The 51,850-nt window shown below is 69.1% G+C and carries 43 protein-coding genes and 5 pseudogenes (1 of these 48 only partly in view); 25 read left to right on the forward strand and 23 right to left on the reverse strand.

Annotation, left to right across the window (positions count from 1 at the left end; genetic code table 11):
- The 3 genes from ABZV38_RS16915 to ABZV38_RS16925 all read left to right on the forward strand — a co-directional run.
- Positions 1-943, forward strand: the 3' portion of a protein-coding gene (locus tag ABZV38_RS16915; protein ID WP_356327738.1) for a thiolase domain-containing protein. The gene continues 110 nt to the left of window position 1, outside the view; 943 of the gene's 1,053 nt are visible here — the last part of the coding sequence; its start codon lies beyond the left edge, outside the window; the stop codon is at positions 941-943.
- Positions 936-2,102 carry a thiolase domain-containing protein gene (locus ABZV38_RS16920; RefSeq protein WP_356327739.1) on the forward strand — a complete coding sequence of 389 codons (1,167 nt, stop codon included), beginning with the start codon at positions 936-938 and terminating at the stop codon, positions 2,100-2,102. Before ABZV38_RS16915 ends, ABZV38_RS16920 begins: the two co-directional genes overlap by 8 nt.
- 105 nt (positions 2,103-2,207) lie before the next feature.
- Positions 2,208-2,450, forward strand: coding sequence for a DUF397 domain-containing protein (locus tag ABZV38_RS16925; RefSeq protein ID WP_356327740.1), 243 nt, complete (start codon positions 2,208-2,210; stop codon positions 2,448-2,450).
- A gap of 24 nt (positions 2,451-2,474) precedes the next feature.
- Here the strand turns inward: ABZV38_RS16925 and ABZV38_RS16930 are convergent, their stop codons facing one another.
- Positions 2,475-3,128 (reverse strand): pyridoxal 5'-phosphate synthase, encoded by a 654-nt coding sequence (locus ABZV38_RS16930; RefSeq protein WP_356327741.1) that lies wholly within the window; start codon positions 3,126-3,128, stop codon positions 2,475-2,477.
- A 50-nt stretch (positions 3,129-3,178) separates the two neighbouring features.
- Here ABZV38_RS16930 and ABZV38_RS16935 point away from each other — a divergent pair, with 50 nt between their 5' ends.
- From ABZV38_RS16935 to ABZV38_RS16950, 4 genes and pseudogenes are all read left to right on the forward strand, one after another.
- The gene (locus ABZV38_RS16935; RefSeq protein WP_356327742.1) at positions 3,179-3,814 is read left to right on the forward strand and encodes an ABATE domain-containing protein; all 636 of its coding nucleotides are present in this window, start codon (positions 3,179-3,181) and stop codon (positions 3,812-3,814) included.
- 28 nt (positions 3,815-3,842) lie between these two features.
- Positions 3,843-4,265 carry an ACT domain-containing protein gene (locus tag ABZV38_RS16940; protein WP_356327744.1) on the forward strand — a complete coding sequence of 141 codons (423 nt, stop codon included), beginning with the start codon at positions 3,843-3,845 and terminating at the stop codon, positions 4,263-4,265.
- Between the two features lie 71 nt (positions 4,266-4,336).
- Positions 4,337-4,837 carry a hypothetical protein gene (locus ABZV38_RS16945; protein WP_030928952.1) on the forward strand — a complete coding sequence of 167 codons (501 nt, stop codon included), beginning with the start codon at positions 4,337-4,339 and terminating at the stop codon, positions 4,835-4,837.
- Positions 4,838-5,144: 307 nt separating this feature from the next.
- Positions 5,145-7,390 (forward strand): annotated as a pseudogene (locus ABZV38_RS16950) (glycoside hydrolase family 95 protein).
- Here the strand turns inward: ABZV38_RS16950 and ABZV38_RS16955 are convergent.
- Positions 7,354-9,579 (reverse strand): germacradienol/geosmin synthase, encoded by a 2,226-nt coding sequence (locus ABZV38_RS16955; RefSeq protein ID WP_356327746.1) that lies wholly within the window; start codon positions 9,577-9,579, stop codon positions 7,354-7,356. The pseudogene ABZV38_RS16950 and the gene ABZV38_RS16955 overlap by 37 nt on opposite strands.
- A gap of 397 nt (positions 9,580-9,976) precedes the next feature.
- Here ABZV38_RS16955 and ABZV38_RS16960 point away from each other — a divergent pair, with 397 nt between their 5' ends.
- Complete coding sequence (locus tag ABZV38_RS16960) at positions 9,977-11,311, forward strand: peptidoglycan recognition family protein (RefSeq protein WP_356327748.1); 1,335 nt, start codon at positions 9,977-9,979, stop codon at positions 11,309-11,311.
- A 151-nt stretch (positions 11,312-11,462) separates the two neighbouring features.
- On the opposite strand, the gene ABZV38_RS16965 is transcribed toward ABZV38_RS16960, so the two are convergent.
- Positions 11,463-12,599 (reverse strand): aminoglycoside phosphotransferase family protein, encoded by a 1,137-nt coding sequence (locus ABZV38_RS16965; RefSeq protein WP_356327750.1) that lies wholly within the window; start codon positions 12,597-12,599, stop codon positions 11,463-11,465.
- Positions 12,600-12,830: 231 nt separating this feature from the next.
- Here ABZV38_RS16965 and ABZV38_RS16970 point away from each other — a divergent pair, with 231 nt between their 5' ends.
- The gene (locus tag ABZV38_RS16970; protein ID WP_356327751.1) at positions 12,831-14,327 is read left to right on the forward strand and encodes a hypothetical protein; all 1,497 of its coding nucleotides are present in this window, start codon (positions 12,831-12,833) and stop codon (positions 14,325-14,327) included.
- A 117-nt stretch (positions 14,328-14,444) separates the two neighbouring features.
- Here ABZV38_RS16970 and ABZV38_RS16975 read toward each other — a convergent pair whose 3' ends face one another.
- A complete protein-coding gene (locus ABZV38_RS16975; protein WP_356327753.1) occupies positions 14,445-15,887 on the reverse strand; it encodes a SpoIIE family protein phosphatase in 1,443 nt (480 codons plus the stop codon).
- A 648-nt stretch (positions 15,888-16,535) separates the two neighbouring features.
- On the opposite strand from ABZV38_RS16975, the gene rpmG reads away from it, so the two are divergent.
- Together rpmG and ABZV38_RS16985 are read left to right on the forward strand one after the other, a co-directional pair.
- Positions 16,536-16,700: a 50S ribosomal protein L33 gene (rpmG, locus tag ABZV38_RS16980; protein WP_356327754.1), complete on the forward strand. Its 165-nt coding sequence runs from the start codon at positions 16,536-16,538 to the stop codon at positions 16,698-16,700.
- A 62-nt stretch (positions 16,701-16,762) separates the two neighbouring features.
- Positions 16,763-17,002, forward strand: a pseudogene (locus ABZV38_RS16985) (type B 50S ribosomal protein L31); the annotation flags it as partial.
- Between the two features lie 185 nt (positions 17,003-17,187).
- Here ABZV38_RS16985 and ABZV38_RS16990 read toward each other — a convergent pair.
- Complete coding sequence (locus ABZV38_RS16990) at positions 17,188-17,790, reverse strand: YoaK family protein (protein ID WP_356327800.1); 603 nt, start codon at positions 17,788-17,790, stop codon at positions 17,188-17,190.
- A 237-nt stretch (positions 17,791-18,027) separates the two neighbouring features.
- On the opposite strand from ABZV38_RS16990, the gene ABZV38_RS16995 reads away from it, so the two are divergent.
- Positions 18,028-18,315, forward strand: a complete 288-nt coding sequence (locus ABZV38_RS16995; protein WP_356327756.1) for a hypothetical protein — start codon at positions 18,028-18,030, stop codon at positions 18,313-18,315.
- Here the strand turns inward: ABZV38_RS16995 and ABZV38_RS17000 are convergent.
- Positions 18,293-19,357: a phosphatidylinositol-specific phospholipase C domain-containing protein gene (locus ABZV38_RS17000; protein ID WP_356327757.1), complete on the reverse strand. Its 1,065-nt coding sequence runs from the start codon at positions 19,355-19,357 to the stop codon at positions 18,293-18,295. The genes ABZV38_RS16995 and ABZV38_RS17000 overlap by 23 nt on opposite strands.
- 334 nt (positions 19,358-19,691) lie before the next feature.
- Between ABZV38_RS17000 and ABZV38_RS17005 the strand changes: the two genes are divergently transcribed.
- Both ABZV38_RS17005 and ABZV38_RS17010 read left to right on the forward strand, forming a co-directional pair.
- The gene (locus ABZV38_RS17005) at positions 19,692-20,465 is read left to right on the forward strand and encodes a DUF4389 domain-containing protein (RefSeq protein WP_356327759.1); all 774 of its coding nucleotides are present in this window, start codon (positions 19,692-19,694) and stop codon (positions 20,463-20,465) included.
- A gap of 42 nt (positions 20,466-20,507) precedes the next feature.
- Positions 20,508-21,023, forward strand: a complete 516-nt coding sequence (locus tag ABZV38_RS17010) for a DinB family protein (RefSeq protein ID WP_356327761.1) — start codon at positions 20,508-20,510, stop codon at positions 21,021-21,023.
- 84 nt (positions 21,024-21,107) lie between these two features.
- On the opposite strand, the gene ABZV38_RS17015 is transcribed toward ABZV38_RS17010, so the two are convergent.
- The 5 genes from ABZV38_RS17015 to ABZV38_RS17035 all read right to left on the reverse strand — a co-directional run bounded on the left by ABZV38_RS17015 (position 21,108) and on the right by ABZV38_RS17035 (position 26,493).
- Positions 21,108-21,596, reverse strand: a complete 489-nt coding sequence (locus ABZV38_RS17015) for a potassium channel family protein (RefSeq protein WP_356327763.1) — start codon at positions 21,594-21,596, stop codon at positions 21,108-21,110.
- Between the two features lie 129 nt (positions 21,597-21,725).
- The gene (locus tag ABZV38_RS17020; RefSeq protein WP_356327764.1) at positions 21,726-22,727 is read right to left on the reverse strand and encodes a phosphotransferase; all 1,002 of its coding nucleotides are present in this window, start codon (positions 22,725-22,727) and stop codon (positions 21,726-21,728) included.
- Positions 22,728-22,987: 260 nt separating this feature from the next.
- Positions 22,988-23,584, reverse strand: a complete 597-nt coding sequence (locus tag ABZV38_RS17025; RefSeq protein WP_356327766.1) for a dihydrofolate reductase family protein — start codon at positions 23,582-23,584, stop codon at positions 22,988-22,990.
- Between the two features lie 288 nt (positions 23,585-23,872).
- A complete protein-coding gene (asnB, locus tag ABZV38_RS17030; RefSeq protein ID WP_356327768.1) occupies positions 23,873-25,714 on the reverse strand; it encodes an asparagine synthase (glutamine-hydrolyzing) in 1,842 nt (613 codons plus the stop codon).
- A 293-nt stretch (positions 25,715-26,007) separates the two neighbouring features.
- Positions 26,008-26,493: an SgcJ/EcaC family oxidoreductase gene (locus ABZV38_RS17035; protein WP_356327770.1), complete on the reverse strand. Its 486-nt coding sequence runs from the start codon at positions 26,491-26,493 to the stop codon at positions 26,008-26,010.
- Between the two features lie 374 nt (positions 26,494-26,867).
- On the opposite strand from ABZV38_RS17035, the gene ABZV38_RS17040 reads away from it, so the two are divergent.
- Positions 26,868-27,806 (forward strand): MerR family transcriptional regulator, encoded by a 939-nt coding sequence (locus ABZV38_RS17040; protein ID WP_356327771.1) that lies wholly within the window; start codon positions 26,868-26,870, stop codon positions 27,804-27,806.
- A 400-nt stretch (positions 27,807-28,206) separates the two neighbouring features.
- Positions 28,207-29,867, forward strand: a pseudogene (locus ABZV38_RS17045) (ATP-binding cassette domain-containing protein).
- Between the two features lie 69 nt (positions 29,868-29,936).
- Here the strand turns inward: ABZV38_RS17045 and ABZV38_RS17050 are convergent.
- Positions 29,937-30,821, reverse strand: coding sequence for a helix-turn-helix transcriptional regulator (locus ABZV38_RS17050; protein ID WP_356327773.1), 885 nt, complete (start codon positions 30,819-30,821; stop codon positions 29,937-29,939).
- A 173-nt stretch (positions 30,822-30,994) separates the two neighbouring features.
- On the opposite strand from ABZV38_RS17050, the gene ABZV38_RS17055 reads away from it, so the two are divergent.
- On the forward strand, positions 30,995-31,933 hold the full coding sequence (locus ABZV38_RS17055; RefSeq protein WP_356327775.1) for an SDR family NAD(P)-dependent oxidoreductase: 939 nt from the start codon (positions 30,995-30,997) through the stop codon (positions 31,931-31,933).
- 204 nt (positions 31,934-32,137) lie between these two features.
- On the opposite strand, the pseudogene ABZV38_RS17060 reads toward ABZV38_RS17055, so the two are convergent.
- The 7 genes and pseudogenes from ABZV38_RS17060 to ABZV38_RS17090 form a co-directional block, all read right to left on the reverse strand.
- Positions 32,138-32,794, reverse strand: a pseudogene (locus ABZV38_RS17060) (response regulator transcription factor); the annotation flags it as partial.
- A complete protein-coding gene (locus ABZV38_RS17065) occupies positions 32,791-33,324 on the reverse strand; it encodes an ATP-binding protein (RefSeq protein WP_356327776.1) in 534 nt (177 codons plus the stop codon). The pseudogene ABZV38_RS17060 and the gene ABZV38_RS17065, both read right to left, overlap by 4 nt.
- A gap of 285 nt (positions 33,325-33,609) precedes the next feature.
- Positions 33,610-34,542, reverse strand: coding sequence for a hypothetical protein (locus ABZV38_RS17070; protein ID WP_356327778.1), 933 nt, complete (start codon positions 34,540-34,542; stop codon positions 33,610-33,612).
- Positions 34,543-35,239: 697 nt separating this feature from the next.
- Positions 35,240-35,779 carry a hypothetical protein gene (locus tag ABZV38_RS17075; RefSeq protein ID WP_356327779.1) on the reverse strand — a complete coding sequence of 180 codons (540 nt, stop codon included), beginning with the start codon at positions 35,777-35,779 and terminating at the stop codon, positions 35,240-35,242.
- A 177-nt stretch (positions 35,780-35,956) separates the two neighbouring features.
- A complete protein-coding gene (locus ABZV38_RS17080) occupies positions 35,957-36,937 on the reverse strand; it encodes a CoA ester lyase (RefSeq protein ID WP_356327781.1) in 981 nt (326 codons plus the stop codon).
- On the reverse strand, positions 36,927-37,460 hold the full coding sequence (locus tag ABZV38_RS17085; RefSeq protein WP_356327782.1) for a CoA transferase: 534 nt from the start codon (positions 37,458-37,460) through the stop codon (positions 36,927-36,929). The genes ABZV38_RS17080 and ABZV38_RS17085 overlap by 11 nt, the downstream gene beginning before the upstream one ends.
- A 102-nt stretch (positions 37,461-37,562) precedes the next feature.
- Positions 37,563-38,483 carry a LysR family transcriptional regulator gene (locus tag ABZV38_RS17090; protein WP_356327784.1) on the reverse strand — a complete coding sequence of 307 codons (921 nt, stop codon included), beginning with the start codon at positions 38,481-38,483 and terminating at the stop codon, positions 37,563-37,565.
- Between the two features lie 177 nt (positions 38,484-38,660).
- On the opposite strand from ABZV38_RS17090, the gene ABZV38_RS17095 reads away from it, so the two are divergent.
- Both ABZV38_RS17095 and ABZV38_RS17100 read left to right on the forward strand, forming a co-directional pair.
- Entirely contained in the window at positions 38,661-40,034 is a 1,374-nt protein-coding gene (locus tag ABZV38_RS17095; RefSeq protein WP_356327786.1) for a citrate:proton symporter, read from the forward strand.
- A 402-nt stretch (positions 40,035-40,436) separates the two neighbouring features.
- Positions 40,437-40,697, forward strand: a complete 261-nt coding sequence (locus tag ABZV38_RS17100) for a hypothetical protein (protein WP_356327803.1) — start codon at positions 40,437-40,439, stop codon at positions 40,695-40,697.
- A 230-nt stretch (positions 40,698-40,927) separates the two neighbouring features.
- Here ABZV38_RS17100 and ABZV38_RS17105 read toward each other — a convergent pair.
- A pseudogene (locus tag ABZV38_RS17105) lies at positions 40,928-41,080 on the reverse strand (LacI family transcriptional regulator); the annotation flags it as partial.
- A 33-nt stretch (positions 41,081-41,113) separates the two neighbouring features.
- Here ABZV38_RS17105 and ABZV38_RS17110 point away from each other — a divergent pair.
- Positions 41,114-41,248 carry a hypothetical protein gene (locus ABZV38_RS17110; protein WP_356327788.1) on the forward strand — a complete coding sequence of 45 codons (135 nt, stop codon included), beginning with the start codon at positions 41,114-41,116 and terminating at the stop codon, positions 41,246-41,248.
- A gap of 124 nt (positions 41,249-41,372) precedes the next feature.
- Here the strand turns inward: ABZV38_RS17110 and ABZV38_RS17115 are convergent, their stop codons facing one another.
- Together ABZV38_RS17115 and ABZV38_RS17120 are read right to left on the reverse strand one after the other, a co-directional pair.
- Positions 41,373-42,806 carry an ATP-binding protein gene (locus tag ABZV38_RS17115; RefSeq protein WP_356327789.1) on the reverse strand — a complete coding sequence of 478 codons (1,434 nt, stop codon included), beginning with the start codon at positions 42,804-42,806 and terminating at the stop codon, positions 41,373-41,375.
- Complete coding sequence (locus ABZV38_RS17120) at positions 42,803-44,461, reverse strand: FAD-dependent oxidoreductase (protein ID WP_356327790.1); 1,659 nt, start codon at positions 44,459-44,461, stop codon at positions 42,803-42,805. Before ABZV38_RS17120 ends, ABZV38_RS17115 begins: the two co-directional genes overlap by 4 nt.
- Before the next feature lie 358 nt (positions 44,462-44,819).
- On the opposite strand from ABZV38_RS17120, the gene ABZV38_RS17125 reads away from it, so the two are divergent.
- From ABZV38_RS17125 to ABZV38_RS17145, 5 genes are all read left to right on the forward strand, one after another.
- Positions 44,820-46,040, forward strand: coding sequence for a cysteine desulfurase-like protein (locus ABZV38_RS17125; RefSeq protein WP_356327791.1), 1,221 nt, complete (start codon positions 44,820-44,822; stop codon positions 46,038-46,040).
- Positions 46,041-46,589: 549 nt separating this feature from the next.
- Positions 46,590-47,057, forward strand: coding sequence for a transglycosylase SLT domain-containing protein (locus ABZV38_RS17130; protein ID WP_356327793.1), 468 nt, complete (start codon positions 46,590-46,592; stop codon positions 47,055-47,057).
- Positions 47,058-47,246: 189 nt separating this feature from the next.
- Positions 47,247-47,498: a hypothetical protein gene (locus tag ABZV38_RS17135; RefSeq protein WP_356327802.1), complete on the forward strand. Its 252-nt coding sequence runs from the start codon at positions 47,247-47,249 to the stop codon at positions 47,496-47,498.
- Positions 47,402-47,749 (forward strand): hypothetical protein, encoded by a 348-nt coding sequence (locus ABZV38_RS17140; RefSeq protein WP_356327804.1) that lies wholly within the window; start codon positions 47,402-47,404, stop codon positions 47,747-47,749. Before ABZV38_RS17135 ends, ABZV38_RS17140 begins: the two co-directional genes overlap by 97 nt.
- Positions 47,750-48,103: 354 nt before the next feature.
- A complete protein-coding gene (locus ABZV38_RS17145) occupies positions 48,104-50,383 on the forward strand; it encodes a SpoIIE family protein phosphatase (RefSeq protein ID WP_356327794.1) in 2,280 nt (759 codons plus the stop codon).
- Positions 50,384-50,526: 143 nt separating this feature from the next.
- On the opposite strand, the gene ABZV38_RS17150 is transcribed toward ABZV38_RS17145, so the two are convergent.
- Positions 50,527-50,955: a VOC family protein gene (locus tag ABZV38_RS17150; protein ID WP_356327796.1), complete on the reverse strand. Its 429-nt coding sequence runs from the start codon at positions 50,953-50,955 to the stop codon at positions 50,527-50,529.
- Positions 50,956-51,850 lie beyond the last annotated feature (895 nt).

Here is a 51,850-nt window from a genome sequence, read left to right on the forward strand (position 1 = left end):
GACCGGCCTCAGGGCGCGCGACATCGGCTTCACCTGCTCGGGATCCAGCGACTACCTCGCCGGTCGCGCCTTCTCCTTCACCATGGCCCTCGACGGTGTCGGCGCCCATCCGCCGATCTCCGAGTCCCATGTGGAGATGGACGGCGCCTGGGCGTTGTACGAGGCATGGGTGAAACTCCGGACCGGCGAGGCCGACACGGCCCTTGTCTACGCGTACGGGAAGTCCTCGCCCGGCGAGGTGCGCGACGTCCTCACCCGCCAGCTCGACCCGTACTACGTCGGCCCGCTCTGGCCCGACTCCGTTGCGCTCGCCGCACTTCAGGCCCAGGCGCTGATCGACGCGGGCGACACCGACGAGGCCGCCCTCGCCTCGATCGCTGCCCGCAACCGCGTCGCCGCCGCGGACAATCCGCACGCGCAGCTCGCGGGCTCCGTCCCGGCCGGCGAGTATGTCGTCCGGCCGCTGCGCACCGGGGACTGCCCGCCGGTCGGCGACGGTGCCGCAGCCGTGGTCCTCGCCGCCGGTGACGCCGCGCGCGCCCTGTGCACCCGCCCCGCCTGGATCCGCGGCATCGACCACCGCATCGAGGCCCACAGCCTCGGAGTGCGGGAGCTGACCGACTCGCCGTCGGCCCGGCTCGCCGCCGAACACGCCGGGGCCTTCGAACGGCCCGTCGACACCGCGGAGTTGCATGCCCCGTTCACCTCTCAGGAGGTCGTGCTCCGCAGGGCGCTCGGGCTCGACGGCAGTGTCCGTGTCAATCCGTCCGGCGGTGCGCTCGCCGCCAACCCTGTCATGGCCGCCGGGCTGATCCGGCTGGGCGAGGCCGCGGCCCGCATTCACCGCGGTGAGTCCGACAGGGCGCTGGCCCACGCCACATCGGGACCCTGTCTGCAGCAGAACCTGGTCGCCGTCCTCGAAGGGGAGACCGCCCATGTCTAAGGAGCCCCTGGCCGTCGTCGGCATCGGCCAGACCAAGCATGTCTCCGCCCGCAGGGACGTTTCCCTCGCCGGTCTCGTCCGCGAGGCCGCCGTCCGCGCGCTGGAGGACGCCGCCCTGACCTGGACAGACATCGACGCCGTCGTCATCGGCAAGGCACCCGACTTCTTCGAGGGCCTGATGATGCCGGAGCTCTATCTCGCCGACGCCCTCGGCGCGGTCGGCAAACCGATGCTCCGGGTGCACACCGCGGGTTCGGTGGGTGGTTCCACCGCACTCGTCGCCGCCAATCTCGTTGCCGCGCGGGTGCACCGCACTGTGCTCACCCTGGCCTTCGAGAAGCAGTCCGAGTCCAATGCCATGTGGGGCCTGTCGCTGCCCATCCCGTTCCAGCAGCCGCTGCTCGCGGGCGCGGGCGGCTTCTTCGCCCCGCACGTGCGCGCGTACATGCGCCGCACCGGGGCGCCCGACACGGTCGGCTCCCTCGTCGCCTACAAGGACCGGCGCAACGCGCTCAAGAACCCGTACGCGCACATCCACGACCCGGACATCACCCTGGCGAAGGTCCAGGCCGCACCGATGCTCTGGGACCCGATCCGCTACTCCGAGACCTGCCCGTCATCGGACGGCGCGTGCGCGATGATCCTCACCGACCGGACGGGCGCCGACCGTTCACCGCATCCTCCCGCCTGGGTGCACGGCGGCGCGATGCGCAGCGAACCGACCCTGTTCGCCGGCAAGGACTTCGTCTCGCCGCAGGCCGGCAAGGACTGCGCGGCCGATGTGTACCGGCAGGCCGGCATCACCGACCCGCGCCGGGAGATCGACGCGGTCGAGATGTACGTTCCGTTCTCCTGGTACGAACCGATGTGGCTGGAGAATCTCGGCTTCGCAGCCGAGGGGGAGGGCTGGAAGCTCACCGAGTCCGGGGTCACCGAACTCGACGGCGACCTGCCGGTGAACCCCTCGGGCGGTGTGCTTTCCACCAACCCCATCGGCGCGTCCGGCATGATCCGCTTCGCCGAAGCGGCCCTGCAGGTACGCGGACAGGCGGGCGAACACCAGGTGCCGGGCGCCCGTAAGGCGCTCGGCCACGCGTACGGCGGCGGGGCGCAGTTCTTCTCCATGTGGCTGGTCGGAGCCGAGCCTCCCCGCAGCTGAGGCGGGCGTCGTCCCGGACCGGCAGAGCAGGCCTTGGCCGCGGCCTGTCCGGGACCGCCCGAGGTGGCTAGGCTTTGGCCGGAACGACTAGTGGGAGGAGCCGACGTGGCGGAGAGCACCACCACCCAACAGCCCTTTGCCGGCTGGGACAAGCCGGACCTCGATCTCAGCAACGCCGACTGGCAGTCGGGCACACAGGGGGCCGGGGATGTCCAGATCGCCTTCGTCGAGGGATTCATCGCGATGCGCAACGCCGGTAAGCCCGACAGCCCTTCGCTGATCTTCACCCCGGCCGAGTGGCGGGCCTTCGTGGTGAACGCCCGCGACGGCGAGTTCGACCTCACCTGACGGCGCGGCCCGCGCGGATCGGACTCAGGGCCAGAGCAGCTCGCGCACCCAACCGACGTCCGTGGCACGGTAGTTGAGTCGCGTGTGATCGCGCTGTTTGTCGCCCTGCCAGAACTCCACGGTCTGCGGCCGCACCGAGTGCAGCGCCCATCCCGGCGCCACGAGATCAGGCTCCCGCTCCAGCCGGGCCAGCGACTCCCGGACCGCCGCGTCACGCACCGCGAGATCGGTCAGTGGGCTGCTCTGCCGTCCGAGCAGGGCTTCCGCCCTGGCTCCCGGGCCACGGGCCAGGAAGTCCGCGGCGCTCCGCTCGGCGCTCTCGGCGACGACGGGCCCGCGCACTCGCACCTGGCGGGCCGACTGCGGCCAGTAGAAGGTGAGCGCGGCGAACGGGCGGTCCGCGAGATCGCGCCCCTTGACACTGCCCGCCTCCGAGGCGAACTGCCAGCCCTGCGCGGAGACGTTCTTGAGGATCAGGGTGCGGGCGTCGGATTCCCGTCGGCCGCCCGCCGTCGACAGGGTCGTCGCATGCGGCTCGCGGACCCCGGAGTCCAGTGCGTGCAGCAGCCACTCCGTGAACAGTTCCACGGGGGTGTCAGGGGCGGTCCGCGGATCGAATGCGGGCAACTCGCCCTGGAACACCTCGATGTCGCGCAGCAAATGACGCAGCTCGGTCATGCCGGTCCCTCCCCGTGCCTAATGGTTGTGGCCGACCTACCATTAGGCCCATGTCCGGCGCCCGGCTCACCGTCGCCCTCGCCCTCACCGTCCGACACGACGGCCGGGGCGGCGTCGCCGACGACCTTGACACCCCCGAGGGGCTGACCGCCTGGGTGCGCGAACGGCGCGGCCTGCTCGGGCGCGTGCCAGGAGCCGGCGGCCGGGCAGCCGGCTCCGTGCCCGCCGATGCCTGGGTGGCCGACGAGGAGAGCCTCGCTGCCGTACGGTCTCTGCGTGCCGCCGTCCGGGCGCTCTTCGCGCACGCCGTGCGCCCCGGCCGACCGAGTCCCGCCGACGCCCGGAACCTGATGCCCGTACCCGAGGCACTCGACCGGCTCAATGCTGCGGCCGCAGCTGTCCCGACCGTCCCCCGTCTGGACTGGCCGGACGACGGTGACCCCCTCGCCTCCCACCACCCGGCCGGCGCAGCGCAGCTCGGGGACGCCCTGCCCGCGGCCCTGGCCCGTGCCGTGATCGGCTTCCTCGCCGGACCGGACCGCGCCGCACTGCGCGCCTGTCACGCCCCACGGTGTGTGCGCTACTTCGTCAAGGAGCACCCCCGCCAGGAGTGGTGCAAGCCGTCCTGCGGGAACCGCGCCCGGGTGGCCCGCCACCACGAGCGGCACCGCTCATCGCACCCGTAGCCGGGTGAACCGCCGTAGCGTGGTGATCATGACTGGCGAGCGCGACCTGCGAACCCTGCTGAGCGGCATGCGGCCTGAGCTGAACGCCGGCCGGTACGTCTTCACCACGGTGCCCGACGGTGCGGCGCCCACCGGTGTCGCACCCGTGGTGACAGTCACCGAGCGCGAGGGACTGACTCTGGTGCTCCAGGAGGAGGAAGCCGTCGCCGCAGGGCTGACGTACGACTATGTGGCGGCCTGGATCACCCTCCGCGTCCACTCCGCGCTGGACGCCGTAGGACTCACCGCCGCTGTGGCGCTCGCCCTCACCGACGCGGGGGTGAGCTGCAATGTCGTGGCGGGCTACCATCACGACCACCTGTTCGTCCCGCACGGACGTGGCACCGAGGCGGTGGGTGTCCTGGAGGCGCTGGCCGCGGAGTCCGGCCATGACGCGCCGGACACGCCATAGCCCGGCGTCCGGCGGTCGGACGTGCGCGGGCCCGGCTCCGCAACGTGAGCGGAGACACGTAACATGTCTGCATGTCCTTCCTCCGCCGCCGTAGCGCCGCCACACCCGCGGGCCCGGATTTCGACGTCCTGGCCATGGACCCGGGGGACTGGCCCGGAAACCTCGGCGCCGGTCTGCTGCCCGCGCCCGACGGGAGCTGTCAGGGTGTCTTCCTGCGGTACGACCTGTTCGGCGGTCGCGGCCCCGCGATGATCATCGGTAACCTCCCGGAGGGCTCGCCCGCCCGCGAGACCGAGGAGGGCCAGGTCCCGTTCGAGGTCGCCCAACTGCTGCTCGCGCTGGAGAACGACGAGCCGGTCGAGGTGACCGGCACCGACGACATGCCCGTTATGCAGGGCGACAACCTGCTGATCGTCCGCCGGGTGAAGCTCTCCGAGACCCGGATCTCCTGCGTCCAGTTCGACCGCAGCGACGGAGTGCTCGTCACCATTGCCAGCTGGGACCGGCCCATCACCGACGATCTGTACACCTTGCTGAAGCCCCTGCCTGCCGAGCTGTTCCAGCAGGGCTGAAACGTCCCGGCCACGGCCGTCCGCACCGATCCGGACGGCCGTGGGGCACTTTTGTCCAACCCTGCGCAGCCTCTGTCCAAGAGGCTGCTTTGTCATGCACCTTGTCCGGTCAGTCGTCGGACCTTTAGCGTCGTGCGCCATGACACCCGGGATGACGCGACGCACCACAGTGAAGACAGCGATCGGCGCAACAGGCACCCTGGCGCTGGGAGTTCCTGCCCTTGCCGGAACGGCAGCGGCTGTCGGTACCTCCGATGAATCACGCGGGACGCAAGGGCCGGAGAGAGCCAGGCCCCTGGTGGACCCGGTGCTCTGGTACCGCACCCCCGCCGTCGGCTGGGAGCACGAATCACTGCCCATCGGTGGTGGCGCCCTGGGCGCGAGCGTCTACGGAACGCTCGCCTCCGAACGGCTCACCTTCAACGAGAAGACGCTGTGGACCGGCGGACCCGGCTCCACCCAGGGGTACGACTTCGGCAACTGGACCGCCCCCGACCGGGGGCCCTCACCGCAGTGCAGCAACGCCTCGACAGCGAGGGCGCGATCGATCCCGACTCGGTCGCCGCGGAACTGGGCCAGGCGCGCCGCGGCTACGGCGCCTACCAGGTCTTCGGTGACCTGCTGCTCGATCTGCCGAATGCCCCGGCCGCCCCCGACGCCTCCTACCGGCGCGCCCTCGACGTGCGGACGGCGCTCGCCACCGTTGCCTACACCCAGCAGGACGTCCACCACTCCCGGGAGTACTTCGTCTCCCACCCCGGAAGCGTCATCGCCGGGCGGCTCGGAGCGGACCGCCCGGGACAGGTCTCGTTCACCCTGCGCTACACCTCGCCGCGCAGCGACTTCACCGCGACCGCCGCCGCAGACCGGCTCACCGTACGGGGCGCGCTGAAGGACAACGGGCTGCGCTTCGAGGCCCAGATCCGGGTGCGTACCAGTGGCGGCCGCGTCACCGCCGGGCCCGACGGCACACTGACCGTCACCGATGCCGACAGCGCCTGGTTCGTCCTCGCCGCTGCCACCGACTACGCCGACCGCTATCCGGCCTACCGCGGCGACGACCCGCACCACACGGTCACCCGCACGGTGGACGAGGCGGCCGGAACGTCGTACGAGAAGGTCCGAGCCGCCCACGTACGCGATCACGGAGCGCTCTTCGACCGGGTCGCCCTCGACATCGGCCAGCAGCTGCCCGACCTGCCGACCGACCAGCTGCTCGCCCGGTACACCGGCGGTACGAGCCCCGCCGACCGGGCGCTGGAGGCGCTCTTCTTCCAGTACGGCCGCTACCTGCTGATCGCGTCCTCGCGGGCCGGTTCGCTGCCCGCGAACCTCCAGGGCGTCTGGAACAACTCCACCACCCCGCCGTGGTCCGCCGACTACCACAGCAACATCAACCTCCAGATGAACTACTGGCTCGCCGAGGTCACCAACCTGGCCGAGACCACCGCACCGTACGACCGCTACATCGAGGCGATGCGTGCACCGGGGCGCAGGACGGCGAAGGAGATGTTCGGGACGGCCGGCTGGGTGGTGCACAATGAGACCAACCCCTACGGCTTCACCGGGGTCCACGACTGGTCGACCGCCTTCTGGTTCCCCGAGACCGCCGCCTGGCTCACTCAGCAGATGTACGAGCACTACCGGTTCAGCGGCTCCACCGGCTATCTGCGCTCCACCGCCTATCCGGCGATGAAGGAGGCCGCCGAATTCTGGCTGGCCAATCTGCGCACCGACCCGCGCGACGGGCTGCTCGTCGTCACCCCCAGCTACTCTCCCGAGCACGGAGACTTCACCGCGGGCGCCGCGATGTCCCAGCAGATCGTCCACGACCTGCTCACCAACACCCTGGAGGCCGCCCGCACGCTCGGCGACGCCCCCGCCTTCCGCAGCCGCCTGCGGACGGCCCTCGACCGGCTCGACCCCGGGCTGCGGATCGGCTCCTGGGGACAGCTCCAGGAGTGGAAGACCGACCGGGATGACCCGGCCGACGACCACCGTCATGTATCTCACCTCTTCGCCCTCCACCCCGGGCGGCAGATCGAACCCGGCAGCAACTGGGCCGAGGCGGCCAAGGACTCCCTCGGGGCGCGCGGCGACGGCGGCACCGGCTGGTCCAAGGCATGGAAGATCAACTTCTGGGCGCGGCTGCGCGACGGCGACCACGCCCACAAGATGCTCGCGGAACAGCTGAAGAGCTCCACCCTCCCCAACCTCTGGGCCACCCACCCGCCGTTCCAGATCGACGGCAACTTCGGTGCCACCTCGGGCATCGCCGAAATGGTGCTGCAGAGCCAGTACGACGTGATCGAGATTCTCCCCGCCCTCCCCGCCGGCTGGCCGGAGGGATCGGTCCGCGGACTGCGCGCCCGCGGAGGCTTCACCGTCGACATCGAATGGTCCGCGGGGCAGGCCCGCCGTGTGGTGATCACGGCGGGCCGTAGCCGCGAAGTGACCGTCCGCTGCTCCTTGTGGGCGAGCGGCGAGAGAGTCTTCAAGGCCCGTGCGGGCGACCGCTACACGCTGGTGGCGGAGGGCAGAGCCGAGGGCTGAGCGAACAGCGCGGTCACCCGCGCCGCCGAGACGCCGAGCCCCGTGGGACCACTGAGGTGCCACGGGGTGCCGGAACCCCGCCGCAGATCCTCTTCGCGGTAGCGGCGGCAGTCCCGGTGCCAGATCCGGATGCCCGCGATCCAGCGCTTGAGCTCTTCCACGTAGCCCGCCAAGATGTCCCTCGCCTCGGCGTCCAGTGCGAAGTCGTCGTACAGGACCGGGAGTTCCTGCTCGGCGACATGGAGGAACTGGCGCAGCCGCGAGTTCATCAGATCGTGCACGATCGCCACCGCGGTCGGATAGTCCACGCCGAAGAAGTTCTGCACGACCAGGACGCCGTTGTGCACCTCACCCTCGTACTCGATCTCCTTCTGGTACGAAAACAGGTCGTTGAGCAGCGCGGCATAGTCCGACGCCGCGTTCTCCAGGGAGCGCAGCGGGCCGCTGCGGTAGATCCCCTCCGGTACCTTCTTGCCGTGACCGAGCCTGCACAGGCTCATCGTGAGATCCGAACCGAACGTCAGCCGTCGCATCTCGATGTAGTCCACCGGGTCCGGGATGCGGTTCTGCGCCTGGTTGGCAAGCTCCCAGAGCCAGCTCGCCGTCATCGACTCGATGGCCGTGCGCAACGCGCGCCGTGCGCGGTCGTCCATCGGGGCCGCCGTCCGCTGCCAGAGATCGGCGAGACCACGCTCCAGCGCATTGACCGGCTCCGGCGCCGCGGAGCCGTCCAGCGGCATGAACAGCGAGAGCCGCTCATTGGCCAGCCGAGCGCCCGCCAGGTCCCGGGCCCGCCCGTGCACCACCGGGAACCAGTCGTCGCCGTACGTACCCCAGGCCAGCCACCCCGAGGAGAGATCCAGCTCGACCGCCGTCGCGTCCGGATGCAGGCCCGCCGCGCACAGCGGCAGATCGATCGCGATGAGCCGCTCCTCGTCCCAGATGTGCGAGCCGGGCACCCCCGGCTGCGCCTCCAGGATCCCCATCCGGCGCGCCCAGTCGACGATCCGGATCCGCGCCCCGTCCAGATGCGGGCTGAGGGTCGTACCGAACGGCAGGTCGAAGTCGGGCAGCAGAGACGGGCCGACGTGCTGGTACGGCACATGGGTGTGGCTGCGGATCCGGGCCGGCTCCGAGCGCGGTGTGAAGCGGATCGACGCGGCGGACATACCGAAGCCCAGGGCGGCCTCGCCCGCCCCGCCGTCGTTCATGTAGCGGCTGGAGCGCATGTGCCACTCATGGCCGCCGGACTGCCAGTCCTGCAACCCCTTGACGTACGCGAGAACCGCCGCGGTCTCCATCGGATCGAGCCCCTTCTCCGCGCACAGCGGCCCGAGTTCGGTGAGCGCGGTGTTCTCGAACTGCTGGAGCCGTGAGGTCAGCAGATCGTTCACCGCCTCGGCAGCCTCCTGGGTGGAGCAGCCCAGAAATGTCTCCAGCACCAGCACACCGTTGCTGTTCTCGCCCTCGTCCTCGACCTCCCGCTGGTACGAGAACAGGTCGTTGCGCAGATGCACGCCGTCGGAGAAGGCGTCCCGCAGCACCCGCAGCGCCCGCTCGCCCACCACCGAATCGGGTACCTCGGCGTCCGCCGCGTACTCCACGAGCCCCGCCGACCAGGGTGCGCCGCCCACCTTGCGGCGCATCTCGATGTACTCCACGGGGTTCGCGATGCGCCCCTCGTTGATATTGGCGAGCTCCCACAGCGACTCGTTGAGCAGGTTCTCGGTCGCCTCCGCGAACCGGACCCGCCAGGCGTCGGACATGCTCGGCACCGTCCGCGCCCACAGATCGGCCAGCCCCGCCTCGACCGGGTTCGTCGGCTCGGGTGTCTGCGCCCCTCGTTCCATCGGCATGAACGCCGGCAGCCGGTCCAGATACTTCTTGCCGCCCTCCCGGTCCGGGGTGCGCTTGAACAGCTCCAGGAAGTGGTCGTCGAAGAAGAAGACCCACACATACCAGTCGGTGACCAGTGACAGGGCCTCCGCCGAGCAGTCGGGGTGGGTGTACGCGCACAGCAGCGCGTAGTCATGGGAGTCGAGGTCCTTCTCCTCCCAGATGCCGGACCCTTCTACCATCCCTATGCTGCGCGCCCAGGACTTGGTGTGCTGTCGCGCCTCCTCGACATGGGGGTTGAGCCGCGCCGGATACGGGACATAGAAGTCCGGCAGGGTGAAGGGCTGAGCCATGTGCGTCCGGCCTTTCCGAGAAATTCCGCGCGGGGTTCGCGCGGGGTTCGCGCGGACCTTTCGTGTCCGCGCGAGCACTACCCTTCGTCCGTCCGAGGCACGCACATCAGGCATTAATCACACAAAAAGTATGCGCACACGCGGGGCGTCGGCGGACTGCGGCGCACGCCCGTCCGCTCCGTAAAACTCAGGTAACGCCCCACCGCCACAAAGTCGTTGCCTCCTTCCCTTCGCAGGTCAGAGCCCCTGCCAGTGGTCTGGTCCAGTGACTCGTCCGGCAGCCCCCTTTGTGCTCTTGACGTGCGATCACCTCAGGTCACAGAGTGTGCGCCCATAGCGGAACAGTGACATCGGATCACGTACGACTTCGAAGCGCGCAGCTCCAAGAAGGGTTGTCATGACGTCCAAGCAGAGGACCAGACTCACGCTCGCCCTGACCACCGTCGGCGCCCTGAGTCTCGCGCTGCTCGCTCCCGCGGCACAGGCCGGCGCGGACGGGGTGCGGCCCGAGTGTCCCCGCGGCCTCGACTGCGACTGGGTCCCGGCTGCCTATCAGCAGACCGGCGATCCGGCCGACAAGGAGACGTACGGCAACTACGACACCGCGGACCGGCCGCACAGCAACAAGATCAAATTCATAGTTCTGCATGACACCGAAGAAGACTTCGACACCACGCTGAAGATCTTTCAGAACCCGCTGAAGCAGACCTCCGCCCACTATGTGGTGCGCTCGGGCGACGGTCATGTCACCCAGATGGTCAAGGACAAGGACGTCGCCTGGCAGGCGGGGAACTGGTACGTCAACACCCACTCCATCGGCATCGAGCAGGAGGGGGTCGCCGTCGAGGGTGCCAAGTGGTACACCCCCGAGATGTACAACTCGACGGCGAAGCTGGTGCGTTATCTCGCCGCCAAGTACGACATCCCGCTCGACCGGCAGCACATCATCGGCCACGACGGCGTGCCGCCCACCAGCACGGCCGGCACCAAGAACATGCACTGGGACCCGGGAACCTACTGGGACTGGAACCGCTTCATGGCGCTGCTCGGCAAGCCGACGACCGTGCCGAGCGCGCCGAAGAGCAGCCCGCTCGTCACCGTCAGCCCCCGTTTCAAGGACAACAAGCAGGCGTTCCGCGACTGCGAGAAGGGCGTCGACCTGCCGGTCCAGGGCAGCAGCGCCGTCCCGCTCCACACCGAACCGTCCACCGACGCACCGCTCTTCTCCGACCCGGGCCTGCACACCGACGGCTCGCCCGGCACGAACTGCGCGGCCGACTGGGGCAGCAAGATCAGCGCGACTCAGCAGGCGGTGGTCGCGGACCACGCGCCCGGCTGGACGGCGATCTGGTGGTACGGCCAGAAGGCCTGGTTCGAGACCCCGGCGAAAACCCGGACGACCGTGCCGACCGCCGGCTACGTCGTCCGGCCGAAGGCCGGCCGTACCGATGTGCCGGTGTACGGGGTGGCCTACCCGGAGAAGTCCGAGTACCCGGCGGACTTCGCGGACAAGCGAGCGGGAACGGCGCTGCCGTACACCATCAAGGCCGGGCAGTCGTACCCCGGCGGGGGCGAGGCGCCGACCGGGTTCTTCTACGCGCCGACGATCGATGCGTCGTATCCGCTGGACCATGCGTATTTCCAGGGCGCGGAGAAGTACGTGACGGTGCAGATCGGGCACCGGATCGCGTTCGTGAAGGCGTCGGAGGTGGATGTGGTGCGGGTGCGGTGACGGCTCGTGGGTGAGCGGGCGGGGGCCTGAAGGGGCTCTGCCCCGACCCCATCCGCCGCTCTTCAATCACCGCAGGGAGCTGATCGCAACAGCGCGCTGCGGGCCCGGTGTGTCGGCACCGGACCCGCAGCGCGCATCTCGTGGAGCCGCGTCAGCGAGTGCCGACCGCAGCACGCACGGCCCGCCGGGCCATCGCGCAGTCGTCGTGCAACCGGCGCAGCAGCAGCCGCTGCTCCTCGCCCGACGACAGCGCACCCGGACGCTCCTGACCGCCGCCGACGGGCGCGGTCTCCCGCATCGCCCGCTGCACAGCCGTCTCGTACGTACGGATCTCCCGCGTCAGTACGAGCATCAGGTTCACCAGAAACGCGTCCCGCGCCGCCGGACCCGTGGCCTGTGCCAGCTGGCTGATCTGCCGCCGTGCGACCGGTGCGTCACCCAGCACCGCCCACAGCGTCGCCAGGTCGTACCCCGGCAGATACCAGCCTGCGTGCTCCCAGTCCACCAGCACCGGCCCCGTCGGCGACAGCAGGATGTTGGAGAGCAGGGCGTCACCGTGGCAGAACTGCCCCATGCCCTGACGGCCGCCCGCATGCGCCAGGCCGTGCAGCAGCTTCTGCAGGTCGCCCAGATCACGGTCGGTGAAGAGACCCAGCTCGTGATAGCGGGCGATGCGCGAGGCGTAGTCCAGCTGGGCGTCGAACAACCCGGCGGCCGGCCGCCAGGCGTTGACCCGGCTGATCGCGCCGAGCGCTGCCCGAACATCGGCCCTCGGAGGAGCCTCCGACGGGTGCCTCGTCAGCGCCGCCACACGTCCCGGCATCCGCTCGATGACCAGCGTGCAGTTCTCCGGGTCCGCCGCGATGAGCCGCGGTACCCGGACCGGCGGACGGTGCCGGACGAACGCCCGGTATGCCGCTATCTCGTGGCGGAACCGCTCCGACCAGACGGGGGACTGGTCCAGTAAACACTTCGCGACTGCCGTCGTGCGTCCGGTGGAGCCGACGAGCAGTACCGAACGCCCGCTGCGGCGCAGCACCTGGACCGGGTTGAACTCCGGGCAGATCCGGTGCACCGAGGCGATCGCCATCCTCAGCTGCGCGCCCTGCGGACCGGACAGATCCAGTCGCCCGCTGAGTGGTGGGGTGCCCAGTCCTGCCGGCCGCCGGGGCCGGACCGTGCCGGGCGCCGGCTGACCGGCATGCGGGGCGAGATACGGCCCGGCGCCCGCTCCCATGGGACGCAGCGGCCGGGGCGGGGCGGTCACGGAGGACGATGCTGTGTACATGGGCGAGACAGATCCCTTCGTGCGCCGACAAGTTGCGTGCGCCGCCCCGGCCGGCGGCCGTTCGGCACCCTGGGGAGTACCTAGGGCTGCCGGGCGGGGTGGCGCTTTCCTACCTGACACCGGCGCGCGGGTGGCAGACCATCTGGCGGACCCTGGCGAACCCTGGCGAATAGTCACAAGGCATCTGACAGGGGGTTACTGTCAACACAGCCGAGAACCTGGGGGCTTGACGTGACCGGAGAACCCAACACCCGTCTGTCGGATCTGTTCGGCCTTGCCGGCTGGTCCAAGGGCGAACTCGCGAGAATGGTGAACCGGCAGGCGGCGGCCATGGGCCACCCGCAGCTGGCCACCGATACCTCGCGCGTGAGGCGCTGGATCGACATGGGGGAGTCCCCCCGCGATCCCGTGCCCGAAGTGCTGGCAGCCCTGTTCACCGAGCGGCTCGGTCGTGTCGTGACCATCGAGGACCTCGGGTTCGGCCGGCGCGGGCGTGTGGGGAAGCGGACAGAGGTCGGGACGGAACACAATCCCGACAGTCTGCCGTGGGCGCCCGAACGGACGGCAGCGGTCCTCACCGAATTCACGGGAATGGACCTCATGCTCAACCGACGCGGCTTGGTGAGCGCGGGCGCCGCGCTCGCCGCAGGATCGACCATCACCGGCCCCATGCACGACTGGCTGCACACCGACCCCGTGTTGGCGGCCGACGCTCCACGGCTCGCCGACCCCCTCCACGCGGACCCGGCCGGCTTCGACCGGTACGAGGCCGCACCCATCGGGTCGGATGAGATCGAAGCGCTCGAACGGTCCGTCGAGGTGTTCCGCGCCTGGGACGCCTCCCGGGGCGGCGGGCTGCAGCGCAAGGCGGTCGTGGGCCAGCTCAACGAGGTGGGCGGCATGCTCTCCTACCGCCACCCCGACCATCTGCAGCGCCGTCTCTGGGGTGTTGCCGCCAACCTCGCCGTACTCGCCGGATGGATGTCCCACGACATCGGCCTCGAACCCACTGCGCAGAAGTACTTCGTCATCGCCGCTCATGCGGCACGCGAGGGCGGCGATCGCCCACGTGCGGGCGAGGCGCTCTCCCGGGCGGCCCGTCAGATGGTCCACCTGGGCCGTCCCGACGATGCGCTGGACCTGATGAAGCTCGCCAAGTCCGGTTCCGGGGACATGGTCCTGCCACGTACCCAGGCGATGCTGCACACCATCGAGGCCTGGGCGCAGGCGTCCATGGGCCGCGGCCAGGCCATGCGCCGCACGCTCGGCAAGGCCGAGGAGCTCTTCGTATCGGACAAGGGTGATGTGCCGCCGCCCAGTTGGATGCAGCTGTTCGACGAGGCGGATCTGCACGGCATGCAGGCCCTGGCGTTCCGTACGCTCGCCGAGCACGACCCGTCGGTGGCCGTCATCGCCCAGCGCCACGCCAAGCAGGCCCTGGAGCTGCGCGCCAACGGGCGCCAGCGCTCGAAGATCTTCGACTACATTTCGCTCGCCTCGGCGTGCTTCATCGCCGACGACCCGGAGCAGGCCGACCGCTACGCGCGACTCGCCCTGGTGACGATGGGGGAGACCTCCTCGCACCGAACCTGGGATCGGCTCCGTGAAATGTACCGGCTCACAGGGCAGTTCGCCGGGTACGCGAAGATCGAGGACCTGCGTGAGGAGATCAATCGCGCGATGCCGCAGAGCACCGTCATCAAGCGGCCGAGGAGTTCGGAGATCTGATCCAGGGGCGCTGCGACGACAGGGCGCCGATCACCCACCGTTCGAGCACCGCACGAGCAGACGGCTTCCATCTACGCTCCTGTGCCGTGTCCTCGTGCCTTTCGTCCCGCCCCGGGTTCACCCCCCGATACGGACGATCAGCACGCATGCGTCGTCCAGGCGCTCGGTGTCACCGAACTCCTCGACGACCGTCCGTACGCAGTCCTGTGCCGTGCGCGCTTCGGCGAAGCGCGGTGCGAGTGCGAGCAGCGCCTCCGGGCCCGCACCCCGGTCGCTGCGGCGGGTCAGTCCGTCGGTGTGCAGGACCAGTACATCGCCGGACTGCAGGGGCACTTCGTCCTGCTCGTACGCCACCGAGGCGGCGGCGCCGAGCAGCACCCCGTCCGGTGGCGGCAGCGGTCGTCCCGCTCCGTTGCGGAACAGCAGCGGTGCGGGGTGGCCGGCCTGTGCCCAGGCGAGAGTGCCGGTCACCGGGTCGAAACGGCAGCACACCGCACTGCCGAGCGCGGGCTGCACCGACGACTCGAGTAATTGGTTGAGGTGGCCCATCAGGGCGCCCGGCTCGATACCGGCCACCGCCATCCCGCGCAGCGCGCCCAGCAGCATCGCCATGGCCGAGGTGGCCGGGATGCCGTGACCGGTCAGATCGCCGACTGTGAGCAGCGTCCTGCCGTCCGGCAGTTCCAGCGCGTCGTACCAGTCGCCGCCGATCCGATCGCTGGACTGGGACGGCAGGTAATGGGCCGCGACATCCAGTGCGCCGGGTCCTTGCTGCGGGAGCAGCAGCGAGCCGCGCCATGCGGGGAGCACAGCCTCCTGGAGCTCGACCGCCATCCGGCGCTCGGTCTGCGCCATGTGCTGCTGGCGCCGGAGCGAGTCGCCGGTCTGGTGCACCACGCGCTGGCTGCGCCGCAGTTCGCTGACGTCCCGCAGGACAGCCCACATGCAGGCGGTGCAGCCGTCGGCGTCGAGAACAGGTTCGCCCATCATGTGCAGGGTGCGCATCCGGCCGTCGGTCCGCATGATGCGGAACTCGCCGTCTATCGGCTTGCCGTCGACCAGGCAGTCCGTCACCAGTGAGGTGAGCAGCGGTTGGTCCTCGGGGAACAGCACGGACGGAAGTTCGTCGAGTGACAGCGGTCCCGCCTCCGGGGGCCGGCCGAAGATCTCGAACAGCTCTTCCGACCAACTGACCTCGTCGGTCAGCAGATTCCACTCGGCGCTGCCCACCCGGCTCAGCAGCGAACCGGCCTGTGGTCCGGCGACGGTCTGCTGCTCCGGCGCCTCCGCATCCTGGGCCGGCTGCTCCACCGTCCCGGGCGGCATGCCTTCCTTGAGCTGTCCCAGATGCGTACCGAGATCGTCGAGATGATGGACTGCCAGCTCACAGAGTGCGCGCTGCCAGCGCAGCTGCGGATCGTCCTCGTCGACCAGCACCGCGTCCCGCCGCACGGCGTCCACGTCTCCGCGCAGCCGACGGGTCCGGTTGATCAACACGTCGACGGCATCGCGCTGGGGAGGCTGTGGGGCGGGGCGGTCCGCAGACAGATGGGACGGCATCTCGTACTCCGATACAGGCGCGGCACAACCAGGTCTGAAAGGTGGACCGAAGACGACTGTGGCACAGGCTGCGGGAGCCCGTAAGTAGTTTGGCAACACTCGATGCGTTGTTGCTTCTGACATATGCCACAGGCTCCGCAGAGCGCCGGTCCTTCGAACAGCCTTGCCTCCCACGGCTGTTGATGCAAGTCATCCGGCGCGTGCGGCCCGCTGTGCGCCCGCGCGCGCCGCTCCCGCGCGGGTCGCCGCACCTGAGCGGGGCATATGCGCCGGAGCCATCGCCGACGGGCCGACCCTCCGTCGGGCCGGGGTCCCGGCGCCCCGGGAGGGCGGCCGCGGGCCCGTCCGCCTGGTGTTCACGGCGGTGTTTGCGGCGGGGGTCACGGCCGTTGGGTCGGCGCAGGGACCGAAGAGGGGGAGGTCGATGCCTGGACCAGGGGTCGCACGGCGGATCTCCTCGGTTCGTCGTGGGATCGGGTTTCCGGCACCCGGCATTGAAGACCGGATCAGCCCTCGATTCCGGTCCCTCCGCGTGCGTGTGCGGGGCGGGAATGTGACCCGGCCCTGTCGCGTTACAGCACCAGAACGAAAACGACACCCATTCCCACAAGGAGGGGGTGGGGTCGGTGACAGCGTCCGGAGGTGCCCATGGCACGCAGTGAATCCCGCCCCGTCGTCACTCTGAGGTCGACCGCCGGTACGGGCCAGACCTATGTGACACGCAAGAGCCGTCGCAACAGCCCCGACCGGCTGGTCCTGCGCAAGTACGACGCCGCCGCCGGGGAGCACGTCCTCTTCCGCGAGGAACGCTGAGCCGTCGGGCGCGGCCGGTGGCGGCAGCCCTCCCCGCTCATGACAACAAGGAAGGAACGCATATGAAGCCACGCATCCATCCCGTCTCCCGTCCGGTCGTTTTCCGCGACCGCGCTGCCGGGGTCACCTTCCTGACCCGTTCGACCGCTGACGCCGATCAGCGCGTGGAGTGGGAGGACGGCAACAGCTACCCGGTCATCGATGTGGAGACCTCGTCGGCGAGCCATCCGTTCTACACCGGGACCAATCGGGTGGTGGACACCGCCGGCCGGATCGAACAGTTCCGGCGACGCTACGGAACGACGGTGTCCGCCGGGCGCTGCAGTGCTCGTGCGACACGTCACAGTGGGCGGGGTCGATTCCAGGGAACAGGACTCAATGGTTTATCGTTCACCTATATGTGGATGACGCGCTGAGCGCCCACACCCAGAGCTGCCCCGGCTGGATTCCCCCGATCCGGCCGGGGCTTTTCGCTGTCCGCCCGTCCTCACCCGTGGGACGGGCGCCCCGGCACCACCTCGGCCAGCAGGGCACCCGCCGCCAGTGCCGCGGCGACCACGGCAGCGGCGCCCGGCCAGAGCCGGACCGCCAATGCCGTCGCCGTCGCACCCGCGACGACGGCGATCAGCCGGCCCAGCACCCAGACGTCCTCGCCGCGCAGGGACCACAGCGCCGTCCGCCCGACGAGCGAGGTCAGCGTGCCGGTGAAGTAGTTGGTCGGCGTTGCGCGGATCCGGCCCTGAATGCCCATCGCCAGGGCGATCACCGCCAGCAGCCCGAGCCGGTCCCCGTCGGACGTGATCAGCTCCAGCCCCCACAGCGCGGCGCCCACCGCGAGCAGCACCACCTCGACCAGCAGTATCACCGGCAGCCGCCACCGAAGCCCCTCGCCCATCCACGCGCCGCACGCGACCCCGCAGCCGTACGCAGCGAGCGCGGTCACGACGCGCAGTGCGACCCCGTGCTCCCCGACGCCCGCGGCGGAGCCGCCCAGCAGTACGAGATTGCCGGTCATCACCCCGGCGAAGACCTGGCCGACACAGAGGAAGACGAACGCATCCGCCGCCCCGGACGCGGCGGACAGAAGTATCAGCGCCCACTCGCCCCGTGGATCGCGCGCGGGGTCCGCGCTGAACCGGTCGGCGGGCACCGTGGGAGTGGACACGCTGCCACCCTAGGGTTCCACCTGGTGAACAGACACATACGCTTCGCGCGACTCCACAAATTCCGCGACGTCGGCGGATACACCGGCGCCCGACGGGCGCACCGTCCGGTGGGGCCGGCTGTACCGATCCGACTGGTTCGGCAAAGTCCGGGGCGAGGACGGGTGGACGAGGACGACATCGTCGCCGACGCCGCCCTCACCGGCCTCGCCTCCGGGCGCCTCCTCGCCGACTGGCGGGCGGACCCCGACGACCAGGAACCGAACCGGCCCGGTTACGGCAGGGCGCCCGCCGCCGTCGGGCGCCTCGTCCTGGCGGATCCGGCCGTCGCGCACGGCTCCTTACGCGGCTACGCTGCCGAACTGCTCGGCGCACGCGACGAACCGGTGGCCGCGCTGCGCCGTAACCTCGCCGATCCGCCGGCCTCCGTCAGCCGGCCGCGCGCGGCATGACCGTCGAGAGCACCTGGGTCAGCGCATGCCAGTCCGCGGTGATGATGCTCGCGTGCCGTCCCGCCAACAGAGCGAGCCGGTCGAGGGCCTGAGCCTGTGTCGGGCTGGTGCCGTCGATGGCGGGCGCCACATTGTGGGCGTCCGTCATCACGACGAGGTACTGGTTCCGGGCGTACCATCCCGTGTCGATGGAGCCGCCGGCATACGCGGAGGCGTCGCCGTCGAAGACCACGAACCAAGGCCGGATGCCCGCGTCCGTGTACCGCCCTCGCGGGTCACCGGCCTCGGCCCGGTGCACGGCGGGGAAGGCGGCCGCATCCCCCAGCCGCCCGGCCGCCGCGAGATCGCGCAGATGGGTGGCGTACTCCCGGTCGGTCCACAGCGTGTCGACGGGGTTGCCCTCTTCGACGGTCCCGGGGATCAGCTCCACGACGAAGCGCCCGGCAAGCTCGGACCGGGCAGGCCAGCCGTCGGTCCGTACCGCCTCGTCGAGCGTGGCGTGGCCACCGGCCAGATCGGCGGGCCGGAACAGTGCGCTGCCGAGCTTGTCGGACAACAGTGCGTCCAGCTGGGAGGGGCCCCGGCCGTTGTTGGCCTGGAAGCCGTCCTTGAGTTCGAGCTTCAGCACCACCGGACGGTGCCCGGGGTGGGCGTCGTGCCAGGCCTTGATGTCCGCGAGGCAACCGGCCAGATTCTGATTGCGCGCCTTGGTGCGCAGCTGGCTCGCAGTCGCGGCATTCTCGCAGTTGTTGTCGTTCCCGACCGGATTGCTGTGCGAGACCCGCCAGGAACTGCCGAAGACATTGGTCCACACATCGAGCTCGAGCAGCGCCGCACCGGAGTCGAGCGCGTCGGCGAAGTACGGGTACGTGTCCTTCTCGTACGCGTTGTGCACACCGACGCCGGTGGTCGCCGAGAAGGCGGACTCACTCGTGTCGGCCGAGCGGGCGGTTCCGGCAGTCAGCCCGACAGCGAGCAGACCGGCCGCCGCGGTGGTCACCCCTCGACGCCATCCGTGCCCCATGTGCCGTTCGTGTCCCATGGCCCTCACCCTCATTGTTGATGCGCACGCGTCAAACGACAGGCACGATAGGAGAGTTGGGTGACAGGCAGGAGTACGGAAACCGGCCGTTCGGGTTCGAGGGCGACGGCAGGTAGTCAGCGGCCGGGACCAATGCACCGGGACCTGACGGATCGACACGACCTCGTCCGCACCGGGCCGCAGGCCACCGTCATGCGGTCGTCCGGATCCGCCGGCCGGGCGTGCGGAGACCCGATCGGCCCGTGACCGATTGCGGGCCGGTTCCCGAGGGCCCAGCGTGGGGTGGTGCCGTGTGTGCCGATGGCGTACGTGTCACCCGCGGAGGAGGAGCGACATGGCTGACGCCCGGTGGACGGGCCCCAGGGGAGCGGACCTGGGCGAATGGCTGCCCGTCCTGGACGTCGTCGAGCCGCCGGGACAACGGCGGCTCACCGTCCTGGTGCGACTCCTCCTGCTGATCCCGCACTTCATCGTGTTGTTCTTCCTCCACATCGCGGCCTTCTTCACCGTCATCGCGGGCTGGTTCGCCGCCCTGGTCCTGGGGCGGCTGCCCGAACCGGTGTTCCGCTTCCTCGCCGGATATCTCGGCTACCGGATGCGGGTCGGCGCGAGCGCGATGCTGCTGATCGACCGCTATCCGCCGTTCACGCTGACCCCGCCGCCGGACTACCCGGTCCAGATCGAGGTACGGCCGACGGAGCTCAACCGGCCGGCCGTCTTCTTTCGGCTGATCCTGATGATTCCGGCGGCCGTTGTGCAGGGCCTCGCCTCGTCGGGCTGGTGGGCACTGTCCATCATCTGGTGGCTGATCACGCTCATCCTGGGGCGCATGCCCCGTCCCCTGTTCGAGGCCTCGGCCGCCACACTCCGCTACAGCATGCGCTTCTCCGCCTACTTCATGATGCTCACGCCGGCCTACCCCAAGGGCTTCTTCGGTGACGACGCCCTCTCCGTACCGGAGCAGCAGCCGCGTTCCGCCACCCGGCCGCTGGTCATGAGCGGTGCGGGGAAGGCTCTGCTGATCCTGTTTCTGATCGTCGGAGTGGCCACCGACATCACCGCATCCACCACGACCACGTGGTCGTCGGACAGCACCGACAACTGGTGAAAGGCCTGACGCAACTCTCCGGCCAGCAGGCATGATCATGCGATGACATGGACAGCACCTGAAGCGAAGCGCACTTCCGGTTCCCTGGTCGCCGGCGAGCGGGAGATGCTCACGGGATATCTCGGCTGGTTCCGCTGCACTCTGCTGCAGAAGTGCGCCGGCCTGACCGGCGAACAGCTGGCCGAGCAGAGCGTGCCGCCGTCCAACCTCACTCTCCTCGGGCTGCTCCGCCACATGGCGAAGGTCGAACGCACGTGGTTCCGGGAACGATTCGCCGGACAGTCACTGGACCCGATGTTCGACCCCGCCCAGGGCAAGGACGCGGACTTCGAGTATCTGGACCCGGCCCGTGCGGCCGACGACTATGCGCGCCTGGTCGAGGAGTGCCGCCTCGCAGACGCCGTCATCGCCGATGCGTCGCTCGACGACACCTTTACCCATGCCGGCGAGGTCTTCTCACTGCGCCTGGTGCATATCCACATGATCGGGGAGTACGCGCGTCACATCGGCCACGCCGACCTGGTGCGCGAACGCCTCGACGGAGTTACGGGGGCCTGAGCCGCCGCCCGTCGTTTCTCCCGCTCACCGCACACAGCGGGCACCGCAGCCGCGCCCGGCGGACGGCTGACTGCCCGTCGGCACCTATCGTTCGCCGTGCCTCTCGAGCAGCTGCTCCACACGGTCGAACCTCTCGTGAAGCGCCCGAAGCTCGGCGTCGAACGCCTCTTCACCGTGCTTGGCACAGCGGCGAACCGCCCTGCCCACATGCTGGGCATCCTGCTCGGCCCTGCCGACGAACCACGTGGCGATGGACGCGGTGACCATGCCGAAGGTGGTGATACCGGCAAGCATCATCACCGAGGCGATCACCCGCCCCCAGGCGGTCACGGGGTACAGGTCCCCGTACCCGACCGTCGTCGCGGTCTCGATGGACCACCAGACGGCCTTGGGGAACGAGGTGATGTTCGCCCCGGGCGCGCCCTCCTCGGCGGGAACGACCAGTGCTGCCCCTGCCAGCAGGACCGCGGCTGTGGTCAACGACACCGACAGGGCGGCCCGGGCATGAAAGGTGCGCCACCACCGGTCGCTCAGCAGACGACCGAGCAGGAGCGCGAAGAACGATTGCTGCACGGGCAGAAACCCCCGGGCTACAGGCAAAGAGAAGCGTGAGGGCGACGCTACCGTCGTACGCGCCCGACGAGCGGCCTGACACACGCCGGTCCGGGCCAGGAAAAGCGCGTCCCTGCTCCTCGCCCGTCTCTAGAGCGGTGGCTCGGCACGGAGTTCACAGAGCCAGCGGGCGACTTCGGCGTCGCCTGCCGTCCCCACGTCGCCCGGATTCCCATACACCCCGGGAAAGAGCCGCCCCCAGGAGCACGCCCGCCCGATTGCCCCGAGCCGGCAGGCCAGACTCACCGCGCGCCGCAGCTCCACCGCCGTGTGTCCGTCCCCCGTCCACGGTTCCAGATAGGCGTCCCGCAGCCGGGGCAGTACCTCGGCCCCGTACCGTTCACGGGCCCCACGGGCCGTGACCAGCAGGCTGGTGAAAGGGTGCGCCACGGTCGCGTCGCCCCAGTCGAAGAACGTGAAACGGCCAGGTGCTGCTGCGAAGAGCTGCCCCTCATGCAGATCGGAATGATCGAGGGAATCGCGAATACCGGTGTCCGCAAGCTCTGCGCACCACTCCACGAGCCGCGGCCGCAGTGCGCGCAACGCGTCGCGGTCGGCGGATTCGAGGGCGGTGTTCGAGTCAGCGAGGCGGTCGAAGGTGGCCGGCAGTACGGCCATCCGCGCGCTGGGCACTCCGAGTGCTTCCAGCTCCTCCGTGTGCGGAGTCAGCTCACGCTGCATGGCGGCGTACTGGCGCAGCGGCTCTTCCCAGGCGTACGGGTCGGCGAGACCGTTGTTCAGTACGTCCGCGAACAGGGTGCCGCCGTCCGGGAGCAGCGACCAGCCCTGGTCGGCGTCGACGGCGAGCGGCCGCAGCACATGCTCCGGGACCCAGCGGGCCAGCGCCTCGCCGAGCCCCGCCTCGAAGGAGCTGTCGGGCGGATTGGCCTTGAACCACACGTCGTTGTGCCCATCGACGGACATCCGCACCAGGACGGACCACGGCCGCACCCGCACCTTCCGCCGACCCGTTTCGCGCAAGCCATGGGCGGCCAGTCCCTGCCTGGCCCACTTGAGGGCGGCCTCCCGCCACGCCGCCTGCTCCCAAGGCGTCAGCGCACCTTCGTACTGTCCCCGGTCCACATCATCCATCGAGCCCTGCTGCATCCAGCCATCCCAGCACTGTCCTCGCTGTACCTCCAACGGATTTCCCCCGGAACAGCCTTGACGCGCTGAGCGAGAACCGCCGGGACGTGAGGCGGTACTCGGCCTCGGCGCCATCGTGAACGTCTCCTCCGCGGCGGCGACCCTCGGCAGCCCGGGCCACTGCGTTCACACCGGCGGCGGCAGGACTCGCGGTGGCCGCCATGCTTCGCTGCCCGGCGCGCCCCCGTAGGCTCCGCCGCCCTGCCCTACCCCTCGGCGACCGGCCGGTAGGTGCACACGTTCACGCCCGTCGCGCTGGTGACCGTGGAAACCAGCTCCAGCGTGCGCAGCGCACCGTCGTCGGGGAAGATCGTCTTACCGCCGCCGAGGATCACCGGCATGATCATGAGCCGGAGCTCGTCGACCAGACCCTCGCGCAGGAGGGTACGCACGAGCGTGGGGCTCCCCATGACCAACAGGTCGCCTCCGTCGGTCTTGTGCAGCTCCCGGATGCGGGCGACCGCCTCGTGGCCCGAGATACGCGTGGTGTGGTCCCACGCCAGCTTGTCGTCGCCGAGCGTCTCGGACACGACGTACTTCGGGATGGCGTTCATCCGGTCGGCGAACGGATCACCGGCTCGCTCGGGCCACGCCGCGGCCATCGCCTGCCAGGTGCGGCGCCCGAACAGCAGCGCCTCGGCCTTGGTCAATGCGTCGTCGAAGGCACCGCCCACCACCTCCGGATCGAAGAACGGGTGCGACCAGCCGCCGTGGGCAAAGCCGCCGTCCGTGTCCTCGTCGGGTCCGCCGGGCGCCTGCACGACGCCGTCCAAGCTCATGAACTCACTGATCACGATGCGCATGGGACTCGCTCCTCTTCGCTGCTTCGGGTGTACGGCAATGGAGACTGTCGCGCCGCCCGGAAATCATCGCGCGCGTTCGGAGTCGGCGATCGACGACTCCACGAACAGGTGGGCGCTGCCCGTGCAGACGCTCACCACGGGTGCTCCGCGGGGTACTTGGTGAGCCGCTCCCGGTCCCACGTCCCGTCCGCCACGTGACCCGGTACCGGCGGGCCAGGGTGTCGCCGGGCGCGAGCTCCAGCGTGGTGGACAGGAGGGGGCAGGAGCGTCCGGACTTCGCCCCCCGTATCAGTCCAGCAGCAGCTCGGGATCGTACAGATCGAGCCAGCGAGCCAGATCAAGGGTGCGCTCCAGTCCGCGCCGCGAGGCCTGGGTGATCTGCGGGAGTTCACGGTGCGCGGCCCGCTTCAGCCGGTCCCGGTCCACGAGTTCGAAGACCCGGTGAGTGGGCTGGGCCAGCAGATCCTTGGCGTGCTCCTGCAGGGCGATCGCGTACTTCGGATCCTGCGTCGACGGATACGGGCTCTTCACCCGGTCGTACACCGACTTAGGGAGTACGTCGCGGGTGGCCTCCCGCAGCAGGCTCTTCTCCCGGCCGTCGAACGACTTCATCGACCATGGTGTGTTGTACACGTACTCGACGAGCCGGTGGTCGCAGTAGGGCACGCGAACCTCCAGGCCGACGGCCATGCTCGTCCGGTCCTTGCGGTCCAGGAGCACGCGTACGAATCGGGTCAGGTGCAGATGGCAGATGCGCCGCATCCGGTATTCGAAGTCGGACTCGCCGTCCAGGCGGCGGATCCCGGTCGTGGCGACCGCGTAACTGTCGCGGATGTACCGGGGCAGGTCGAGTGCGTCCGTCAGATCGGTGCGCAGTACGTCGGTGTCGTCCCCGAAGTGCTCCGCGAACTTCACCAGCCACGGGAAGGTGTCGGCGGCGCGGGCCTCTTCGTCGAAGAACTGGAGGTAGCCGCCGAACACCTCGTCGGCGGACTCGCCGGACAGGGCCACCGTGGAATGTTCGCGAATGGCCTTGAACAGCAGGTACAACGACGCGTCCATGTCGCCGAAACTCATCGGCAGGTCACGGGCCCGGATCACCCGCTCCCGCACGTCGGGGTCGGCGAGCGCCTGGGAGTCGAGCATGATGTCGAGGTGCTCGGTGCCGGCCGCCCCGGCCACGTCGTGCACGTACGGGGTATCGGGCGTGGCGCGCAGCTCGTCCGCGACGAAGTTGTCGGCCTGCCCCACGAAGTCCACGGCGAAGCTGCGTACTGTCTCGCCGCGTTCCGCGAGATGCCGGGCGGCGATGGCGGTCATGGCCGACGAATCCAGACCGCCCGACAGGAGGGTGCAGCGCGGCACGTCGGAGACCAGCTGGCGGCGCACGATGTCGTCGAGCAGCTCGCGCACGGTGGCGATCGAGGTGTCCAGGTCGTCGGTGTGCGGCCGTGTCTCCAGGGTCCAGTAGGTGCGCCGGCGCAGCCCGTCGCGGTTGACGGTGACGACCGTGCCGGGCTCGACCTCATGCATCCCGTCCCACACGGCGTGCCCCGGGGTCTTCACGAAGGCGAACAGCTCACGCAGACCGTCCAGGGTGACCGCGCGTCGGGCGAGAGGGTTGGCGAGGATCGCTTTCGGCTCGGAGCCGAACAGCACGCCGTCCGCCGTCGGGGCGTAGTAGAAGGGCTTGATGCCCATGCGATCGCGGATCATCACCAGTTTCTGCGCGCGGGCGTCCCACACGGCGAAGGCGTACATCCCGTTGAGACGCTGGGCCACCCCGTCCCCCCACTCCAGGTAGCCGCGCAGCACGACCTCGGTGTCGGATTCGGTAGTGAACCGGTGTCCGAGGCCGGCCAGTTCGGCTCTGAGCTCGGGGTAGTTGTACGCCTCGCCGGAGTACACCAACGCCACGGCACCCTGTGGGGTCCTGACCGACATCGGCTGACGGCCACCCAGCAGGTCGATGATGGCGAGCCTGCGGTGCCCCAGGCCGGCCGGGCCGTCGAAGAATGTGCCGCTGTCGTCGGGACCCCGGCACGCCATCGTCGCGGTCATCGCGTCGAGTACGGCGGAGTCGGACCGCAGATCGCGGTCGAAGGAGATCCAGCCGGTGATGCCGCACATAGATGCCTCCTGCCTATGGCTCGATCTCGCGAGGCGTCGCCGCGGATCTTCGCGTGCGCATCCCTCGCGACAACCGAACAATATGTATCTCGCACATATATAGCGAGCGTGCGCCTCACCGTTGCAATCGTCAACGCGACGGCACCCCGATGGCCCCGGGAGCCCCGCCGTTCGGGCCTGCTCGGGTATACGGCGAGCGGATCAATCGATTCCGTGTATCTGTGCTGCGCAGGGTTCGCGTCGGACCGGGCTGAGGCTCGCTCACGGCTCTTCGGCCACCGGCAAAGTCCTGATCAGCCCTGATGCCGACCGTGCTCTGCCCGCAGCACCTGCTGCAGATCGCCGGTGTGCTGCTCCACAAGATCCGGACGGTGGTGGTACGCCGCCGGAGTGTTCTGGAACAGGGCCACGCGCCATGATCCGGAACCGTACTCGGCAACCAGGGTCTGCACCGCATTCACCGCGGGATTCAGCTCGGACTGTCCCGGCGGCACCATCCCCGCGATGGCGCGCAGTATCGCCGCATGGGCACCCAGTGGGCGCACCTCCCGTACCTTCCACACGTATGCCGCGGTCGGATGGCTGGTGAAGATCGGCGCGAGGTGGCCTTCCACTTCCGAGCCGCGCACCTGGCTTCTGTCGAACCCGATCATTGCGGCATCAGGGGCGAACAGAGCTGCATAGGCGTGAGCGTCGCGGCGGTTCCAGGCGCGGAGCAGCTCTTCGTAGATGTCCTGCACCGCAGGCGCTACGGACTCCTCATCGGGGCTCTCGTTCATGGCGCCGATCCTGCCACGGTCCGCGCCGCCGACAACCGTGACCGGGCGCCGAGCGTCGCGGTGTGTCACGCCTGCCCCGGGGAAGTCGAAGCCGGGGCAGCCGCCGCCATCGCCCTCTACGAGCGAAGCGGATGGCGTTTCGCCGGCAGTTCCGTTGCCGAGTGGACAGCGCCCGACGGCCGTGCCGCCCTGGTGCGTTCGTACGTCGCCCCGACCGGCTGACGACCGGACGGAACGCCGCACGACGGGATACTCAGGATCGACGGGGCAACTAACCGGAACCGGTGTGGGAAGGCGCGGTCGCGAGGAGTGTTTCGATGCTGGAAGCCGGCGGAGCTTGAGTCTCCAGCAGGGGGAGACATGAAGATGGGGGCATGGACGGCGGCACGCTCTACTCGATCGGCGATCTGGCCCGGCGCACCGGGCTGACGGTCAAGACCATTCGGTTCTACTCCGACCGCGGGATCGTGGCGCCGGCCGGCCGCAGCCCGGCCGGCTACCGCCTGTACGACATCGACGCCGTTGCGCGCCTGGACTTCGTGCGGACTCTGCGTGCTCTGGGACTGGACCTGCCCACGATCCGGAAGGTCGTGGACCGGGAACTGCCGCTGCCCGAGGTCGCCGCGGCACACGCCGAGGCACTGGCGGTGCAGATCCGCACCTTGCGCCTGCAGCGTGCGGTGCTCACGGCGGTGGCCAGGCGCGGGCCCACCCCTGAGGAGATGGATCTCATGCACAGACTCGCCAAGCTCTCCGAGAAGGAACGCGGATGCCTGATCGCCGAATTCCTCGGCGACGTCTTCGCCGGCCTGCACACCGACCCCGAATTCACGGCGGTGATGCGCACGATGACGCCCGAGCTGCCGGACGACCCCGGGACGGAGCAGGTCCAGGCGTGGGTGGAGCTGGCCGAACTGTCCCAGGATCCGGACTTCCGCGCCGTTGTGCGACGGATGGCGGACGACCAGGCGGCCGAGCGTGCCCAGGGCGACACCGCGGTGGTGCGCCGCGACCTTGCGGCAGTCGTCCGTGAGCAGGTCGGCCCTGCCCTGGCAGCGGGCGTCGCCCCCGCCTCGCCCGCGGCCGGTCCTGTCGTCGCCGCACTCACGGCTCACTACGCGTACGTCTCCGGTCACCGCGACGACAGCGATCTCCGGCGCCGGCTCCTGACCCGGCTGGAGACGGTGAACGACCCGCGCAGGGAGCGGTACTTTCAGCTCCTCGCCGTGATCAACGGCTGGCCGGCCCCACAGAGTCTGACCAAGGTGCTCGACTGGTCCATCCAGGCATTGCGCGCCCGGATACGGCGATAGTGGGCGGGCCGCGTTCGCAGCGGGTGCCATAGCGGTGCGCCGGGGGCGTCAGCTTCTTTGTCCGGGACCCCCGCCCCGGTGCGGCACCGAGGCTGCCAGGACGCAGGGTGCCGGACACCGAGTGAGTTGAGGTAAAGTTTTTAAGTCCTGTTGTCTCCGATAGAGGTGGACGTTGCGCATCTGAGGTTCGCGATCATCGCGCGGTACGGCATCTGCCGTACGCCCGTCACGCTGCTGCCGGCTTTCTTGCCGCCCGTGACCCCGCGTGAATGCGACCTCGGTGCATGAGTCGTCCTTCACCCCTCGGAGGACCGCACCCCCTTGTATTCCCGGTTTGGTCGCCGCGTGGTGCTCGCATACGAAGCCCCCTGCCCCTGCGCTTGCGACTGCGAGAACCATCATGAACAACCCCATTGCGCCCAGCGCCTCCGTGACCTGCTCCGCCCTGTCCTTCCAGTGGCCGGACGGTACGACCGTCTTCGACGGGCTCTCGCTCACCATCGGCCGGGGCCGCACCGGTCTCGCCGGCGCCAACGGCACCGGAAAGTCCACCCTGCTGCGACTGCTGGCCGGCCGACTGCACCCCTCGCAGGGGTCGGTGTCCGTCGGCGGCAGCCTCGCCTACCTGCCGCAGAACATCACCCTCGACACGACGCTCCGCGTCGACCAGGCCCTGGGAATCGGCGAGCGGCGCGCCGCGCTGCGCGCCATCGAGGCCGGAGACGTGAGCGTCGAACACTTCGAGACGATCGGCGACGACTGGGACGTCGAGGAGCGGGCCGTGGCAGCACTCGGCTCACTCGGACTCGGCGACGTCGAACTGGACCGTACCGTGGGCCAGATGTCCGGCGGGGAGACCGTTCTGCTGCGCCTGGCCGCGCTGCTGCTGGAGCGTCCCGACGTTCTCCTGCTCGACGAGCCGACCAACAACCTTGACCTGTTCGCACGCCGTCGGCTCCATGAAGCCGTGGACTCCTGGCGCTCCGGTGTACTGGTCGTCGTCAGCCACGACCGCGATCTGCTGGAGCGGATGGACCGCATCGCCGAACTGCGCTCCGGATCAGTGAGTTGGTACGGGGGCGGCTGGTCCGCCTACGAGGAGGCCGTGGCCACTCGGCAGGAGGCGGCCGGCCGGATGCTGCGGGTCGCCGAAGCGGATGTACGCCGGCAGAAGCGCGAACTGGAGGAGGCCCGGATCAAGGCGGCGCGCCGCCAGCGGCACAGCAAGAAGATGGATGCCGAGCGGCGGGCCCCGAGAATCGTCGCCGGCGAGCGCAAGCGGTCCGCGCAGGAGTCGGCGGACAAGCTCCGTGGCCTGCAGGAGGACCGCCTCCATGAGGCGCGCGAGCGGAGCGAGGAGGCCGCGGACGCGATCACAACGACGCCGAGATCAAGGTGAGCCTTCCCCATACCGCCGTGCCCCCGGGCCGCACCGTCCTGAGCCTGCACGAGCTGCGTCTCCGGTTCGGCAGGCTGCGCGAGGGCAATCTCCATGTGCACGGGCCCGAACGCATCGCGCTGGTCGGGCGCAACGGATCCGGGAGGACATCGCTGCTGCGCACCCTTGCCGGGGACCTTGCGCCTCTGTCCGGCGAGGCCAGGACATGTGTGCCGCTGCGGTTCCTGCCGCAGCGGCTGGACGTGCTGGACGAGGGGCTGAGTGTGGCCGCGAACGTGGCACGCATGGCTCCGGGCGTCACCGACAACCACATCCGCTCCCAGCTCGCGCGGTTCCTGTTCAAGGGGGCACGCGCCGAACAGCCGGCGGGCACGCTCTCGGGCGGCGAACGCTTTCGGGCCGCCCTCGCGGCGACCGTGCTCGCCGCGCCGGCCCCGCAGTTGCTGATGCTGGACGAGCCGACCAACAACCTCGACATGGCCAGCGTGCGACAGCTGACGAGCGCGCTCGACTCCTACCGGGGCGCGCTCCTGATCGCCAGCCACGACCTGCCCTTCCTCGAATCGGCGGGCATCACCCGCTGGCTGCTTCTCGGCGAGGAAATCCGGGAGACGAGCGCCGAAGAGGTCCGCGACCTGCTCGAAGCGCCAGAGGCCGGCTGAGCGCCCCGGGTCTCCACCCGGACCCCGCAGGCGGCGCGGGGCAGAACTGCGGGCGAATGAGCCCGGAGCTCACTGATCCGGCGCCTGGACGGCTTCGGCGGCGGCCGTGTCGGTGTCGGTACGAGCAGGGGGCGGGGGCGCGGCCAGGTGCGCGAGCATCTGAAGCCGTTCCCCCGTGGGGGAGCCCGGCTCGGCGTGGTAGGCGATGAGCATCTGACCGGGGGCGCCGGGGAGCGCGAGTTTGTCGTAGTGGAGATCGAGGGGGCCGACCTGGGGGTGGAGCAGGCGGGTGACTCCGCTCGTCTTCTGCCGTACGTCCTGGCGGGCCCAGAGCGTGCGGAAGCGTTCGCTGTGCAGGCTGAGTTCGCCGATCAGCTGGACGAGCTTGGGGTCGTCGACGGCGGCTGCACTGACCGACCGCAAATAGGCGACGGCCTTGGCAGTCATCTTGTCCCAGTCCCGGTAGAACTCACGCATTTCCGGTTCGAGGAATGCGGCTCGCAGTGTGTTGATTCCCGGCGCGAAGAGGGGGTTGAGCGCGATGGCCATCGAGTTCGCGGCGAGCGTGGTCATGTAGCGGCCATGGACGAGGGCGGGCGTGGTGGGCCAGCTGTCGATCAGACTCTGGATGCTCGCACTCACCTTCTCCGGACGGGAGGGCCTGCGCGTGGCCGTCCGGGGCGAACGGGCGAGCGCGTGCATGTAGACCCGGGCGTCGGTCTCGAGCCGCAGAGCGCCGGCGATGCTGTCGAGGACCTGGTCGGAGGGGTGCCGGTCGCGGCCCTGTTCCAGACGCAGGTAGTACTCGGCGCTGATACCGGCGAGCAGGGCGACTTCTTCGCGACGCAGACCGGGCACCCGCCGCCGGCCTCCGGCGGGCAGCCCGACATCCTCGGGGCGCACCTGTTCGCGGCGGGCGCGCAAGTAGTCACCCAGCTTGCTCGCTGTTGCCATGAATCCCAGGGTAGGTCGCGTCGGCCGCCGCATCCTGTCCCTGTCGGTACCAGGGACAGCGGGGTCTGGCCGGCGTGGTGGGCCGAACCTAGCGTGAGCAGGAAACCGGCCGCAGGTGCCCAGTCCGGCTGCGGCACCCGACGCCGCGCGAACAGAAATGAGCACGTCGCACCATGAACGATCTCCTGCGTACGCCTTTCGGATTCTCCTCGACCGCTGACGACGTGATCGCCGGGATCGACCTCACAGGACGGCGTGCGGTGGTCACCGGCGCGACGTCCGGAATCGGGATAGAGACCGCGCGTGTCCTGGCCGCGGCGGGCGCCGAAGTGGTCCTCGGAGTCCGGCGTCGTGAAGCCGGTGACCGCGTTGCCGCACAGATCGCGGAACGGACCGGTAACCCTCTGGTGAGCGCCCGTACGCTCGACCTCGGCGATCTGCGGTCGGTGGCCGCCTTCGTCGCGTCCTGGGACGGCCCGCTGCACATGCTGATCAACAACGCCGGGATCATGGCGCTGCCCGAGCTGGAACTGACCCCGGAAGGGCGCGAACTCCAGTTCGCCACGAACTACCTCGGTCACTTTGCCCTGACCACGGGCCTGCACGACGCACTCGCAGCGGCTTCCGGAGCCCGGATCGTCGCGGTCAGCTCGAACGCGCACCTGTTCTCGCCGGTGATCTTCGACGACCTGGACTTCCGGTTCCGCCCTTACGACCGGTGGTCGGCCTACGCCCAGTCCAAGACCGCCGATGTGCTGCTCGCGGTGGAAGCCGACCGCCGGTGGTCGCACGAGGGCATTCTCGCCAACGCCCTCAATCCCGGGGCGATCGCCACCGGCCTGCAGAAGCACACCGGCGGCCTGCAGACCCCCGTCGACAAGCAGAAGACGTCCGCGCAGGGCGCCGCCACCTCCGTACTGCTCGCCGCATCACCCCTGGTCGAGGGCGTCGGCGGCCGCTACTTCGAGGACTGCAACGAGGCCCCGGTCCTGCGCACCAAGCCCGTCATGTTCGGTGGCGGAGTCGCCCCGTGGGCGCTCGACGCCGGCAACGCGGAGCGGCTGTGGGACACTTCGACCGAACTCGTCGCACGCGTCATGACCGGGCGCTGAGTCCTGAACCGGGTCGGCGACCAGATCGATCTCAGCGCCAACGGCCGTACCGATGTCCCCCTGGTGCGGTACGACTCCGAACGGATCCGCACCACGTCGTCTCGACCCTCCCCTCCACTTCGTCCTGGGAGGCCGCGCCGTGGACATGGTCTCCGAGGGGATGGAAGAGCTCACCGACCGAAGGCGTGCCGTCCGTGGTCGCTGCCGGTCGGCGAGGCCGGTTTCCCAGGCCCAGGCGGCGATCTCCACGCGGTTTCGGGCGGGCAGCTTGGTCTGCACGTTGCCGAGGTGGGTCTTGACCGTGCCCACCGAGATGGACAGTTCGGTGGCGATCTCCGCGTTGGTCCGTCCCCGGGCCACCAGGCGTACGAGGTCCAGCTCACGGGCCGACAGCGCGCTGTGCGCTGTGCGGCGGGTGGTCGCCGCACTGTTGAGGCTGCGCAGCAGCCGCATCGTGATGGAGGGACTCACCAGGGCCTCACCCGAGGCGGCCGCCCGGATCGCCTCGACCAGCAGGGCGGGGCCGGAGTCCTTGATCAGGAATCCGCAGGCGCTGTCGTGCAGGGCGCGGTGGACGTACTCGTCGTCGTCGAATGTCGTGGCGACGACGACCTTCGGCGGGTTGACAATGCCGGGGCGGGTCAGGTGGCGCAGCGCTTCGAGGCCGTCGAGGCCGTCGAGGCGGGGCATGCGGATGTCCATCAGTACGACGTCGGGGCGGTGTCGCTCTGCGAGTTCCACTGCCTGCAGGCCGTCCGCGGCCTCGGCGACAACGTCGATGTCGTCCTCGGCGGCCAGGACCATCGCGAACCCGGCACGGACCATGGCCTGGTCGTCGGCGATCAGCACACGGATGGTCATCGGGCCGCTCCAACGGGGACCGGGGAGGCCGGGAGGGTGACTTCGACGACCCAGCCGCCGCCTGTGATCGGGCCCGCCTGGATGCGGCCGCCGATCAGGCTCACCCGTTCCGCCAGGCCCTTCAGCCCGAAGCCGCCGCCGGAGCTCTGGCGACCCCCGCGCGGCCGTCCGTCGTCGCTGACCAGTACGGTGACGCCGTCGGCGGACCGGACCGCGCGCACCCGCACCTCGGTGCAGGCGTGGGCGTGTTTGCGTACGTTGGTCAGCGCCTCCATCACCACACGGTGCGCGGTGGTGGTGACCTCCACAGGCAGATCGTCGAACGTGCCCTCCATATCGAGTCGGGCCCGTGCGCCGCCGACCGCCGAGAAACGCTCGACGAGCGAGCGCACCTCGGCGATCCCCGCCAGCGGTGCGAGAGCCGGTTCCCCTTTTTCTCCGTTGGCGTCGCGCAGCATTCCGACCATGTGCCGCATGGACGTCAGCGCCTCCGCCCCGGCCTGCTCGATCCGTTCCAGCGAGGGCCGCACGAGTTGCGGCCGCCGCTCCGGCGACCGGGCCGGAAGCCATCGGCGCGACGACCGATGACCGGGGCATCGGCGCGGTGGTGTGACACCCCGTCCGGCCTCGGTGTTTCACGGGCCCATGAAAGCGGCGTGGAATCAGCGGAGTTGGCGTATCCACCGTCGGGCCATCGTGTCGACCAGCCGGACATGCGAGTGCTTCTGACTTCGAGAATGGTCCTGTCAGGCACGGTCACGTCGCAGCCGTCGTCGGATGGCTGCGACGACGTGACCGTGCGCGCTGTCGCAGAGTCAGAGGGTCGGGAGGCCCGTCCCGGAATGCGGGGCTCGGATGTGTGGCTTCGCCGTCTCTGCGGCTCGTACCCGGGCCGGGTCGAGGACCACAGGTGAAGGATCAGCGGGGCCTGGGCGGCCGGTTCGTCCGGCTTCGCCCGGTGAACTCTCTCCGCCGACCTCGGTCCGGGGTCGGACCGGGAGAGGGCGGGGCACGGTGGGCGTCGGAGTCTCGGGGTACGGCGGCACATGCTGCGACGCGCCCCCGCTCTTCAACACGTAGATGAGCGCGGCGATGACGGCCTCGTCATCGATGGTCGGTGTCTCGACGACCGGCGGGCGCATTCTTACCGACGGCAACAACGGCCGTGCGATTTCCCGCAATCCGGCCGGAACAGTCCATCCCCACCGTCCCATTCCCTTGACCGGCGACTCCAGGGCATAAGAATCTTCCGTGTGTCCGTCTCCGGCCGGAAGTGCCAGGGCATCCTTGCGTTCCTGGATGCGCTCGAACTGGTAGATGATGTCCGCGACTTGAGAAGGGTCTTTCAAGGATCCGGTGGCGAGCTGTTCCTTGGTATCCAGAAGCTCGCGGTACATCGCTCCGTATGTGCTGCACAACTTGATGGATTCGTCGCCGCGATCGCTCAGGCCGAGCACATGGGGGGCGACGATCGCCAACGCGGCGAGGCCTGACAGCACCGAGATGAGCACCTGCGCGGTAAGCTGCGAGGACTCACCGATGACGGGCCAGGCCAGGAGCCCGGTGATGAGGCTGAGTACCGCTGCGGCGGAGGTGTACAGGCGGATTTTCTGCACCAGTCGAGCCGCTTCTCTCGGCATTCTGTTTGCCCAGTAGCCGGCACTTTGGATGCTTTCCTCAAGCCGCTGCGACATTGCTGCATCAGGCGGGTTCTTCGACCCTCTGAAAATCTTGGACAGCAGTTTCATGACACCTCTCACGATCGGAGGGCGGTGGGTGAACAGTGACATCCCCGGCTTGCGTTTCTCGACACCAACGCACATACAGTCGGTTTAATAACCTGCGTGGAGTAATTCGGGTTGTCTCGGCTGATCAGTCAGTGGTCGAGCCGCTTGTCATCCGTATCCGTGACCGGTGCTCGCGGAGTGCGGCAGCTGTGGGGGATGGTTGCCCGCCCGATCGTGACCGGGGGCTGAGCGTCCGGACGGGCCAGAGGCGAAGACCGTCACCCGTTGGGCGGCTATCTTTTTTTGGGCACGGCCCATCGCCGACGGACTCGACAGGTTGGCGCAGCCGGGCATGTTCGATGCCGTTGCACAGTCGTGTCAGGGCTTCGTCGGGTTCTGTGCCGGGATTCGGCTCGCGTGGTGTCAGCACTACGGGGCGCCCGGACGCAGTTGGCGACCGGGCTGCCGGTGATGCCGGTGCCACCGGTCGGGCGGGCCGCGCGTTCCGGGCTTGCGGTTGTCCGAGGCCGCCTGCCGCGACACGCGGGGCGTCCGGTTGACGCTTGATATGACGTAGAGGGTGTAGAGAGCGCCGGGCGCGGGTTGCACGCTTGTGCGGCCGTGCGGAGCGGGGCATCCACCGAGGAGTATTCCCCATGCGGGAAACCCCGGCCCGATTCCGACGGGCCGGGGTTTCCGTGCTGTGCGGGTGGGGCTGTTACCACTTGTAGTAGTGGTCCTTGACCACTCGGAAGCTGCCCACGACGCCGTTGCGTACCTTTACGCCCCCGTGGACGCTGCGGGTGAAGACGCCGTTGCTGGTGCTCCAGGGGCCGACAGTGGCGACCGGGGAGCCGTTGTCGCAGGTGGCACCGCGGAAGATCTCAACGGTCTTGTGGCTGTCGTTGCGGACGTTGAAGCTCCGCGAACCCAGACCGCTGACCACAGTGATGCAGCCCTCCTCCGAGTGGGCGGAGTACGTCCGCTCGTTGAAGTGGATCCTCCCCTCGTCGTGGTAGTAGCCGCCGCCACCACCACCACCACCACCACCACCGTAGTCGCGGTCGCGGCCCTCGTCGCCCTTCCCTTCGTTCCCCTTGCCCTTGTCGGTGTCACTGTCGCCGCCGAAGGGGGCCGCCTGCTGGATGGACGGGGCTGCCTGGGTGGATCCGGCGGCCGAGGCATAGGTGATGCCAGTTGTAGCGAGAACCGCGGCGCCTACTACAGCGGCTGTCACTGCGACGGTACGCGTGGTCATGTCACTTCTTTCTGTCTCAGAGACGTCGGCTGGGCTGCCGACCTGTGAATGAAAGTACGGATTGTCTGTTTATCTGTCATATCCGACATGCCGTAAATATGACATCTATCACCCGGTTGGTCGGCGTGCCCTGATTCCAGTACAGCAAAGGCGCGCCCTCGTTGTCCTGAATGACCGTCATCGACGTTCACAACCCACTGCCTTGGCTGCTCGAGGCCGAGGTGTACCGGGCGGGCTCGGCTTCGGCCCGGAGTACCGCTCCAGCACCAGCCGGGCCGTCGCCGCCATCGCCTCGTCGACCATCTCTCCCTCGAATGTCACTGCGCCTGCGCCGCGTTTCTGCGCCTCCTCCACGGCGGCGATCAGCCGTGCCGCGCGCGCGAGTTCGGCGGGGTCGCGCGAGAACACATCGTTGATCACGGCGATGTGGGAGGGGTGGATCGCCATCATTCCCGCGTAGCCGAGGGAACGGTTCTGTTCGGCGAAGGAGCGCAGTCCGTCGAGATCACCGATGCGCGTCCACAGTCCGGCGACCGGGTGGGGTGTTCCCGCAGCTCGCACGTCCAGGAGGACACGGGCGCGCAGAGCATGCGTCTCGGTGCCCTGCGGGCTCCATCGGTAACCGACGGCGCGCTCGACATCGCCGCCGGCGCCGGTGATCGCGCCCAGGTACGCCACGCGTGGGGCGGCAGCCGCACAGTCGTAGGCCTCGCGCAGCGCACGGGCCGTCTCCAGGAGCGGAATGAGGGCGATCCGTCCTTGTGGCAGGCCCTGCTCGCGTTCGCACCAGCCGAGCAACCGGTCCGCGATGCGTACGTCGTGGGCTCCGTCCACCTTGGGCAGCACGATTCCGCTCAGTCCGGGGCGGGCGATCGCGCGCAGTTCCTCGGCGGCTGCCCAGCCGTCGAGCGCGCTGATCCGGGCGAAGAGCGCAGGCCGGCCGATCGCGTCCGTGGAGAGCCGCGCTACGGCCTCGGCCACCTGGTCACGGGCGGACGCCTTACTGTCCTGCGGCACCGCGTCCTGCAGGTCGAGGATGACCGCGTCGGCGCCCGCCGCCCGTGCCTTCGGCAGCCAGTCCGTCCTGGTGCCCGGCACGAAGAGCAGGGAGCGCAGCGGAGGGCGGACCGGAACGCATGCGTCGGTCTCAGACGGCATCGTGCTTCTCCAGCTCCGCCAGTTCGTCCTCGCCGAGGCCGAGCCACTCGCGGTAGACGAGGTGATTGTCCTGCCCCAGGGCAGGACCGGTCCGCCAGACCTTCCCGGGGTGCTGCCTGAAGTGAGGGATCACAGCCTGCATGCGTACGGGCCCGAGGTCCGCGTCGTCGACGGTGACGATGTCCTCCCGCTCGGCATAGACCGGGTCGTCGGCGATGTCCGCGGCACTGAACACCCGGGAGGCCACGACTTCGGCACGGGTGAACGCTTCCCCGCACTCGGCGGCGGTGCGCTCGGCCACCCAGGCCCGCAGACCGTCGTCGAGTTGTCTGCGTCCGGCATGCTGCTGTGCCGCGGTGGCGAACTCGTCCTGGTCGAGCCCGAGCAGGCGGGCGATGTTCGGTATCCGGATGCTTGCTCGACACCACTGTGCTCCCTTGCTGAAACGTCGTCCCTTGCTCGATGCACGGCACCAGTCGTCACGATCAACTCGCGTTCCTCCGGCGGGCTTCAGCGTGCCCACGTGACGAAATGCCTGTCCAGCAACAAAAATCCATCAATCCATGTGGCTTATGCATGAATTGATGGATCGAAAGGGGTGGCGGCCCAGGGGCTCGGGTCCAGGTCAGGTCCAGGAGACCCCGGTTGGGAGGTCGCGCTGCTGCGTGCGGAACTCCTCCAGTGTCGTGAGGAATCGCTGCGCCGCGGGCGGCAGGGGGCGGCGCGCGCGCAAGGCGATGTCCAGGCGCCGGTCGACCGCGGGCTCGACGAGTGGCCGGTGGACGACGGGCCCGCTGCCCAGCAGCGGCAGCACGAGGGCGGGCATCGCGGACACCCCGAGGCCGGCCGCCACGAGACCGCCCACCGTTGCCACGTTTCCCGCCTCGGAGGCCGGCGCCGTCTGCGCGTCGACCTGGGCGAAGGCCGCGTCGGTGAGCCGCCTTACGCTCGAGTCCCGTCCGACGGCGAGGAACGGCTCACGGGCCAGGTCCTCCCAGGAGACCTGCGGACGGTCGGCGAGCGGATGAGCCTGCGGCAGCACCGCGACGAACCTGTCCCGGACCAGGGGGCGGTGCTCCAGCTGGCCCGACGGCTCGCCCGTGGTGATCGCGAAGTCGGCGTCCCCCGACAGGACGCGGTCCACCACCGACTGCTCTAGTCCGTCCATGATCTGTATCGCCACCTGGGGCTGCTGCTTCCGGAAGCTGGAGATCACCTCGGGCAACAGCACCGCGGCCACTGAGGGGAGGGTGGCCACCGCGACCGTTCCCGACTCCCCGAGCAGGAACCGCTCCAGCTCCTTCATCCCGGACCGGTGCGAGTTCACGATCTGTTCGGCTATCCGCAGCGCCTCGGCGCCCGCGGCGGTCAGCTGGACATTGCGCGTGTCGCGTTCGAGGAGCTGCGTGCCCAACTGCCGCTCCAGATCCGCCACCGCACGACTGAGCGAGGACTGGGAGATGTGCAGCTGCGCGGCGGCCGCCGTGAAGCTCGCGGCCCGGGCGACAGCGGCGTATGCCGCGAGTTGACGCAGGGTGGTTTCCATGGGGAGCGAGCTTAAGTGTGCCCGGGGCCATTGATGCGCAGATCGCATGGATAGATCTTGGTTTGATGATGGACGCCGATCTGTCACCGCTCTGAAACTCGTCGGCAAAGCACGGCGCTCTCCCGGGCATCCTGCGGTTCCCGCCAGGAGTCTTCTACGAGAAAGTGAGGGACACCCATGCTGGCAGCTCTGGGGTTTTCCACGATCGGCCTGTTCCTGCTGCTCACCATGACGAAGCGCGTGTCCGTCCTGGTGGCCCTGGTTCTGCTCCCGGTGCTGGCCGCGCTCGTCGGGGGCTTCGCCGGTGAGATGGGCGACATGGTCCTCACCGGACTCGCCACGGTGGCGCCCACCGGCATCATGATCGCCTTCGCAGTCCTCTACTTCACTTTGATGGTGGACGCCGGTCTCTTCGACCCTCTGATACGTCAGATTCTGCGCGCTGCACGCAACGATCCGGCGCGGATAGCCGTCGGCACGGCCGTGCTCACGATGTGTGTGTCCCTGGACGGTGACGGCGCGTCGACCTTCCTCATCACGGTCTCCGCGCTGCTGCCCGTCTACAAGCGCCTGGGGATGAGCCCGCTGGTGCTGTCCGGCACCGTCTGCCTCGGCGCGGGCGTGATGAACATGATTCCCTGGGGCGGACCGACGGTCCGGGCCATGGCGGCGCTGAAGCTGGACAGTTCAGAGGTGTTCACGTCGGTCCTGCCTGCAATGGGTCTCGGTATCGCCTGGGTTCTGCTGGCGTCGTACTGGATCGGCCGCAGGGAACGCCGTCGTCTCGGTGCACCGATGCCACAGGGCAAGCAGGCCGCCGACAGGAAGCAGCAGGCAGAGACGCAGCCCGCCTATGCGGCCGGCGACGGCCCGGGTACTCCTCTGGTGCCGCCGGTGACGCGGCGCCGGATCTTCCTGACGGTCTTCAACGCTGCGCTGACCGTGGTGCTGCTGGTCGGTCTGGTCATGGAAGTCATGCCCCTGCCGGTGCTGTTCGCGGTTGCCTTCGCCATGGCCCTGCTGGTCAACCACCCCACCTGGGAAGGGCAGCAGGCGCTGCTCGAGAAGCACGCCAAGAGCGTGGTGCTCGTCACCACGCTGATCTTCGCCGCCGGTGCGTTCACCGGAGTGCTGACCGGAACCAAGATGATCTCCGAGATGGCCAAGGCGCTCGTCTCCGTCGTGCCGGACTCCCTCGGCGGCCATCACCGGAATGCCGCTGAGCCTGGCCTTCACCCCGGACGCCTACTACTTCGGCGTGCTGCCCGTGCTGTCCCGCACCGCGTCCGGATTCGGCAGCGACCAGGCCGAAGTCGCCAGGGCCGCCATCCTCGGCCAGATGACCACCGGCTTCCCGCTCAGCCCGCTCACCGCCTCCACCTTCATCCTCGTCGGCATGAGCGGTGTGCAGCTCGGCGAGCACCAGCGCTTCATCTTCGGCTGGGCCTTTGCCACCACCCTCGTGATGACTGCCACGGCGCTGGCCACCGGGGCCATCTCGCTCTGAATGCGACTCGGTTCATCCCTGCCGACCCTTCCCGGCCGGCATGACCTGACCAGGGCGAACCCGCACTTTGCCTGGGCGCAGACGTACGCGAACGACGTCGTCCTCGACCGGTTCTTCGATCAGACGCGGTAGTACGCGCACTCCCTGACTCACACCTTTGAGCGATTCCCACAGGTGTGCGTCGCGTCGTGTGACACGCGTGGCGACGTCCGCGAACCTCCAACAGAATGATCAAATGGAGTGATTGGATCCCACTCGGCGTCAGGTTGATTACGCTGCGAGGGTACTGGAACGGCGTGGGGAGAGGCCCCGCTCTACTTACTCCACCAGCGCCCGCCGAGCGGTCACCGGCTCGCAACGCCTCGGCCTCACCGCCCCCGTCGGCACCTCCACCCACACCCTCGGACGGCCGCACTGTCGTCGTCACCGTCCATCAGGAGCAGCCCATGACCACCGAGCAGGAAGCCCGCGACGCCATCCATCACGCGTTCGGCGACACGGCGCACGTCGATGTAGAGACCTTCCCCGGCGGAAACCTCTCCATCACCATCACCAAGGGAAAGCACGCGGCAACCATCGACGGGCACCCTGAAAGTGGCTGGGGCTGGACCGTCGACCCGGGCGAGGATGACGGCTTCAGCGGCCACGAGAACGTTGCGACCACCCTCGACGAGGCGCTCGCCGACGTGCGCGCCGCGCTGATCTGACCCGGTGGGCCCGATGACAGGGCTCGGCCTCGTCGCTCGTCGCATCGAGGCGGCGTGATGCGGCAGCAGGCCGCGTCAGAGGTCAGGCGCGTGGCGCGGGTCCCGTGGGATTCACGCAGTACGAGATGGGTGGCGAGCTCCACGTGCAGAGCGTCCACAGTGTGGTGTTCCAGAGCCCCGACCGCCGTCCTGTCGTTGAACGCGACCAGCGCAGTGGGGCGCTCGGGCAGGTCGAGGAGTTCTCCCGCGGCCTCATAGCCCCGGTCGGCCGTCGGCTCGATGCTGAGCTGCAGACCGGGAGAGGGCAGCAGGCCAGCCTCGGCGAGCGCCGCGGCGTGGCCGGCGATGCGCGACTGACTGGCCAGCCAGTCGACGGGGGCCACCGATGACGCCGATGCGCCGGTGGCCCAGCTGCAGTGGCCACCGGCACCGGATCCGGCCAGATCACCGACGTCGACCTGCGTCCCACCACCGCACGCCACCTCCGCGTGACAGCGACCGGTACCGCCGGCAACTGGTGGAGCCTGGCCGACATCCGCCTCCACCGCTGACCAGGTGCCGGGGCGGGCGGCACGGACGGCGAATCAGACCTCCCCGGACGTCATGTCCGCCTCCCAGCGGGCGGAGCACCGCAGATACCTGGCTGAAAGCGGCGGGGTGTCACCTGCGGCGCCGTCAGGGCCCCTCGTTCTCTGGGTCGATCGGCAGATACACCTGAAAGCGAGTGTCGCCCGGCTGCGAGGAGACCCGGATGTCCCCGCGATGTTTGTTGACCACGATGCGGTAGGAGATGTCCAGCCCCAGCCCAGTGCCCTCACCGACCGGTTTGGTGGTGAAGAACGGCTCGAAGATCCGGGGCCTGATGTCAGGCGGAATCCCTGCGCCGGTGTCGGCCACCTCCACGACCAGTCGGGCCTCCTCCCGCCACGTTCGAAGTGTCAGTGTGCCCCCGGCAGGCATGGCGTCGACGGCGTTGATGATCAGGTTGGTCCATACCTGGTTGAGCTCTGCCCCGAAGGCCGGAATCGGCGGTAGCTCACGGTCGTATTCCTTGACCACCAGGACACGGGACGAAATCTTCGCCCGAAGCATCGTCAACGTGGCATCGAGCAACGTGTGCACATCCACGGTCTGCTGCGGCGCCCGGTCCAGTTGTGCGTACTGCTGTGCGGCGCCGACCAGTCCCGAGATGCGGGTCACGGCGTCATCGATCTCACCCATCAGAAGCTCCGCATCGATGGTGTACGCCAGCCACCTCACCGTGGAGCCGAGATTGTCCTCACCGATGGTGTCGGCCACCGAGGTCAGCCACGGCACGCCGATGTCCGCAGCGACCAGAGTCGGTGCCAGATCCCACGCCTCTGTGACTCCGTGCTCCTCGAGCCAGTCGCCGACGGCATCCTCCGCATCCGCAGCAGCCAGCGCGGTCAGACCGGGACCCGCAGCGGCCTGTTGAACCGCATCGTCCTGCAGCTCCACGAGACGATGCAGCTTGGTTCCGTCCAGCCGGCCGTCAGCGATCACGGCGAGCTTGTGGCGCATACCGGCTACGCGCTCCCGCAGAGCCGCGGTGGCCCGTACAGCGGCTGCCGCGGGATTGTTCAGCTCGTGGGTGAGGCCTGCCGACAGCGACGCCAGGGCCAGCAGCCGCTCGCGCTCGTTGACGATGGCATTGGCCGCACGCGTACCGAAGAACAGGCCCTCCAGCAGGTGAAGTGCCATCGGGAACCAGGTGTCCACCACGCTCGCGAACTCATTGGCCGGCAACACGAAGAACTCGGCATCGGTGACAGCCCGCATGGTGTGGGGGTACCGCTGCTCGACACGGTCCCCGAGGTACGCGCGAGTCGCCCCGCTGTACACACCGCGCTGATCAGTGCGAGTGACCTCCACATCGTCGCCGTGCAGCACACGGCTGAGCGCGATCGCCCCGCTGAGCAGCACGAAGAAGCACGTGGCCGACTGGCCCTCCCCGTACACCACGCTTCCGGCAGGCCATTGCTCCGTACGGCCGTGTTCTGCCAGCCAGCCGAGCTGCTCGTCGCTGAGCTTCTCGAACAGTAACAGAGTCCGCAACTGCTCCGGTGACAGCTTTGCTGACGTGGTCACTGCGCCTCCAGATAGCGGTGCACCAGCGCGACAGCCATGGCTCCCTCGCCGACGGCCGACGCCACACGTTTGACCGAGGAGGAGCGCACATCCCCCGCAGCGAAGACACCGGGCACGCTCGACTCCAGGTGGTAGGGATCTCTCGGCAGCCGCCACCCGACCGGACGCTCCCCTCCGGCCACCAGGTCGGGGCCGGTCACCACGAATCCGCGCGCATCGCGGGTGACCACTCCCGCCAGCCACTCCGTATGCGGTTCGGCCCCGATGAAGATGAACAGCCACGACGCGGCAATGGTGCGCACGGTGCCTGACCGGTTGTCACGCACGGACAGCTGCTGCAGGTGCCCTTCGCCCTGAACGCCGATCACCTCGGTCCACGGGTGGATCTCGATGTTGGCGATTCCGTTGATCTGGTCGATCAGATAGCTGGACATCGAACGGCTCAGATCGCCTTGCCGGATGAGGACGTGAACGCGCCGTGCGTAGCGGGAGAAATACACCGCTGCCTGCCCTGCGGAGTTGGCACCGCCGACGATGTACACGTCATCCCCGGAGCAGCTGGGCGCTTCGATGACGGCGGATCCGTAGAAGACGCCCGCCCCCGTGAACTCCTCCAGCCCGGTGGCGGCCAGCCGCCGGTAGGACACCCCGGTGGCCAGGACCACGGTGTGCGCGGCAATGGAACTCTCCGGACCCAGGTGCAGCACCCGGCCCGATCCCGCCACCTCCAGTGCGACAGCCCGTTGCGCGCTGAGGATCTCCGCCCCGAACTTCAGCGCCTGGCGGCGGGCCCGCTCGGTCAGCTGGGCACCGGAGACGCCATCGGGGAAGCCGAGGTAGTTCTCGATACGGCTGCTCTGCCCGGCCTGCCCGCCGGTCGCCTGCTGCTCCACCAGGACCGTACGCAGCCCCTCCGAAGCACCGTAGACAGCAGCTCCCAGACCGGCCGGCCCGCCACCGACGACCACCAGGTCGTAGAAATCCGAGGCCGGAACGGTGCTGAGTCCGACCTGCGCGGCGAGCTCCCGCTCGGTGGGGGAGACCAGAGGCTTCCCCTCCGGGGTGATGACCAGCGGTACGTCGGCCGCAGACACCCCGGCGGCAGCCAGGAGACGCTCCCCCTCCGGCTCGTCGGCCAGCAACCAGCGATAGGGCACGAGATTGCGGGTGAGGAAGTCACGTACCGCGAAGGACGGCGCGGACCAACGGTGCCCCACCACGCGGGTCTCCATGTCTCCCGGATCAGGCGTGGAGTGCCACAGATCCAGCAGCGTGTCGATCACCGGATAGAGGTGCTCTTCCGGCGGGCTCCAGGGCTTCAGCAGATAGTGGTCCAGGTCCACGACATTGATTGCGTCGATGGCCGCTTCGGTATCCGAGTAGGCGGTCAGCAGCACGCGGCGGGCCAGCGGGAAGAGATCCATGGCCGCCTCGAGGAACTCGATGCCGTTCATCTGGGGCATGCGGTAGTCGGCAAGCATGAGCGCGAGCTGATTGCCGCGGAGCTTGAGCTCACGCAGTGCATCCAGCGCATCGCGGCCGGAGAGCGCGCGCACGATGCGGTAGCGGTCGCCGTACTGTCGCCGGATGTCGCGGGCGACCGCCCGGGAGACCGCCGGGTCGTCATCGACAGTCAGGATCGTCGGGTTCGGCATGGTTCCATCATTCCCGCAAAGGCCAGGAAATGACGGCCGGCGTCAGCGTGGCACCGGGCAGAAGAGACCATGCCGGCGGCCCCGGGCCCTCGATCGCTCAGCGTCACTCGGAGTCACGTGCGGTGCTACGCCCCCCGAACGTTCCCGGTAGGTGCACGGACGTCGTACGTCGGCCGGTGCCGCTCCGAGTGAGGCACCGGCCATGTGGTGGAATTCCGAATCGCCACCGGCGAACGCGCTGGAGCCCGCAGGCGGGCTGCAGCGCATACCGCAGGCGGGTGCGGGGCAGTGCTCCCGCATCGGTGGCGCTGTTCCCGGCCCCCGCCGCCCCGCACGCCCCTCGCCCTCAGGAGTACGCATGGCCTTCGACGTCGACGCGGTCCGCGCACAGATCCCCGCCCTGAAGTCCGGCTCTGCCCGCTTCGACGCCCCCGGCGGCACCCAGACACCGCAGCCGGTGATCGACGCCATCTCGGATGTGCTGGCCAACCCCCTCGCCAACCGGGGCCGTACCACCGAGGGCGAGCGCAACGCGGAGGCGGTCGTGACCGGTGCCCGCTGCGCGCTGGCCGACCTGCTGGGAGCCGATCCTCGGGGCATCGTGTTCGGCCGCAGCTCCACCCAGCTCGTCTACGACCTGTCCCGCACCCTGGCCAAGAACTGGGGCCCGGGTGACGAGGTGGTCGTCAGCCGGCTCGATCACGATGCCAACATCCGCCCCTGGATCCAGGCGGCCGAGGCCGTCGGCGCCACCGTCCGATGGGCAGATTTCGACGCGGCCACTGGTGAGTTGACGACCGATCACATCGCCGGAGTGCTCTCCGGACAGACCCGTCTCGTGGCTGTCACCGCTGCGTCGAACCTCATCGGCACCCGCCCCGACATTCCCGCCGTCGCCGACCTGGTACACCGGGCCGGTTCCCTGCTGCATGTGGACGCTGTGCATTACGCCTCGCACACCGCTGTCGACCTGCCCGGCCTCGGCGCGGACTTCCTGGTCTGTTCGCCGTACAAATTCCTCGGCCCGCACCTGGGCGTGCTGGCAGGCAGCCCCGAACTGCTGGAGACGCTCCAGCCGGACAAACTGCTGCCCTCCACCGACGCGGTGCCCGAGCGGTTTGAACTGGGCACCCTCCCATACGAGTTGCTGGCCGGGGCCCGCGCGGCGGTGGACTTCCTCGCCGGTCTGGCCCCGGGGGGCGACGGCACCCGCCGGGAACGGCTCATCGCCGCTTTCACGGCGATCGAGGCCCACGAGGACGCCCTGCGGGCCCGCATCGAACAGGGACTGGCCGACCTCGGCGGCGTCACCGTGCACTCCCGGGCCCCCCGGCGCACCCCGACCCTGCTGCTCACCCTGGCGGACCACAGCGCCGCCGCCGCCTCGCGGTATCTGGCGGAGCGCGGCGTCGATGCTCCGGCCGGGTCCTTCTACGCGCTGGAGGCATCCCGCCGGCTCGGACTGGGCGACGAGGGCGGGCTGCGGATCGGCCTGGCCCCCTACAGCAGCGACGAAGACGTCGACCGGTTGCTGGACGCCCTGTCCGGCTTCCTCGGCGCCCCACCCGCCACTGGCTGACCCGGCGGCGCATCCGATCCAGCCCGCCCCGTACCGGCTGCCGGCCGAGCGCCGCCACCGGCGGACCGGCCAGGCATGCCGCCGTCCTCGGCCGCGGCCTCCTCATTCGCACGACCCCGCGCCGCCGAATAAGTGCTTGCCGCACCGTCGGCGTGGTGTGCCGCCACCGGATCGGTCACACGCATCCACGGGCCGGGATTCACTGCCGGTTCGCGCGCATAATCCACCCCTGCCGATAACCAATACAGCACGCTTATGCGGCATTACGGTGAGCGAATAGGGTGCCGCCGATATGACGCAGGCCACATGATCTGCGCCACTCTTATGACGATTTGCGGCATCTGCCGTGTGGGGTGAGCCACGTGACGCCCCTCACTCCGAAACCAGACAGTAGACACCGCAGCACCCCGATCCCAGGCCCCGAGGTACTCCCCCGACCATTTCCCGCAGCCGGTACGAATACCGCTAGTAAAAGAGGGGCATTGACCTGGGTTTCCCCCTCACTTAACAATTCTTGGCATCACCCGCCGACGAAAAGGTAATTACCGAATGCAACTCACCACGATGCCCAAGAAGTTCGCCCGCATGACCCAGACCAAGAAGATCTCGCTGGGCATGGCCGCCGCAGGCGCCGCAGTCGTCGCCGGCACCCTCGCCGGCGCCCCGGCCGCCTCCGCCGCCACCCCCGCCCAGACCAGCGGCAGCGTCCACGCCTGGATCAACCAGTCACTGGAAATCATGCAAGCCAAGGGCATCCCGGGCACCTACGACGGCATCTACCGCAACCTGATGCGCGAGTCGAGCGGCAACCCCAACGCCATCAACAACTGGGACTCCAACGCCACCAAGGGCATCCCGTCCAAGGGCCTGCTCCAGGTCATCGACCCCACCTTCAAGACCTACCACGTCAGCGGCACCTCCCAGAACATCTACGACCCCGTCGCCAACATCACCGCCGCCTGCAACTACGCCGCCCACCGCTACGGCTCCATCGACAACGTCAACTCGGCCTACTGACACACCCCACCCCACCGGACCAGCACAGCCACTCAGCCGGCCCTGGACGGCCGGCACGGTCGACGCCCAGCGCCACTGCGGACCGCGCTCGAACACCCCGCGAGCAGCCCCAAGGCCAGAGCAACCAGTTGTGACATCACCACCGTCACCGACGGCTTGCGGATCGGTGCACTGGCCCGCTTGAACGACGTGGCACAGGACCCATGCGTCGTCTCGCCGCATCCCGTTCTTTCCCGAGCCATCCTCAAGGCCGCCTCCGCGCAGCTGCGCAACCTGACCACCATCGGTGGGAACCCGGTCCGGCGCACCCGCTGTCGCGACTCGCGCCGGGTCTGGTCGGGTTGGTGCCGCCCCACGAGCACACGCAGGACCAGCAGGCCCGTCGAGCCTGTGAACAGTACGGAGCCCAGACCAGCGACCTGGCGAAGAATGTCCGCCTGACGGCCCTTCACGGCCGTTACGAGGTGCTGTTCTACCGGCTCATCGGCGATCACCTGCTGAAATGCTGCCGATCGTCCACACCCCCAGTGTCGGCACCGCCATCCAGCCAAGGCACTCTGCGGGATTTCCAGGTCTACGCCCGTCCCGCGGCCGAGGTCGCCGGGTGGCAGCGAGATGAGCAACTCGGTGGTGTTCCGCAGTCAGAGGTCATCCGCCAGGCCCGTCCGACCATCCTGATCGCCATTGCCTGACGGACCGCCGCCGACACGCCCGGCACCTCCTCTCAGGAGACCCATCTGACCTGCTGTTACTGGTCCCTGTATCTCGGGGGAACTTCACACGGTGACAAGTCACCGTGCAGGTCTGCACCGCGTGAGGTCTTCGTGTCCCAGCGTATTGACAGCCTGGCCGTTCACGGCGGACAGCTCTTGGCGACCGTGCCCGTTCCGCGTGCTCTGCTGTTGTCAGTGGCCCACGTGCGGCCCCCACTATGGAAGTGGTCGCCGTTGCGCCCATGGCTATCTGCTTGCGGCCGAGCGGCCGAGCGGCCGAGCGGCCGAACGGCTGTGCGGCTCGTGGGTACGGGCTGGAGCGGAGGTGTGGCCATGTCCAGCGGAGACGTGCTCATGCGAATCGATGACGACGGGCGGGTGATCGAATGGTCTCCTTCGGCCCATGAGATGTTCGGATGGCTTGCACAGGAGGCCGTCGGCAGGTCCATCAGTGCCCTCGTGCACGAGAACGGTGCCGCCGAGGACTGGTGCCGGGCCCTCTCCAACGGTCCGGGCTCGCTAGCGGTGAGGCCGGTACTGACTGACTCGTCGGTGACGTGGGAGGTGCGAGCCGGCGCGGACGCCGGTTCACATCGGGATCTGGCGATCCTGCGGGCCGTGTTCACTCACTTGCCGATGAACCTGCATGTCCTGGACGACCGACTGCGCATCATCCGCGTGAACGCGGCGATGCGCGGGACGCGCCCCACCTCGGCCGGCTCTCTGCTGGGACAAGTGTTCACCGAGGCCTACCGGCTCGCTGCCCCTGAGGAAGAAGAAGCAGTGGCACGCAGTGTCATGGAAAGCGGGGAGCCGGTGCTCGACCGCATGGTGCGGTCCACACGGGGGCCCGCCGGCAGCGATCCGAGAATCCATTCCGTCTCTTACGTGCGCCTGGAGAGCGAAAGCGGTGAGGTCCTGGGCCTGGTCGCCTCCGTCCTGGATGTCACCGAGCGTGAGCGCGCCCTACAGCGTCTGAAGATCCTGGAGGAGGTGCGTCGACGGGTGGGGGAGCGGTTGGAGGTCATGGCCGTCTGCCAGGAATTGACGAAAGCGGTGGTGCCGGCGTTCTCGGGGATCGCGGTGGTCGAGGTCATCGAGGACGTGGTCCGCGGTGAGGAGCCGCCGCTGGCCCCGGTCGACCCGGGAGTGCCCCTGCGGCGGGCTGCTTTTCGGGGGCTGATGTCGGCCTACCCGGTGGGTGAGGTGCGGAACCTGCCGTACGGCACCCCCTTCTCGCGCGTACTGACTGACCTGCGCCCGCGGGTCGTCCCGGTGGAGGAAGACAGCTTGTGGCTCGCGGCTGATCCTGCTCGGGCGGAGGCCATCAAACGCTCCGGCGCCCACTCCTTGATCGTCGCTCCGCTGGCCTTGCGGGGCCAAGCCTTGGGCGTGGTGAGCTTTTATCGGCACGGGGCAGAGGACCCGTTCGAGGAAGAGGACATCGCGCTGACGTCCGACGTGTGCGCCCACGCTGCGCTGTGCATCGAGAACGCCCGCCGCTACACCCGAGAGCGAACTATCGCAGCGACCGTGAAGCGCAAACTGCTGCCGCAGCGACCGGCGACGCCGTCCACGGTGGAGGTCTCCCACCTGCACCTTCCCGGACGAGGAGGTGGGGGCGCGTGGTTCGATGTGATCGAGCTGGCGGGGGCGCGGACAGCATTGGTCGTCGGTGACGTCGCCGGGCTCGGTATGGCCACCGCCATCACGATGGGGCAGTTGCGGATGGTCATCCAGTCCCTGGCCGCTTTGGACCTTGAACCGGACGAACTGATGGCGCGGCTGAGTGACACTGCCGCCCGCCTGGCCGCCGAACGCGCGGCGCTCCCGGTCGGCGACCCCTTGCATCGCGAGCCGCTCACCGCCGGCTGCCTGATCGCGGTCTACGACTCGGTCGAACACCAGTGCACTATTGTGCGCGCGGGCCTGCCGGAGCCCTACGTGGTCTTCCCCGACGGCAGCTCGACCACCCTGTCCGTCCCTGCGGGCCCCGTCCTCGCCGGCACCGACCAGTCCCCGTTCCCAGCCACCACGGTCGCCCTCCCCGCAGGGAGCACCCTGGCGATCGGCAACGAAGACGTCCTCGCGGCGTCCACGCAACTGCGTTCCTTGCTGGACCAAGGAGCTGCTCAGCCGTTGGACGAGCTCTGCGACGCGCTGGCCTACGCGATGAGAGGCCGATACGAGACGGAAAAGCTGGTACTGCTGGCACGCGCCCAAGCCCTTCCCGCGGAGCAGGTCCTCACCCTGCCCTTGCCGGCCGGCCCTGAAGCCGCACCCCATGCGCGCGCCGCGGCCCGCCGACAGCTCGCGGCCTGGAAGATCGACGAAGACAGCGCGTTCACCACGGAGCTCATCGTCAGCGAGCTCGTCGGCAATGCGGTCCGCTACGGCGCCCCACCACTTCGACTGCGCCTGATTCTGGACGGGATGCTCACCTGCGAGGTCAGCGACGCTGTGAGCAGCGCACCGCACCTCAAGCACGCCCGAACCATCGACGAGACGGGACGAGGGCTGTTCATCATCGCCACTGTCGCTGACAACTGGGGCACCCATTACGACGCGCAGGGGAAGACCGTCTGGGTGCAGCAGCCCACCGGCGCTGCTTAGAAGCCTTCACCTCAAGGCCCCGTGCTTCCTGGCCGCCGAGCTCGGTGCGGCCGGGATGAGCCTGTACGGCTCCAGCAGGTCAGCCCTGACGCCGCCTGGCCAAGGCCTGGGCTGCACCTGCCACCTGGCCGATCGGATGTCGGCTAGGGACGTAGGTAGGGCCGGGTCATGATCTCCATGTTGTGGCCGTCCGGGTCGTCGAAGTACGCGCCGCGGCCACCGAAGAGGCGGTTGATCTGACCGGGTTCGGTGTGGCCCGGGTCGGCGTAGTAGGTGACCCCTACCGCGTCCAGACGGGCGATCATGTTGTCGAACTGCTCGTCAGGCACAAGGAATGCGTAATGTTGCGACTGGATCGACTCGTCGCGCTTTTCGTAGAAGTCGAGCGTCACCCCGTTGCCGAGGTCGACGGGGAGGAACGGCCCGAACGGAGCGCCGACCTTCAGCCCCAGTATTGCGGCGACGAACTCGGCCGACAGCTGTCGGTCCCTGGCGTAGACGGCGGTGTGGTCGAGCTGGACGGCGGTCGCCGGCAGCTGGGATTCATACAGGTACTGTGATTCTTTCGGCATGTGTGGTGTGTGTCTCCGGGTCTTGAGATCCGCTGGGATGGGCGCCGCATGCGGCGCCCTGCAGGAAGACTCGGAAAAGGCGGCGGGGCTCTTGCCCGCCCCGCGCTCACGCCGAGGCCGGGAACCTCACTCGTGTATGGCCCATGGCCGACCCGGCAGTCACCCGACCGACTTTAGTGATCGTCAGAGGCTGAGGCAACGCCGTTCCCCGGCTGCATTCCGGCCACAGCTGCGATGCCGCTGGATTCCGTCGCTTCGGTCAACATCGGAGCCGGATGAGCGGAGCAGCGGCGAAGACTGTGCCGAGATAAGCGACCGAACGGCCGGCCGCCGGGCTGAGTCATGCCGCCGTATCGGCGGGCGTCGCCTGGTGGTGACGGCCCTGACGTCATCGGTGTGGCGTCAGGGCCGTCCCGGAGATCCGGCGTGGGGCGCCGGATTACTGGAGTTTTCTAGCACATCGGTGCAGATGGAATGTAAGGGACACGCGTTTTCGGGGTGTCGCTGCCCCTTATGCGCGATGGATCCGGCAGATGCTTGCTGGTGACTCGGTCTGGGCTGCGCCGTCGGGCCGGGCCGGCAGCCAGGGGTGATGGGGGGTGATGGTAGTTCAGGGTGCTGGGGGCGCGGTTCTTGGTGTGCTGGGGCCGTCGGGGTGCTGCCGTCGGGGTGAGTGGGTGTCATGGAGTCACCCAGAAGGCCTAGTCGAATGTCATATAGGCCTATTTTCCTGCGTGTTGACGGTGTATCAGGAGCCGCAGATGCGCCCGGTCGGCCCTCTGGCGTCACGCTTTCGGTAGATCCGATATGACAGATAAAGGCGCCATAAGTACGTTCATGTCAGGCCGGTTGTCCGGTCGACCCTCAGAGACAAGGGAGAAGTGACATGACGACG

Source organism: Streptomyces sp. NPDC005181 (genome assembly GCF_040608395.1).
In the GTDB taxonomy this organism is placed as follows: Bacteria; Actinomycetota; Actinomycetes; order Streptomycetales; family Streptomycetaceae; genus Streptomyces.

What these genes read in the sequence shown, in the direction of transcription:
- ABZV38_RS16920 (WP_356327739.1), top strand. Translation starts at nt 936, where the DNA reads ATGTCTAAGGAGCCCCTGGCCGTCGTCGGCATCGGCCAGACCAAGCAT.
- ABZV38_RS16930 (WP_356327741.1), bottom strand. Translation starts at nt 3,128, where the DNA reads ATGACCGAGCTGCGTCATTTGCTGCGCGACATCGAGGTGTTCCAGGGC.
- ABZV38_RS16935 (WP_356327742.1), top strand. Translation starts at nt 3,179, where the DNA reads ATGTCCGGCGCCCGGCTCACCGTCGCCCTCGCCCTCACCGTCCGACAC.
- ABZV38_RS16940 (WP_356327744.1), top strand. Translation starts at nt 3,843, where the DNA reads ATGACTGGCGAGCGCGACCTGCGAACCCTGCTGAGCGGCATGCGGCCT.
- ABZV38_RS16945 (WP_030928952.1), top strand. Translation starts at nt 4,337, where the DNA reads ATGTCCTTCCTCCGCCGCCGTAGCGCCGCCACACCCGCGGGCCCGGAT.
- ABZV38_RS16955 (WP_356327746.1), bottom strand. Translation starts at nt 9,579, where the DNA reads ATGGCTCAGCCCTTCACCCTGCCGGACTTCTATGTCCCGTATCCGGCG.
- ABZV38_RS16960 (WP_356327748.1), top strand. Translation starts at nt 9,977, where the DNA reads ATGACGTCCAAGCAGAGGACCAGACTCACGCTCGCCCTGACCACCGTC.
- ABZV38_RS16965 (WP_356327750.1), bottom strand. Translation starts at nt 12,599, where the DNA reads ATGTACACAGCATCGTCCTCCGTGACCGCCCCGCCCCGGCCGCTGCGT.
- ABZV38_RS16975 (WP_356327753.1), bottom strand. Translation starts at nt 15,887, where the DNA reads ATGCCGTCCCATCTGTCTGCGGACCGCCCCGCCCCACAGCCTCCCCAG.
- rpmG (WP_356327754.1), top strand. Translation starts at nt 16,536, where the DNA reads ATGGCACGCAGTGAATCCCGCCCCGTCGTCACTCTGAGGTCGACCGCC.
- ABZV38_RS17000 (WP_356327757.1), bottom strand. Translation starts at nt 19,357, where the DNA reads ATGGGACACGAACGGCACATGGGGCACGGATGGCGTCGAGGGGTGACC.
- ABZV38_RS17005 (WP_356327759.1), top strand. Translation starts at nt 19,692, where the DNA reads ATGGCTGACGCCCGGTGGACGGGCCCCAGGGGAGCGGACCTGGGCGAA.
- ABZV38_RS17010 (WP_356327761.1), top strand. Translation starts at nt 20,508, where the DNA reads ATGACATGGACAGCACCTGAAGCGAAGCGCACTTCCGGTTCCCTGGTC.
- ABZV38_RS17020 (WP_356327764.1), bottom strand. Translation starts at nt 22,727, where the DNA reads ATGGATGATGTGGACCGGGGACAGTACGAAGGTGCGCTGACGCCTTGG.
- ABZV38_RS17025 (WP_356327766.1), bottom strand. Translation starts at nt 23,584, where the DNA reads ATGCGCATCGTGATCAGTGAGTTCATGAGCTTGGACGGCGTCGTGCAG.
- asnB (WP_356327768.1), bottom strand. Translation starts at nt 25,714, where the DNA reads ATGTGCGGCATCACCGGCTGGATCTCCTTCGACCGCGATCTGCGGTCC.
- ABZV38_RS17035 (WP_356327770.1), bottom strand. Translation starts at nt 26,493, where the DNA reads ATGAACGAGAGCCCCGATGAGGAGTCCGTAGCGCCTGCGGTGCAGGAC.
- ABZV38_RS17040 (WP_356327771.1), top strand. Translation starts at nt 26,868, where the DNA reads ATGGACGGCGGCACGCTCTACTCGATCGGCGATCTGGCCCGGCGCACC.
- ABZV38_RS17050 (WP_356327773.1), bottom strand. Translation starts at nt 30,821, where the DNA reads ATGGCAACAGCGAGCAAGCTGGGTGACTACTTGCGCGCCCGCCGCGAA.
- ABZV38_RS17055 (WP_356327775.1), top strand. Translation starts at nt 30,995, where the DNA reads ATGAACGATCTCCTGCGTACGCCTTTCGGATTCTCCTCGACCGCTGAC.
- ABZV38_RS17070 (WP_356327778.1), bottom strand. Translation starts at nt 34,542, where the DNA reads ATGAAACTGCTGTCCAAGATTTTCAGAGGGTCGAAGAACCCGCCTGAT.
- ABZV38_RS17075 (WP_356327779.1), bottom strand. Translation starts at nt 35,779, where the DNA reads ATGACCACGCGTACCGTCGCAGTGACAGCCGCTGTAGTAGGCGCCGCG.
- ABZV38_RS17080 (WP_356327781.1), bottom strand. Translation starts at nt 36,937, where the DNA reads ATGCCGTCTGAGACCGACGCATGCGTTCCGGTCCGCCCTCCGCTGCGC.
- ABZV38_RS17090 (WP_356327784.1), bottom strand. Translation starts at nt 38,483, where the DNA reads ATGGAAACCACCCTGCGTCAACTCGCGGCATACGCCGCTGTCGCCCGG.
- ABZV38_RS17095 (WP_356327786.1), top strand. Translation starts at nt 38,661, where the DNA reads ATGCTGGCAGCTCTGGGGTTTTCCACGATCGGCCTGTTCCTGCTGCTC.
- ABZV38_RS17100 (WP_356327803.1), top strand. Translation starts at nt 40,437, where the DNA reads ATGACCACCGAGCAGGAAGCCCGCGACGCCATCCATCACGCGTTCGGC.
- ABZV38_RS17120 (WP_356327790.1), bottom strand. Translation starts at nt 44,461, where the DNA reads ATGCCGAACCCGACGATCCTGACTGTCGATGACGACCCGGCGGTCTCC.
- ABZV38_RS17125 (WP_356327791.1), top strand. Translation starts at nt 44,820, where the DNA reads ATGGCCTTCGACGTCGACGCGGTCCGCGCACAGATCCCCGCCCTGAAG.
- ABZV38_RS17130 (WP_356327793.1), top strand. Translation starts at nt 46,590, where the DNA reads ATGCAACTCACCACGATGCCCAAGAAGTTCGCCCGCATGACCCAGACC.
- ABZV38_RS17145 (WP_356327794.1), top strand. Translation starts at nt 48,104, where the DNA reads ATGTCCAGCGGAGACGTGCTCATGCGAATCGATGACGACGGGCGGGTG.
- ABZV38_RS17150 (WP_356327796.1), bottom strand. Translation starts at nt 50,955, where the DNA reads ATGCCGAAAGAATCACAGTACCTGTATGAATCCCAGCTGCCGGCGACC.